This window comes from Streptomyces sp. NPDC059788 (genome assembly GCF_042732265.1).
GTDB lineage: Bacteria > Actinomycetota > Actinomycetes > Streptomycetales > Streptomycetaceae > Streptomyces.
Map to the genome: position 1 here is coordinate 1 of NZ_JBHWHY010000054.1, position 57,671 is coordinate 57,671.

Consider the following 57,671-nt stretch of genomic DNA (forward strand, 5'->3'; position numbering starts at 1 on the left):
GGCGCCACCGCGACGCCGCGGCCGGTGGCCCGCCGCGCCGAAGCGGAGACCGGGCCCAGCCCGGTCTCCGCCCGCATTCCTCCGCGCCGACCGCGTCTTTTCCGTTTTTCCTTTTCCGTTACGGCTTCAGCGGCCCGAACACCTGGCTGCTGCGGTCGTCGGCGGCCTCCCTGGAGAAGAGGTCACGACAGGCCACGAAATACTCCTCGGAGCTGATGCGGCCGTCGTTGTCGGTGTCGATGCTCCGGGCGCCGACCCGGGCGTCGCGGGTGGACAGACCGAACGCGCGCAGCAGTTCGGCGTACTCGTCGGGAGACAGGTACCCGTCGTCGTTCGTGTCGGCCACCGCGAACTCCGCGTCCGTGATCGGACGGAGCAGACCGTCGGCCGTCGACGGCTTCGCGTTACGGTCCATATAGATCTGGTATTCCGTCCGCGAAATCTTGTTGTCCTTGTCCGTGTCCGTCAGTTCGTACATGATCTGCCAGGCCTTGGCATACGCCTCGTGCAGACGCCCCCACTTGGGGCTCTCCTTGCTGTAGCCGAAGTGCGTCAGCGTCCGTTCGGCCAGTCGCTGGAGGTCGACTTCTTCTATGTAGCCGTTACCGTCGACGTCCGCCAGGTTGAACCACTGATCCGATTTCTGCGCTATGACACCGGCGACCATTTACCTCTCCGTTCCTGTAGACGGCTGGCTGCGATTCGCGCATGGAGCACTCTTACAGAAACGGATGTACCGGTCCACCTCGAAAACGCGACATTCACCCGCCCATGCGCAAGTTCCCGGCGGGAAAATCGTTGCCGGTGATTACGGGTGCCTACCGCTGCGCACGGGTGAGGAGGAATTCCCGGGGCGGGCTGCTGCGGCGGCCGGGGCGTGGCGGGCACGGCACCGCGCCCTCGGGTGTTGTCGCAGGCGGGGGGGGGGGTGGGGGGGGCGGGGGGGGGGGGCGGGCCCGCCCCGGGCCCCCCCCACGCCGATCGGTCGACGCCCGGCGCGCCCTCAGGCGGCAGACCCGTACCCGTCATCCTCATTACGGGTGACCTCGGCCCGCACGCGGGCCAGGGCGCGGCTGATCAGCCGCGAGACGTGCATCTGGGAGAGACCCAGTTCGGTGGCGATGGCGCTCTGGGTCATGTCCTTGAAGAACCGCAGGTAGAGGATGTGACGTTCGCGTTCGGGGAGCCGGGCCAGGGCGGGCTTGACCGCTTCGCGGTCCTCGACGAGCCCGAAGCGGCCGTCGGCCGAGCCGAGGGTGTCCATGAGCGTGTAGTCGTCGTTGTCGCCGCTGCGGTCCAGGGCCACGTCCAGCGACAGGGACCGGTAGGTCTCCAGCGCCTCCAGCCCGAGCACCACGTCGTCCTCGGTGAGCCGGGCGTGCTCGGCGAGCTGCGCCACGGTCGGCGACCGCCCGTCGAGGGTGGTGCTCAGTTCACGTACGGCCTTGCGGACCTTGTTGCGCAGTTCCTGGGTGCGCCGGGGCACGTGCACGTCCCAGGTGTGGTCGCGGAAGTGCCGTTTGAGCTCGCCGGTGATGGTGGGGATGGCGAACTGCTCGAAGGCGTCGGCCCGCTCGGGGTCGAACCGGTCGACCGCCTTGACCAGGCCGAGGGCGGCCACCTGCTTGAGGTCGTCGAGCTGCTCGCCGCGCTCGCGCAGCCGCACGGCCTGGCGGTGTGCCAGCGGCAGCCAGGCGGTGATCACACGGTGGCGCAGCCGTTCCTTCCGGGGCCCGTCCGGCAGCGTGATCAGCAGCCGGAAACCCTCGGTGGTGTCGGGGTCGTCGACACGGCGCCCGTGGCGGCGCGCGATCATGGTGGTGGCCATTCGCCGGCTCTCCTTAGACGCGGGTGGCGGTTCGCAGGCAGGTGAGCGGCCACTCTCCGGAAATCGGCAGACTGGCCCCTCTGGACGGGGTGCCTGCGATTCCGAAGCACTGTCGGTCTTGTGTCCCGGCTTTCGCGCCTCACACTCCGGGACAGGAACTATTTCGAACGGCCCTGCGCCACCGGGCGTCACCACCCGTATGACCGGGCGTTTTCACTCCTCCAGGACGATCCGGCCGAACACCGTCGTCGTCAGGCCGAAGAAGTCCGCGTGGACGAGTCGCCGGGCCACCGGGCGGGAGACGCCGTTGGCGGTGAGGGTGCCGGTGGCCGTGGTGCGGTCGGTGAAGTAGGTCTCGGACTCCTCGACGAGCAGCCGGTAGAGGGCGGGGGAAGGGAACCGGGCAGGGGGCGGGGTCAGTTCGCCGGTCCAGACGAAGCCCGTACCGCGGGGGGTGCAGGCCAGTTCGGCCGTGCTGTCGGTCGCCGTCCAGTCCAGGTCACCGCCGGAGCGGGCCCGCTGCTGCACGGTGACGCCGACGCGGCGGCTCGCCGCCATGCCCTCGCGTCCCGGGCCCGCGAACTCGCCGGTGTCGTTGGCGGCGGCCGGGCCGCTCAGTTCGACGCGGATACGGCCGTCGGCCGTCATGCCCGCCGTGACCGTGCGCTCGGGCATCAGCTGGACGAACTCCCCGGTGACCACCTTCGACAGGTGGAGGGGCTCGACGGCGTACGGCTGGTAGCGGGCGAACGCCGGCCGCAGATAGGGGAAATAGGCGGGACTGTCGGACAGGTCGCCCAGGTCCACGTCGATGTCGCAGGCCCACAGCCCCAGCTGCTCGTCGTACACCGGCGCGTACGCGGCGACCGTCACCGAGGCGGGCGCGCCCCCGACCGTCTCGGCCAGGAGCCGGTCCGTGGCGGTCGCGGCGGCGTTCGGGAAGTTGGCGGGACGCAGGCGCGGCAGGACGGAGTCGTCCGCCCATACGGGGTCGATGCCGCAGCGGGTGACGAGTTCGGCCGGGAGCGCGCTGCCCGGGTCGAGGACGACCGCGAGGAGTTCGTCGTCGCCCGAGGAGAACCAGGGGCGGCGCAGGTATACGCGCACGCCCGCGTTCCGCCGGACGCGGGTCACCCGGTGCGCGCCGGTGTCCACCGTGCGTTCCCAGGTGAAGGTGGGGACGGTGTGGCTCACCTCGGGCGGCTCGGGGCGGCGGGTGGCGGGGACCGGCCAGCCGCGCCCGGCGGGCCCGGTGGCCGCGGGCCCCCGGCTGGTGATCAGTTCGGGCCGGTCGGTGATGGCGGGGTGGAAGTACTCGCGAAAGCGGGTGGTCGCGGTCGGGGTGTAGCTGACGTTGCGGTGCCGGGTGTCGCGGAAGTCGTGCCGTACGCCGCTGAACGCGAGGAGGTCGCGGCGGGGTCCCGGGGTGAGGTCGCCCACGTGGTCGTAGCCGGTCACGCGCCGGGGCGCGGGCTCCTTGACGTCGTCGAGCCACTCCTCCCAGGTCGCGTCCAGGTCGATACGGCCGGTGCTCCTGGCGTGCAGGGAGACGGTCCCGGCGACGAGTGCGGTGGTCTCCCCCGCCGTGCGACGCAGGCGCAGGTCGGTCAGGGACGGCGGCCGCAGGGGCTTCTCGACGGCGTGGACGAGGGTGAGTTCCGTCCACGGGGTGATCATCCAGTTCTCGCCGGCCGCCGACGCGACGGTCAGTTCGCGCTGTTTCTCCGGGGTCAGGCGCAGCGGGTCGTTCCACAGCGGCGACGCGGTCAGCAGCCGCCAGACGCGGAACAGCCGCAGGTCCTCCTCGGCGATCCGGCAGCTCATACGGACGGTGACGACCTCCGCCTTCGGCACGTACACGGTCAGCACGCCGCCCGTCGGCGGGTCCGGCGGGCGGTCCCCCTCGACGATCCGCAGCCGCAGCGGCCTCGCCTGGGGCCAGGTGCCGGTGAAGTCGTACGTGCGGTGGGGTTCGGTGCCCGTACCGGGCAGGCCCCGCAGCGCGATGCCGCGCGCGGGCACGTCGGGCAGGTACGGCAGCAGGAGTTGCGCGGCGTCGTGGACGACGTACTCGCCCGTGTGCAGGCCGCTGCCGCGCGCCACGGGCAGCTGGGTCAGCGCGGACGTGTCGTGCGGGCTGTGTTTGGCGACGTGGATCTCCCCGGCGGCCTTGAGGTCGCGGGTGACGCGCGGGTCCTCCGGCAGGCTGACGACCGTGTCGAGGTAGCTGCCGGCCTCGCGGGAGGCCGCGGCGAAGTACTGGCGGCGCAGTTCCTCCGGTTTGCCGGGTCCGAAGACGGCGTCGTACACGCCGTGCTGTTCGGCCATCTGCAGGGAGCTCTTGGGCGGGCCGAGGTGCCGTTCGTCGAAGGCGCGGTAGCGGCGGTCGAGCCCGTCGGCGGGTGAGGTCTTCTCGTGGTCGGGGACCTGCGGATTGCGGAGGTCGGCCCACTCCCTGGGCGACAGCGGCCGTCCGGACTCGTCGATGGTGCTGCGGATGACCAGGTGCGGTTCCGACTCGCCTTCCAGGAACGGCCACCGGGGCACGATCACGGGCGGCGGCACGGGCTCCCAGCGGCCGTAGGTGAGGGGTCCGGTGGCGGTGCCCTCCACGGCGGGGGCCGCGGGGCCGAGGCTGTTGCCCGCGAGGTCGACGAGGCGGGCGCGCAGCCGGTACGTACGGCCGTAGCGCAGGGCGGGCAGCGTGCCGGGGGTGGGCCGGAAGGCGGCGGCGAGCGGGAAGCGGTCGGAGATCTCGGGGTCGGGCACCTTCGGCCGGTCGTCGGCGCCCAGGGTCCGGCCGGGCGGCGGGGCGGCCAGGCTCCACCCGTGCCAGCCGAAGAGTGCCTGGTGGACGTAGAGCTGCTGGCCGGCGGCGCGGTCCCGGGTGACGGCGGAGGCTTTGACGTGGCCCTCGTCGGGTGCGGCATTGATCGGTACGGCGGGTGCCCCGGGCCGCCGGATCGCGTACTCCCCCGTGCGGGCGCACAAGGGGTACCAGGTGGCGACGCGCCCGGTCCGCTCGTCCGCCACGCCGACGTCGACGCGCAGGCCGCGCACCAGGTGTGCGGCGTCCAGGACCGCGGCGGCGACGGGCCGCCCGTCGGCGCCGACACCGGCGGTGTGCCGGGCGTCGGCCTCCATCTGGTCGGCCAGGGCGCGGTCGCGGTCGTCGTGGACGACGGTCAGGCCCGCGCCGTGCAGGGCGGGCACCGCGGTGGGGTCGGCGGCGACGGCCTCGCCGGGTTCGTTCGTGCCGCTCAGGTACTGGTCGATGACGCGGGAGAACTCGACGAACTTCATCGCCGCGCCGTCGAGGTCCAGGTCGGTGATGTGCACACCGTCGGCGCCCAGCTGGAGCATCCGGTGGCCGTGAAAGCCGTCGTCGGCGGCGTACGGCTCGAAGCGCCGGCCCGGGACGTGGCGCAGCACCGTCCAGGGGCGCAGGGTCTCGTCGGTGTTCAGGTGTCCCTGGGCGGCCGTGAAGGTCACGCGGGCCCGCCACCGGTCGGCGAGCCCGGCCGGTGGGCTGACGACCAGGTCGAGGGCCAGGCCGAAGCGGCGCAGGAGTTCGGGGTAGTCGGCGAGGAGGGCGCAGGCGGTGTGGAAGTCGAAGTCCGGGGGCGCCGGGGGTGCTTCGGCGGCGGCCCCGGTCGCCGCCGGTGCGTCCCGGCGCGGAGCGCGGTCGTAGAAGCGGTACATCTCGGCGAGTCCGAGCAGGGCGCTGTCCTCGGTGTAGTCGCGTGCGGCGCGGTTCATGTGCCGGGGGCGGTACGGGTTCGGGTCGGCGGCGGCGCCCTGCCGTCCGCCCGCAGGCCTGGTGAGGAGGTCGTCGAGCCGGGGGTAGGCGGTGCCGACCTGGCGGGAGAAGGTCCGGATCGTGCCGGTCAGTACGCCGCGGAGGTCGCTGCCTTCGGGGTGGTCCCAACTGGCGGCCGGTTCCGAGGCCGCCGGGGCACGGAGCGCCGCGCCGTTCTCCTCGCCGCCACCGGACGGGGGCGTTGCCCGGCGTGCCGCCGTCGCGCTCACCGCCGCCTCGTACAGGGCCGTGACCTGGTCGCGGACCGCCCCGGCGGGGAACGAGCGCAGGGTCGGTGGCTGCTCGGCGGCTGCGGCGAAGGCACCGGCGGGCGCGCGGACGACCGTGTCGCCCTTGAACAGTTGCCCCCACAGCGCGCTGTCGGCCGGCGGGAAGCGCCCGGCCTGGGCCGTGGCGGGGACGAGGACACCGGGCCCGGTGGCGCCGGGGGCCAGGAACTCGACCTGGAGCGCGGGCGCGTACGTACGCAGGGTGTCCGGCCAGTCCACGAAGCGCCGGAAGGCGTCGAGGCGGGTGCCGCCGGTGAGGCGGGGGCTGACCAGCACGGTCAGCCAGAGTGTGCCGTCGGTGGCCGGGCCGTCGGGCAGTACGGTCCACCGGATCGTCTCGGGCATGGCTCAGCTCACTTCCGCGAAGGCGGTGCAGTACTCGGTGACGGGATCGCGCCGGACGCCGGTGACCGGGTCGGGGTAGGGCGCCATCATCTCGGCGAAGGTGGGCGGCCGCGGCGGCTCGGCGGCCGTACCGCCGAGTGCGGCCGGGGTGTTGCCGGAGCCCACGAAGCGCTTCTCGCACTCGATCGTGACCGACTGCGACCAGAAGCCGATGTGCACGCTGACGGAGATCCTGGCCCGCCCGTAGACGGTTTTGGTCGCGGTATCGAAGGTGAGGTCGAGGTAGATCTCGATGGAGGCGGAGACGATGCCGAGGACGTCGACCTCGCCGCGGGCCCGGAAGTAGCCGGTCAGCCGGGATTCGCCGGTCTGCAGTTCCAGGCGGAAGTAGATGCCCGCCATGACGGACAGGCTGCCGCTGGCGACGCCGAAGTTGAGCGAGACGGCGGCGCCGAATTCGAGGGCCGCTTCCAGTACGGCCACCCGCTGGGGCGTCAGCACGATGCCGAAGAACCCGCCGCCGCCGAGCAGTGAGACGGTGAGCCGGAACGGGGCCTGGCGGCTGCAGAAGGAGAAGCCGATCTCCAGGGACCGGCCGATGAAGGGCAGGTCGAGGTAGGCGTCCAGCCGCAGGTTCTCCAGGCTGAAGACGCCGATGGCCAGGTTCGGCAGCGGCAGCCCGTAGCGGGCGACGATGCCCGAGGGCGTGACCTGGATGCCGGGCGGATCGCTGAAGCCGTCCACCGGGATGAGCCGCCGCAGGGTCTGCACGAAGGAGAGCGGGCCGATGAAGTCGACGCTCTTGAGGACGACGTCGATGTCGGGCTTGCGTCCGGCGCGCGCGACGAAGCGGACGTGTTTGAAGCTCAGCCGCAGGGCGTTGAACTTCGGTACGAGGACGAGGGAGAAGTTCTCCAGACTGCAACTGATGTCGGCGCCGACGCTCAGGTCCCGGCGCAGGGAGCCGCGCAGGTCGACGACGAGGGACAGCCGTCCGCCGGTGTCCGGCAGGAAGACCGGCGAGCCGTCCAGGAGGACGGGCTGGATGTCCGGGTTCCACTCCAGGCGCGCGTTGACGGTCTCGGGCAGCCGGAAGCCGGAGGCGGCCTGCTGGACGGCGTCGCGCAGCGCGATCACCTCTCCGGCGGCCCTCGTCCAGGTCGCGACCTGCTGCTGGACGCGGGTCAGCAGGGTCCGTACGCCCGGGTCGGTGCCGGCGGGCAGGGTGCCGATCAGATTGTTCAGCGCGGCGGCGAAGGCGTTGAAGGCGTCGTCGACCTGCCGCATCGTGATCGGCCCGGTGCGTCCGGCGAGCCCCTGGGCGACGAAGTCGCCGACGAGGGTGGCGAACTTCTCCGCGGTGTCGGCGACCTGGCGGGCCGCGGGCGGGTAGCGGTCGAGTTCGTGGGTGAGCAGCTGCCGGGCGCGGCCGAGGTCGGAGAGGAGGCCGGTGACCGCGCTGACGGTCTCGGTGAAGAAGTTGGGCACCTTCAGGGACTTGCTCAGGCCGTCCACGCCCGCGATCACCTTGGCCAGCGGGACCACGCCCAGCAGGCTCGGGCCGATCGCGTCGAGGGTGTCCAGCGGGCGGAAGAACTCCTCGGGCTTGAAGGTGCCGTTCGCGATGAGGTCGAGCGGGTCCTGACCGCCGGGCACCGGTACGCCCGAGACGGGGCCGGTGAGGCGGGACAGGCCGGACACGGTCATGCTGGGCGCGGTGAGGCCGCCGGACCGGTCGCGCTGCCCGCCGAAGTCCATCCGCAGCGGCTGGTCGGCGGGGGTGAGCAGGCTCAGGAAGACCTGGCCCGCGTTGGCCTTGCGGACCGGGCCGCCGACGGTGTCGAAGCCGGACAGGGCGTACCGCTTGGCGTAGGCGACGGGCACCGTGGCGTCCGCGCCGCTGAGCCGGCCGACAGCGGGCACGGCGGCCTGTGCCCAGCGCAGTTGCGGAAGGAACTGGGCGTTCTTCGACACGGCCGGGTCGCCCGGCGCCGGGTCGGCCAGCGCGGGCGGCGCCGCCATGCCCCACACCATCCGGGCCACGTCGAGCCGGGTGTCGTCGGGCCGCAGGACGGGGGCCAGGGCCACCGACTGGCCGAGGAGGTCGGCGCTGGCCTCGGGCGGGTGCTCCGCCGCCGTCGCGCCGGCCGCGGCGGCGGTGGCCGGCGGGTTGCGGTCCAGGGCGTTGTACTCGGCGACGGCCGCGGCGAGTCCGGCGCCCGAGGCCAGTGTCTCGTCGAGGAAGAGCAGCGGCGTACGGAACTCGACCGCGTTGCCGCCGTGGTCGACCGCGGTGACCTTGAAGTGGAACGGCCGCTCGGCGGGCGTCGTGGGGAAGAACTTCCGCCGGTCGGCGGGCGGCAGCAGGTTCGGCGTCTCGACGGTGTCGAGCCGCACGCTGACGAAGGGGAACAGCACGTTCGCCAGGTCGCTCGCGGGGTCCGGCCCGGCGGGCAGCGCGGTCTTCGGGTCGTACGTCCGCAGCGGCTGCCGCACCACGACGAACTCCCGCTGGATCAGGTAGGCGCCCCGGGAGTCGTCGAACTTCCGCTCGGTGACGCGGACGTACACCGCCTTGTGTCCGAAGGGGCACAGGAACCCCTCCCGCATCACCCGGACGTAGTGGTCGCGCCCCATGGCGGCGCGGTGGCGCCATTCGGAGAGCGAGACGCCGCGGGGACGTTCCGGCCAGGTGCCGAGGCCGTCCAGCCAGCCGCCGGCCGTGGAGAGCATCAGCAGCCGTACGGCGACGGGCTTCGGGACGTACGGCGTGCCGTCCGGCTTGAGGAGTCCCGCGCCGGTGGTGAGGTCGACGACGTCCCGCCGGTCCTCGGGCTCCAGCGCCTGCCGGAACGTGTACGGCGCGCCGGGGTCGCCGCCGCGCTCCCGGTTCCAGACCGCGCGGACCGTCCCTGCGTCGAGCCGGGTGTGCCAGAGTTCGACGCGGGCGCCGGGACCGGGCGGCGCGATCTGGCCCCGGTGAATCCACTTCCCCTTCTGGGAGGGGGACAGATACAGCCGGTAGGGCAGTTCGACGCCGGTGCGGGGGCGGGCGGGATCGGCGAGCGGGTCCTGCGGACCGGCCGCGGTCACGGCGCCCGGCAGCGCTCCGGGCGGCGGTCCCCCGGTCGGCGCGTCCGCGGCTGCCGCGAGGGCGCGCGCGGTCTCCGGGCCGTAGCGGGCGGTGAGTTCGGTCGTCGTACGCAGCAGCCGCACCAGCGCCATGGCGCGGACCGCGGCGTCCCCGTCCCCCGGCGCCGCGGACGGCTGCGCGGGCGACGGCGGGGACGGCGCGGCCGCGGGCGGCGGTTCCGGCTCGCGGGCCGCGTCCACGACGCGCAGCGGGAGCCTGCGCATGGCGTCGAGCAGCCCGTCCTCGGAGAACGGGACCGAATCCCGCGGGCCCACCTCGAAGACGAGGACGCTCCGGCCGCTGATGAGGGAGGCCACGGGCAGGTCGCGGGGCTCCCCCGGCACCTCGTCGCTGAAGGCCTGCTCCACCGTGTGCTGCGGTCCGAAGCCGACGGCGATCCAGCCGTCCGCCTGCGGGTCCGCGCGTACCAGCCGTCTGTCCCCGCCGGTCCCTTCGACCGTCAGTCCGCCGAAGCCGAACGACAGGTCCAGCAGATCGGTGCCGCGCAGCAGTCTCAGCGCTGCCGGAGTGCTCATGACGCCCCCTAGCCCCTGCGCACCGGCCGGGCTCTCCCGTCCTCGCGCGCAGTCCCCTCTACCTCCTACCTCCAACAGCGCATTCGCACCAGACGGAGCACAACGTTCCAACTACCGTAATTTTGTTCGGAGTTGAGACTGTGAGAGTGACCTCGCGCGGCGACGGCGCCGGGGGCGCACGGTGGCGTGCCGCGGGTGTCACCGGGGGCAGGCCCTGCGGGGAGCCTCGTCCGGCAGGTAGGCGGCGTGTTCCGCGGGCGTGAGGTCGCGGTTGACGGCGCGGCAGATCCTCCTGACGGACTCGGCGGGGCCCGGCAGGGCCACCTCCCGCAGGCGTACCACTCCGTCGGTGCTGCCGCTGGCCAGGGTGTGGCCGGTGGGGCTGAACGCCACCGAGCGGACGAGTCCGGTCTGGCCGGCGAAGGTGGCGCGCGGCTGCCCGGTGGCCACGTCCCACAGCCGTACGGAGCCGGTGTCGCGCCCGCTGGCGGCCAGGGTCCGGCCGTCCGGGGTGAAGGCCACCGCGCCCAGCGTTCCGATGGTGTGCCCGGCGATGGTGGTCCGCACCTTGCCGGTGACCGCGTCCCACAGCCGGACCGTTCCGTCACCACTGCCACCGGCCAGAGTGCGGCCGTCCGGGCTGAACGCGACCGCACCGGCGTCGCCGCCGGGGCCGGTGAGGACGGTCCGGGTCCGGCCGGCGGCCACGTCCCACAGCCGTACGGAGCCGTGCAGACTGCTGCTCGCCAGGGTCCGGCCGTCCCGGCCGAAGGCGACCGAGGTGACCCGGTCGGTACGCGGCGTGGCCAGGGCCCGGGTCCGGTGGGTGACGCTGTCCCACAGCCACAGCGCTCCGGAGGCGCTGGTACCGGCCAGGGTCCGCCCGTCCGGACTGAAGGCGACCGCTTCCCCCTTCAGGTGGGCGAGGGTGGCGAGGAGTCTGCCGGTGGCCACGTCCCAGATGCGCACCCCGAGCCGTCTGCTGGTGGTGGCGAGGCTGCGGCCGTCGGGGCTGAAGGCCACCGCGCGGACGCGGTCGCGCAGCCCGCCGTCGGAGCGTCCGCCGAGGAGGCGGGCGCTGTGGGTGGCCAGGTCCCAGACGCGTACGGTGCCGTCGTCGCCGCCACCGGCCAGCGTCCGGCCGCCGCGGCCGAACGCCACGGCGCCCACCGGACCGGTGTGCCCGGCCAGCGTGGTGAGCACGTCGCCGAGTGCGGTGTTCCACAGCCGGACCGTTCCGTCGTCGCTGCCGCTGGCCATCGTGTGGCCGTCCGGGGTGAACGCCACCGAGCTGACGCGGCGGGCGTGTCCGGGAAGCGTGCCGAGGATCGCGCCGGTGGCGACGTCCCACACCCGCACGGTGCCGTCGTCGCTGCCGCCGCCCAGGATGCGGCCGGAGGGGGCGAAGGCCATCGCGATCACGTATCCGGCGGGCCCGGCGAGGGTGGACCGGGCCTTTCCGGCGGAGATGTCCCAGAGCCGGATCGAGGCGTCGTCGCTGCCGTAGATGGCCAGCGTGTGCCCGTCGGGGCTGAACGCCACCGCCCGGTTGCTGCCCGCGGGCGAGACGAGCCGGGCATGGACGGTGCCGCCGGCCGTGTCCCACAGGCGGACGGTCCCGTCGAGGCTGCCGGTGGCCACCGAGCGTCCTCGGGGATCGAAGGCCACCGAGACGACCTTGCCGGTGTGGCCGCGCAGCGTCGCGGAGAGCGCGCCGGTGGCCACGTTCCACAGGCGTACCGTGCCGTCGGTGCCGCCGGTGGCCAGGGTGCGGCCGTCCCGGCTGAACGCCGTGGTCGCCACCGGGCCGCCGGGCCCGATGAAGGTGGCGCGCGTGCGGCCGGTGGCCGTGTCCCACAGCCGCCAGCTTCCGTCGCGGGTGCTGCCGGCCAGCGTGCGCCCGTCGGCGCCGAAGGACAGGGCCGACAGAGGGCCCGTGGGCGCGTCGAGGGTGGCGCGCGGCGTGCCTGTGGCCACGCTCCACAGGCGTACGGCGTTGTCGCGTCCGCCGGTCGTGGCCAGGGTGCGTCCGTCGGGGCTGAACGCCACTGCCCGCACGCCGCCGCGGTGCGCGGTGAGCCGGCGCCGCAGCGGGACGTCCACGGCGGTGAACAGTCCGGCGACGGCCTCCACGGTGGGGGCGGTCCGGTAGGCGTGGACCGCCAGGAGGGAGGCCAGGTCCGGCCGGTCTTCGAGGAGGGCGGACGACTGCGCGGCGAGCTGACGCGACAGGGAGATGCGCTGGGCGGCGACTGCCGCGTCGCGCTGCTGTTCGCTGGTACGGAACTGGTCCCAGGCGAGCAGCCCCGCGGCCAGGGCGAGGACGAGGAGGACGGACAGGGTGGCGGCGAACTGGCGCAGGCGCCTGGTGGTCCGGGCCGCCGCGCGCCGCTCGCGGTCGCGCGCCGCGGCGCTGGCGGTGAGGAAGGCGCGTTCCTGCGGGGTGAGTTCGTCGGGGGCGGCGGCGGGCGCCGGGCCGGGAGCCGGCGCCGGCCCCTCCCGCGGGGCGAAGGCCTCCTCGGCCGCGTCCAGGCGGGTGCCGCGGTACAGCGCCCCCGGGTCGCGGTCGAGTTCGTCCCACAGCCCGGCCGCCTCGGTCAGCCGGCGGTGGACGATCAGACGTCCGCGGTCCTCCTCGATCCAGCCGCGCAGCCGGGGCCAGGACGTGATCAGCGCCTCGTGGGCCAGGTCCACGGTGTCCTGGTCGACCGTGATCAGGCGGGCGCGGGCGAGGCGCTCGACCACCCGGGCCGCCGCCGGGTCACCGGCGTCCAGCTCTCCCCGGGCCGCGGGACGGCGGGTGTCCGGGGTCCCCTCGCCCGGCGTGATCAGGCGCAGCAGCATCCGGCGGACCGTCGCGGCCTGCTGCGCCGACAGTCGGCCGTAGAGGTCTTCGGCGGTCTGGGCGACCGCGCCGTGGACACCGCCGGCCGCCTCGTACGCCTGGAGGGTCAGGGTACGGCCGCGGCGCCGGCGCCAGGTCTCCAGCAGGACGTGGGACAGCAGGGGCAGGCTGCCGGGTTCCTCGGCCATCTCCTCGATGAGGCGGGCGGTCAGGGCGCGTTCCACGATCAGTCCCTCGGCGGTCGCGGGCTTGACGATGGCCTCGCGCAGTTCCGCCGGTGCCATCGGGCCGATGGGCAGGCTCGCCTCCCGGATGACGTCGGCCAGTTCGCGGTGGGCCAGGCACCTGCCGTAGAAGTCCGCCCGCACACCGAGCACCACCCGCAGCCGGCTCGCTGGGTCGTGGGCCGTCAGGACCCGGCCGATGAACGCGTTCCGTTCGTCGGGGTCGGCACAGAGCGTGAAGACCTCCTCGAACTGGTCCACCACCAGCCAGGTGTCGCCGGGTGACGCGGCCGGCGCGAACAGCCGGGCGGCGTCACGCCCGGGGTGGGCGCCGGGGGTGAGGACGCGGATCGCGGCGGGCGGGGGAAGGCCGAGGGGCGGGTCGGCGGCGGGCTGTCGCAGGCGGGCGATGAGGCCGGCGCGCAACAGGGAGGACTTGCCGCTGCCGGAGGGGCCGAACACCGCGACGATGCGACGCTCGCGCACCCGTCGCAGCAGTTCGCCGGTGAGCCGTCGGCGGCCGAAGTACCGGGCGTGGTCGTCCGGTTCGAAGCGGGCCAGGCCCCGGTAGGGCGGAACGGCGCTGTCCTCGTCCGCTTCGAGGGCGCGGGCGGCGTCGTCCCGTACGGCCTCGTGCCAGCGCCGCTGCCAGCGCTCGGCGTCCCCGCCGCACGCCGCCACGTAAGCGAGCGTCACCGGCAGGGACGGCAGCTTCTCCCCCGCCGCCGCCTGGGACAGTACGGCGGCCGAGTAGGCCACCCGTTCCGCCATGGCCCGGTAGGTCGGACTGCCCGCCTCCCGGCGCATCTTGCGCAGTTCGAACGCGAACCGCTGAACCGGACCCGCGCCAGGGTCCACGGGCTTTTCGCGACGCCCCATGCGGCCCCCCGCCGAGCAGATCGGGCAACCGTCCACGGTACGAAGCCCGGCGCGGCGCCGCAAGGGTGGTTCCGGCCGCGCGCGGCATTGATTAGCCGCACGGAAACGGGCTGCCAATCAATGGCCGGTGCGGTGAAGTGGGCAGTACACGCGCAGGCCGGCGGTGTCCCCGTCCCCATCGCGGGCGGGCCCCGGACCGGCGCGGCACGATCGCACCGCGGTGCGGCCGGTGGGTGGACGGGCATCCTTACGGGGGTAGGGTGCCCGGCACCTCCGAGCGCCCCTCCCCGCACCGCGGAACGGTCCGGTACGCGACGTCCTCGGCACCCCGCCGGTCACTCCGGGCACCGCGGCCGGATCACGTCAGCCGCATCCCGTTGGCCGTCACGATCGCGTCGTAGGTGCCCTTCAGGCCGCCCTCGCCCACGTAGCACTTGTATCCGCTGGGCTTGTCGATCGGCACCAGCTGCACCGCGGGGGCCTTGTCGCAGCGCAGCGACCTGGCCGCCGTGCCCCCGTACATCCCGTACTGCTTCCACGCCCTGGCCCGCATGCCTTCGGCGGTCAGCACGCCGCCCTTGGTCGGCGTGGCCGTGTACTGCATCAGGATGAAGCCGCCCTTGGTCTCGACGCGGAACGGCACGTCGACTCCCATGTAGGTGACGGTGCAGGTGAACGTCTGGGGCTTGTCGCCGCCGACCTCCTTGGTGTCGCAGGTACTGCTGGTCGGCTTGGACACCGCGCCGCCCATGTAGAGCACCCGGCGCTCCAGGTCGTATGTGATCTGCTCCAGCACCGGCGCCTTGTCACCCGGCGCGGGACGCTGGGGTGAGACCTTCTCGGCCGGCGAGGCCGTCGGGCTCGGGACCGGTGTGCCCTTGGTGAGCTGCGGGTCCTCCGACGCCCCGCAGGCACTGGCCGCCGAGACCGCGAGGGCCACCATCGCCGCCGTACGTATCCACTTGTTGCGCTGCACTGCTGTTTCCCCGTCTCCCCGTTGCGCGCCGGTCGCCCGGCGCCGACCTGCGCAAGTTGTTCCCGGACCGACCGATCTTAGGACGCGCGCGGGGAAGCGGAGGAAGGGGGTGCGGATACGGGGCCGGCCCTGCCGGACCGGCGCGACCTGCTGCGGGATGCCGCCGGTCAGCCGAAGTCGTAGTCGAAGGTGTACGGAACCGACGGAGCGCCGTGTGCGGCGACGAACTCGCCGGTGCCGCGCAGACCGGCCAGGTCACCGGTGGCCGAGCCCGGCACCACCTCGAAGGTGCCGCGCACGCTGCCCACGTCGTCGAACGAACCGCGCTCCTCGACGGCGAACGTGCCCCGGCGCCCGTCGACGCTGCCCTCCAGCAGTTCCATGCCGGCGAACGTGCCGGTCTTCTCCGTCACGTAGACGATGGTGTACTCGCAGGTCGTGTGCGCCGCCTCGACACCTCCGGAGAAGGCGTTGGTGACGGTGGCGTGGGCGAGGCGCGGATGGGTGCCCTGCGGGCCGAGGGCGCGCTCCTGCCAGTCGGCGAACGTGAAGTGGCCGGTGGCGCGGGCGCGTTCGGCGGTGTTCTGCGCAGACATGGTGATCCTTTCGTTCCGCGGCGCGGTGCGGTCCGCGCGGCGTGCTCGAAGTCTGGCCGCCGTACCTGACACCTTCTGTCAGGTACGGCGCGACAATGGCCCCATGCGTGCCGACCGTCTGCTCTCCCTCCTCCTGCTGCTCCAGAACCGCGGCCGGATGACCGCCGCCGGACTGGCCGCCGAACTGGAGGTGTCCCCGCGCACGGTCTACCGGGACGTCGAGGCCCTGGGCGCCGCGGGCGTCCCCGTCCGCTCCGAGCGCGGCCCGGACGGCGGCTATTCGCTGATGGACGGCTACCGCACCCGGCTGACCGGCCTGTCCGACGCCGAGGCGGAGTCACTCTTCCTGGCGGGCGTACCGGGCGCCGCCCGCGAACTGGGCCTGGGCGCGGTCCTGGCGACGGCCCAGCTGAAACTCCAGGCCGCGCTGCCGCCGGGCCTGGCGGACCGCGCCCGGCGCCTGTCGGACCGCTTCCACCTGGATGCCGCCGCCTGGTTCCGGCACGCCGACCCGGTCCCTCACCTGGCGCCCGTGGCCCGCGCCGTATGGGAACAGCGGACGCTGCGCGTCCACTACCGGGCCTGGGGCGGCGGCGAGACGCACCGGGAGCTGCGCCCGCTCGGCCTCGTCCTGAAGGGCGGCATCTGGTACGTGGTGGCCTGGACGGACGCCGGCCCGCCGGGCGACGCGGCCCCGCCCGGCGACGCCACCGTACGGACCCGGACCTACCGGATCTCGCGCCTCCTGAGCGCCGAGCCGACGGACACGCCCTTCGAGCGGCCGGCCGGCTTCGACCTGGCCGCCTGCTGGGCGGAGTCCTCCCGTCGCCTGGAGGCCGGACTGCACCACGCGACGGCACGGCTGCGGATATCACCACGTGCGCAGCGGCTGCTGCCCATGCAGTTCGGTACGGCCGGCAGTCAGGCCCTGGAAGGGGCCGGGCCGCCGGACCCCGAGGGCTGGGTGCTGGTGGACCTCCCCGTCGAGCCCCCGGCCGTCGCGGTCGGCGATCTCCTGCGACTGGGCACGGAGGCCGAGGTACTGGGCCCACCCGAACTCCGCGCCGCCGTCGCCCGCACGGCAGGCGAACTGGCACAGCGGTACGCGGCGCCGGAATCCGACACACGTGCCGCCGCTCAGCGGGACGGCGCCGACAACGACCAGGACGCCGCCGGGCTTCAGTGCGCGCAGCGCTCCCTCCAGGACGCGCCGGTTCGCCCGTAGTGCCGGGGCAGTCGGCCGCCCTCGGGAGCGTAGACGCGTGGCGGCCTGCAATCACTCCCAAGAGCGACGATTCGACCGGGTCAGAGGCTGAGGAACAAGCCTGTTCTCCGCATCCTCGCGGCCGGGGAGAACGACCGGAAGCCCTGCGGCTTCCCATGCCTCAAGGCCGCCTGCCACGTTGTGGACGGAGGACCGGCCTACGCGGATCGCCTGCGCGCCGCCCTGCACGCCGCGTGCGCCCGTGCGGCATACGAAGGCGACCGGGCCGTCGGGCAGATCCGACAGCGAAGCCGGCAACGTGCCGAGCGGAGCGTGCACGGCGCCGGCCGGATGGCGCGCCGCGCATTCATCGTCTTCCCGCACATCGACCAGCGTGAGTTTCCCGTCCACGACGCGGCGATGCGCCTCGGCAGGAGACAGGTCGACGGGCGCGTGACCGTCGCCGGAACTCAGGCCCTGTGGCGTGACGGGCAGGACCGTCCGGACCGCCTCGTAGTTCGAGGCATGGGCGACGGCTATCTGTTGTCCCGACATCGGGCAGACGTTCATCGCCTCTTCCCAGTGAGCGGTGGACTCCCATTCCGCCACGTTGACGAGACGGAAGGTGCTCCCCGGAACGGTGGTGCGGAACATGTACGTCCGGATGAACCCGGGTTGAGCGGCCATCACCTCCGCCGCGTCCTGCCAGGCGCCGAGATACGCGCTTTCCTTCTCCTCGTCGATCTCGATCGGAATGATGACGACATGGCGATTTTCCATCCGCTGCCTCCTCTGCTCCGCAGAGCGACTGCACCCGCTGACGTGCTGCTCGGGCCGGAGGGTTTCCCAGCGGATGGGGAAACACGACCGACTCCGCGAGATACCGGCTCCGGATTGTGAGCAACATTTTCTGGACGCAGACTGCGCGCACGCACCGCAAATCGGCAAACAGCATTGCCGAACCGGCAAACATGAACAAGGTAAGCGCGTTCCTTATCCTCGTTCGTCACGTGCTGTGTTGCTGGCGGGGCGCTTGATGGTCTTGCCGACGTCGTAGCGGGTGGCGAGGTGGCGGTTCCTGGAGCCGGGCGGGTGCCGGGGGCGGCCCGGTCTTCACCCGGCCCGCCTCACCTCACCGTCACCTCACCCCCGCGCCCCCGAACCGGGCGCGGCCACCGGGGCCTGAAGGTGTGCGGCAACCTCCCGGCCGATCCGGGCCAGCGGGCCCGGCTGGGTCATGGTGTGGTGGGTGCACGCGATGTCGTGGCTCTCGATGTGGCCGGTGACCAGGTGGCGCCAGGCCTCGGCGGTCGGCGCGTGGGCGGGCTTGCCCTCCGTGGCGTGGAAGTACAGCAGGTCGCCGTCGAAGATCCCCTCGGAGAAGGTCGGCAGCAGCTTCACCGAGTTGGTGAAGACCTCGGTGACGGCGGCGAGCCGGTCCTCGCCGAGCGCGGGGTGGTCCTTCAGCGCGTCGAGCAGGTCGCCGCCGCCCTGCCCCCGCAGCACCGCCGCCACGCCCGGGACGGTCAGCGGCCGCGCGAACGCGTCCGGGTCGTGGCCCGCCGCCTCCACGAGCAGGGAGAGGATGTCGTGCTCCGTCACGGCCGGACCCGTCGATCCGTGCGGGTCGATGGGGCGCGAGTCGAGCATGGCCAGCAGCGCCACCCGCTCGCCCCTGGCCTGGAGCCGGACCGCGATGGCGTGGGCGAGCGCGCCGCCGAGCGACCAGCCCAGGAGGTGGTACGGCCCGGCGGGCTGTACGGCGCGGATCTGCCCGACGTAGTCGGCGACCATCTCCTCGAAGGTGGCGGGCAGCGCCGCCCGCCGCGCCAGACCGCCCGCCTGGAGCCCGTAAACCGGGATGTCCGGCCCCAGATGGCGCAGCAGCCCGGCGTAGCACCAGCTCAGGCCGCCGGAGGGGTGGACGCAGAACAGCGGGGGGCGGCTGCCCCCGGTGCGCAGCGGCAGCAGCGCCTCGAAGCCGCCCGAGTCGCCGCCGGTCCGCAGCACCCCGCCGAGGGCGGCGACGGTGGGTGCCTCGAACAGGGCGCGGATGGAGAGTTCGGTGCCCAGGGCGGTGCGGACCCGGCTGATGAGCTTGGCCGCCAGCAGGGAGTGGCCGCCGAGGGCGAAGAAGTCGTCGTCGATGCCCACCTGCCGTACGCCGAGCACCTCGGCGAACAGCGCGCACAGCACCTTCTCCTGAGGGGTGCGCGGCTGCCGACCGTCGCGGGCGGCGGGGGCTTCGGGAGCGGGCAGGGCGGCGCGGTCCAGTTTGCCGTTCGAGGTGAGCGGCAGGTGATCCAGGAGGACGAAGGCGCCGGGGACCATGTATTCGGGCAGGCGCGCGGCGGCCCAGGAGCGCAGGGTGTCGGCGTCGACCGGCGCGTGCCCGGGTGCCGTACGGCCGGATTCGGCGTGCCGTGCGGCGGGGACACGGCCGGCGCTCCGGACGGGCACGACGTACGCGGCCAGCCGCCGGTCCCCGGGGGTGTCCTCCCGTACGGTGACCACCGCGTGGGCGACGCCCGGGTGCCGGGCCAGCGCCGTCTCGACCTCGCCGGGTTCGATGCGGAAGCCGCGCACCTTGACCTGCCCGTCGGCGCGGCCGAGGTATTCCAGGACGCCTTCGGGCGACCAGCGTGCCCGGTCGCCGGTCCGGTACATGCGCGAGCCCGGCGCGCCGCAGGTGCAGGGCACGCCGGGGTCACCGCACGTGCCGGCGGCCGACCCGCTGCCCGCGTGGGCGAACGGGTTGGCGACGAACCGCTCCGCGGTCAGCGCGGGCCGGCGCAGGTAGCCGCGGGCGATCTGGTCACCGGCCAGGTACAGCTCCCCCGGCACCCCGGCCGGTACGGGGTTGAGCGCGGCGTCGAGCACGTACGCCTGGACGTTGCGTCCGGGGCGTCCGATGACGGGCTGCTCCCCCTGGCCGGCGATGCGGCAGTACACGGCGTCGACGGTGCACTCGGTCGGCCCGTAGTAGTTGTACGCGGTGGTGCCGGGCAGCGAGCGCAGCGTCTCCCACAGGGCGGCGTCGACGGCCTCGCCGCCCACCATGAGGATGCGGGGCCGGTGCCGTTCGCCGGTGAACAGGCCGGCGGCCATCAGCTGGTGCAGATAGGTGGGGGTCAGGTCGAGGAAGTCGATGTGCTGGTCGGCGAGGTAGTCGACGAGGGCGGGCGGGTCGAGCCGCACGGTGTCCTCGACGAGGTGCAGTTCGTGGCCGGCGGCCAGGAACAGCGGGCCCTCCCAGGCGGTGTCGAAGGAGAACGCGGCGGTCAGCGCGGTCCGCAGGCGGCGCCGGGCCGCGGCCGTCTCCGGGTCGATCAGCTCGGCCTTGTGGTCGAAGAACAGGTTCGTCAGCTGGCGGTGTTCGACGACGACGCCCTTGGGCTGCCCGGTGGAGCCGGAGGTGTAGCTGACGTACGCGGGGTGGCGCGGTGCCAGGGGGGCGAGCCGGTCGGCGTCCGTGGGGTCGGTGTCCGGGCGGAGGTCCAGTTCCCGTACGGCGGCCGGGTCGTCGAGGCAGAGGGTGGCGGCGGTGTCCGGCAGGCGCCCGGCGGCGGCCGCGGTGGTCACGACGCACACCGGGCGGGTGTCGGCGAGCAGGAAGCGGATGCGCTCGGCGGGCAGTTCCGGGTCGACCGGTACGTACGCGGCGCCGGTCTTGAGGACCGCGAGCAGGCCCGCGAGGTGCTCGGCCGTGCGCGGCAGGGCCAGCGCCACGAACGTCTCGGGCCCGGCGCCGCGCGCGATCAGCGCGTGCGCCAGGCGGTTGGCGCGGGCGTTCAGCCGGGCGTACGACAGGGTGGTGGCGCCGCAGACCAGGGCGGTGGCGGTGGGCGTGCGGTGGGCCTGTTCCTGGAACAGGGCGGGCAGGGTCGTGGCCGGGACCGTACGGGCGGTGTCGTTCCACCCGGTCGTCACCCGGCGGCGCTCCGCGGCCGGCAGCAGGTCGATGCCGCCGACGGGCTGTTCGGGGTCGACGTCGGCGAGCGTGTCCAGCAGGGCCAGGAAGCGGCGCTGGTGGGCGGCGGTGGTGGGGGCGTCGTACCGGGCGGGGTCGGCCTGGAAGTCGATGCGCAGGCAGCCGTCGTCGGTCCGCTCGTAGACGTTGACGCCGAGACCGGTGACGGGGCCGTTGGAGAGGTTGTGCAGGGTGGCCGGATGCCGCCCGAAGGCCAGCTCCGGGTCGTAGCTCATGATGTTGATGCCCCAGTCGCCCAGGTAGCCGCCGGTGTGGGCGGCGCCCAGGTCCTGGACGAGGTAGGGCGACGGGAAGCGCTGGTGGCGCAGCAGCCCGCGGGCCTGTTCGCAGGTGTGCCGCACCAGTTCGCGCACGGTCGTGTACGGACCCAGCTCCAGGTGCAGCGGCAGCACGTTGGCGACCATGCAGGGCGCGCTGCGCGCCACGGCGCCGACGCGGCCGGTCACGGTCAGGTCCAGGGTCACGTCGGTGGACCCGCTCATCCGGTGCACGTACAGCGCGAGCGCGGCCATCGCCACCACGGGCAGCCCGGAGCGGGTGTGCCGCCCCAGGGCACGCAGTCCGTCGGCGGCGGGGGCGGGGAGGTGTGCGGTCTCGCGGACGAAGCGGTGCGGGACGGCGGACAGCCGGCTCGCCAGCCCGGTGTCGGTGGCCCGGCCGGCGTACCGCTCGGCCCAGAACGCGCGGTCCCGGGTGAACCGTTCGGAGGCGCGGTACCCGGCTTCGTCGGCCAGGAGTTCGTCCAGCGTGTTCAGCCGGCTGGGCGGGCACTCCTCGCCCGCCTCCAGGGCGGTGTAGGCCTCGGCGACGCGCTGGATCAGCAGGGAGAAGCCGTAGCCGTCCAGGACGATGTGGTGCAGCGCCATGTAGAGGACGCAGTGGTCGTCCGGCAGCAGCAGCACCGCGAAGCTGAACAGCGGGGAACGGCGCAGGTCGGCGGGCTTGCGCAGGTCGGCCCACATCCACTCCTGGGCCCGGGTCCACGGGTCGGGCGGCGCGACCACCCGGGCGGGGCCGGGGGGCGGGCCGACGGGGGCGGCCGCGTCCCGCAGGTCCACGACGGGCAGCGGCCAGTCGTCGGCGAGGTCGGGCACCTGCCAGACGCCGCCCTCCTCGTCGGTCTCGAAGCGGACCCGTACGGCCTCGATGTCGGCCACGGCGCGGCGCAGCGCGGCACTCAGCACGGCCAGGTCGACCGGGCCGTGGATGTCCACGTACTCGGCGGCACGGTAGATGGGGTTCTCCGCGTCCAGCTGCTGGGAGAACCACAGCCCCGTCTGCGCGACGGTCAGCGGCAATCGGCGACCGCGGTTGCCTGGCTTCCTGTTCATGCTTGCCGTCTCCTGACGAAGATGCTCATGTTCCTCGGCGACCGCGCCGGTGGCCGGACCGCACGGCCGGTCGCAACTCACGCGCCGTACAGGGCCAACGAGCACCACATGACTGGTGTATCGGTTCGTCGGCAAATCTCTTTGCACGTGTGTGCGCACACGGGGGCGGCACGCGGGCCGCGCACCGGCCGTGGAGCCGCTGACGTGCAGCTCACGGGCCGGATAGCGGTGCACGCGCGGGGCGTTGCCGAGGGCCGGGCGGCTCCCCGGAGGCCGGCCCGGCAGCAGTCCGTACGTCGAACACGTACGCCAGAACGGGCCGTCGGGGTCACTCGCCGGGGCGCACCAGGTCCGACGGGTCGGTGTTCGCGCCGCACACGACGACGCACACGCGCTCCCCCGGCGCGGGCAGGTACGTCCCCGACCGGAGGGCGGCGTAGGCGGCGGCCGTGCCGTGCTCGACCGCCAGCCTGCGGTCGTCCCACAGGTTCCGGCGCGCGCTCACGATGGCCTCGTCCGGCACGAGCAGCGAGAGCGCGCCGGGCTGCCGGGCCCAGTGCAGCGCCATCGCGCTGACGCGGCGGGCGCCCAGCGAGTCGGCGGCGACGGAGTCCACCGGCACGTCGACGACCCGGCCCGCCTCGAGGGCGGCGTTCAGCGCCCGGCAGTTCTCCGGCTCGACGGCCACGACCCGTACGCCGTGGTGGTGCGCCGCCGCGGCGACGCCGCTGAACAGGCCGCCGCCGCCGACCGCGACCACGACCGTGTCCAGGCCGGGCAGCGCGGCCCGGATCTCCTCCAGCAGGGTGCCTGCCCCGGCCGCGACCAGCGGGTGGTCGTACGCGTGCGACTCCAGCGCCCCGGTCCGCGCGGCGTGTTCCCGGGACGCCTCCAGCGCGGTGGCGTACTCGGAGCCCACCTGGCGTACGTCGGCGCCGAGCAGGCGCAGCCGGGCGACCTTGACCGGCGGCGCGGTCTCCGGCAGGAACACCGTCGCCCGGATGCCGTGACGGCCGGCGGCCCAGGCGCAGGCCAGTCCGGCGTTGCCGCCGGAGGCGATGACCACGCCGGCCCCGGGCCATGGTGCCCGCCTCCAGGTGCGCCGCGACGAAGTTCGCCGCGCCACGGGCCTTGAACGATCCGGTGTGCTGGGTGAACTCGTAGGCGAGCCAGCCCTCGCCGGGTCCGAACCCGCCCGGGTCGACCGGTGCGAGGGTGACCGGGCGCACATCCCCGGCGATGCGGTCGGCCGCCGCCTTCACGTCCTCGTAACTGATGCCGTTCATCGCGGTCCACTCTCCCGGGGTCGGTACGTCGGACGTGACGGTACGTCGGACGTCGGGCGTCGTGTCACGGTGCCGTCCGGCGTGACCGCCGGGGCCGTGCGGCCGGTCGGGACCGGACCGGACCGCACCGGCCGTCCGGCACCGGACCGGACCAGTGGATCACGAACCGCCCCGGGTGCGCTCGCCTTCCCCCGCGCCCGCCAGGGGCGAAAGTCCCGCCGCGTCAGGACTTTCCGCCCTTGGCCCGTGGGGCCGTCCAGCGAAATGATCTTGGTATGCCGGGCCGGCGGCGCGTCCGAGCCGCCGACCGACCGAAGGAAAGTACCCGCACGTCATGACATTACGTACGCCGGCCGCGATCGCCTCCTGCGCCGCGGTGGCCCTGTCCATGGGGCTGCTCCAGGCACCCGCCGCCCAGGCCGCCGACAAGCCGCGGCCGACCGGCGCCCGGACGCTGGACGATGTGCTGTGCATCTACAGCACCGAGATCACCGACCGCACCACCGGCGGTTACGTCTGGGACATCGGCAAGCGGGCCCACGCGCTGTGGAAGAGCGACGACTTCCAGAAGAAGTACGGGCAGCTGTCCTACGGCGAGCAGACGAACAAGCTGCTCTACGAACTGAACGTGAGCCAGCACGTGTTCGGCCACAGCTGGCTCGTGCACTTCAATTCCGGCGGCAAGCTGCACCGGAAACTCGCCGACGGCGCGGAGGCCCGCTACGACACCTATTCCTTCCAGCCGAACGACCCGGACGGCACCAACGGCGACGGTTCACCGGTCGACGGCATGTCCGTCAACTACACCGGCTACGACATCAACGTGCCGGACAAGCCACTGGTCGAATGGGACCGGCCGAGCCGCAAGCAGGACCAGGGCCAGGCGTACTCCGCGCGTGCCGCGCGCTGCACCGCGCTGTCCGGCGCCCAGCAGAAATCGTTCAAGAACGAGATCCGGCGGCGCACGGAGCTCAACGAGAAGTACACCCTGCTCCCCAGCTGGAATTTCCTCCTGACCGGTGGCTGGGCGGGCACGCCCGCCAGGAACTGCACCACGTTCGCCCTCCAGGTCTGGGACGCGACGATGAAGGACACCCCGGCCGAACGCATCGACGCGCCCGGCGGCTACCCCGCCGCGGAGATCAACAAGCTGGGCGGCAAGGTCCCCGCCGACCTGACGCAGAGCGAGTTCTCGGCGTGGATACCCGCCCTCGCCGGGAAGTGGATACGCGAGAAGAACGGCGGCCACAACGAGAACGCGGAGGTACCGCGCTTCGCCGACGACAAGCCGGCGCCGGCTCCGTGCCATGGTCGAGGCCCACCGCCCCACACCGCAGGGAGCCACCGTGCCCGCCTCCGCCCCGCACACCACGCCCCACCCCGAGCCCGCCACCGCCACCACGGGGCCGCCACCGCCCGTCCCCGCCGACCTGGTGATCGAGGGCTGCACCGTTCTCGTCCACGACGACCACGACGGCATCGGCTTCACCGAGGACGCCGCGATCGTCGTACGCGACGGCTGTGTCGCCCGGATCGCCCCGGCCCGCGCGGTGGCGGACCTGCCCGCCGCCGAACGCATCGACGGCCGGGGCCAGGTCGCGATGCCCGGCCTGGTCAACTGCCACACCCACGCGGCCATGGTGGTCTTCCGGGGCAGCGCCGAGGATCTGCCCGTCGAGGAGTGGTTCAACGACCGCGTCTGGCCGGTCGAGACCAACCTCACCGACCACGACGTCCGGCTCGGCGCGCAGCTCGCCTGCGCGGAGATGATCCGCGGCGGGGTCACCACGTTCGCCGACCACTACTTCGCGATGGACGAGGTGGCCGACGTCGTCCGGGCCTGCGGGATGCGGGCGGACCTGGGCTGGGCGTACTTCTCCTCCCAGGGCCCGGCGGGCCGCGAACGCTCCCTGGACTTCGCGCTGCGCCACCGGGACGGCGCGGGCGGCCGGATCACCACCTCGCTCGCACCGCACGCGACGTACACCGTCTCGGACGCGGACCTGCGGGCGACCGCCGGACTCGCCCGCGACCACGGCCTGCGGGTGCACATCCACGCCGCCGAGAACCGCGACCAGACCGACCACAGCCTCGCCCGCCACGGCCGCACCCCGGTCGAAACGCTGCACCGCGCCGGCCTCCTGGACGTCGGCGTCCTCATCGCCCACGGCACCGGCATCCTCCAACGCGACCTGCCCGTCCTCAGCAGCGGCACGGGCCGCATCGGCGTCGCCACCGCGCCCAGGGGCTACCTGAAGTTCGCGTGGGACCCCACCCCCGTACGGCTGCTGCGGTCGATCGGCATCCCGGTCGGCCTGGCGACGGACGGCGCCGCGTCGAACAACACCCTGGACGTCTGGGAGAGCATGACGCTCACCGCACTGGTGCAGAAGGCGGCGGAAGGGGACCCGCGGTGGCTGACCGCACACCAGGCCCTCGACCACGCCACCACCCAGAGCGCCCGCGCGCTCGGCCTGGACGGCCGGGTGGGGCGGCTGGCCCCGGGGCACCGGGCCGACATCATCCTGGTGGACCTCACCGGCCCGCACGTCCAGCCGGTGCACGACACCGCCACCGCCCTGGTGCACAGCGCGCGCTCCAGTGACGTACGCACCACCATCGTCGACGGCCGCGTCCTCATGCGCGACCGCCGTCTGCTCACCCTCGACGTTCCCGCCGTCACCGCCGAACTCCGCACCCGGCTGCCCGCCCTCCTGGACCGCGGCCACGGTGGCCGCATCCAGCACTACGACGGCTGACTCACCGCCCCACCGCGTCCAGATAGACCCCCAACGGCTGCAACGGCGTCCACAGTTGTTCGAAGTAGGCGGCGAAGTAGGACATGTAGGTGGTGTCCTGCACGCTGAAGCCGTTCAGTTTCTGGCGGGCGCCGCCGGAGAAGGCCAGGAAGACGGTGCTGTCGTCGATCAGGGCCATGTTCAGGCCGTCCGCCGCCGCGGTCCACCGCAGCACGCTCGCCTCGTAGTTGAGGATGTGGCCGGTCTCCTCGCGGTGCCGCCGGGCCCAGCCGAGGACGTCCCGGTCGGGCACGCCGTCCGTCTCGGGGACGCCGATGATGCGGCGGACGCTGCGCTGGTCCTCGGTGTCCTCGCGCGCCCAGGACAGGATGTCCGCGAAGTAGTCGGCGGAGGCCTTCGTCGTGTACTGGTCGGGCGGATAGCGGCGGGTGTACGTCACCCTGATCTCGGAGCGTGCCGAGCGCACGCACCGGGCCGCCGCGGTGTAGAACTCGGGGTTGCTGCGGTACCAGGTCGCGGCGAGCAGCGCGTCGCCGCCGGCGTCCGGCAGTGCCACCGGGCGCGCGGCCCCGGCCTGGCCGGCCGGCCCCCTGCGCAGCGCGTCGAGGCGGCGCTTGGCGTCCCGCCAGCGGTCCAGCCAGTCCGCCGGCTCCGCCCCGCAGGCGGCCACGAAGGCCGAGGTCAGTTCCCAGCTGGGGAAGCGGCGCCCGTTGAGCATCGCGGACACCGAGCTGCGCCCGCACTTCATCTGGAGGGCGAGGCTGGCCTCCGTGGGTTCGAAGCACCGCAGCCGCAGTTCGCGCAGCTGCTCCGCGAACGCCTCCACGGGCTCCGGTACGGGCGCGGACATGGGCCGGTCGGTCAACGGATCATCATCCCCCGGGAGCGCGGCGGCGACGGTGACACAGAAGTCCCGTGCCTGTCCGTCATTGTCCGCCGGTGCCACCGGTGTTCGCCAGTGCTCGCCCGCGCCGTCGTGGTGCTCAGGAATGCCGATGCCCGTCTCCAGGCCATTGGCCCAGGTGAGCGGGGCGTCAACACTTCCTTGTACGGGCCGCGCGACGCCGCGCGGCGGCACGGCGGGGAAGGAGGACGCCATGTGACCTGACGGATCACCGCGACCGGGCGGACGGAGCACCCGTACCGCCCCGGGCAGAGCAGACCCGCAAAAAGAGAGGCCGCTCCCTGGTGCTTCTGGCGGGAAGCAGGGAACGGCCTTCTGCCGAACTCAGGAGACCTCATGCTCTTCACACACAAGGAGACCTCGTGCTCGTCGATTGCAGGATAGCCCTTCGCTGTACGGGCATCGCCTTCGTGGCCGCGCTCGTCCTGGGCGTCACGCTGGTGACACCCGCCGGTTCCCCCCTCCCGCAGGACGCCCTCTGGGTCCTGCTCCTGACGTCGGCGCTCACGCCGGCCGCGGCGCGGGGCGGAGCGGGGTGGCGGCGTTGAGCGGGCAGGCGAACGCGGCGGCGTGCCGTCGGTGCGGAGCCCGGGCTGCGGAGCAGCGCACCTTCACCACCCCGGTCGTCGACTGCTCCGGGCGGCTGCTGGTCGCCACGTCCGTGCTCTGCGCGTGCGGCGATGCCACCCTGGTCGGTCTGCGGCCGACGCGTACGGGTGACGGTCCGGACGCGCGGGTGGACGCGGCGCGGCGGCTCTTCCCGTACACCGTGTACTGACGGGGTGCACTGACGGGGGACGGGCCGGCCACCGGACCCGGTGGCCGGCCCGTCGACCGGCCGCGGCCTTCCGCATCCGTCCGTCCGCATCCTTCCGTCCACGGCCGGTCGCCCGTCCCGGACCGGGCGTGCGACGGTACGGATACATCTGGGTATCGTCGGCCGTCGGGCCGGTGACCAGCCGGCGACCCGATGACGCAACGCGAAAGGTGCAGGCGCTGTGCGACGCCCTCAAGGCCGCGACCACGACCGCGGCCGCGAACACGGCCGGGACCGCGGGCACGCCCGTGACCACGGCCGTTCCCAGGACTGGCAGCGGGCCGAGCGCCCGCAGGGAATCCGCGACGGTCTGGCCGGGGAACTGCGCCGGATGGACGGCGCCTCGTACGGCAGGTACAAGGCGCTCCTCGGCTCGTGGGCCATGCCCGGCTTCACCCTGGAGGTGATCCGGGGGCAGTCCGACCCGTACGCGCCGCCCGCGCGGGTCGCCCTGCGCGTCCCGGCCGAGGAGGCCGGGTTCCCGGCGGACCTGTGGGAGTCACCGGTGCGGCGGCGGGCGCTGGCGAGCTACCTGGCCCGGCGGGCCGCCGAGGCGGCGGACCACCGGGCGCTGCGCGTGGACGCGGGCGGCCAGGAGGTGCTGGAGCGCAGTTCCTGCCTGGTCGACGCGCGGGACGGTGCGGTGACTCTGCGCCTGGGCGTGGACCTGCCGGGGCACGGCCGCCGGATCGACGGGCACGCGGCGGAGCACGTCCTGTGCGGCCTGCTGCCGAGGGTCGCCGAGCGCGCCCTGCGGTACACGGCGCTGGACGCCGACGACGTACGGGCCTTCGCGGACACCGTCGAGGACTCGGACGCGCTGCGCGCCGCGCTGCCCGGCCTCGGCCTGGTGGCGTTCGTCGCGGACGGCGCGGTGCTGCCGCGGCGCAGCGGCGTGGACGACCGCCCGGCGGCCGGCCGGGACGTCGTCCCCTTCGCCTCGCCCGGGGAACTGCGGGTCTCGCTCGACCTGCCGCACGCCGGGACGGTCACCGGCATGGGCGTGCGCGAAGGCGTCACCCTGGTCGTCGGCGGCGGTTTCCACGGCAAGTCGACGCTGCTGCGTGCCCTGGAGACCGGCATCTGGGACCACGTGCCCGGCGACGGCCGTGAGCAGGTGGTGGCCCGGCCCGACACCGTGAAGATCCGTTCGGAGGACGGCCGCCGGGTCGAGCGGGTGGACGTACACGCCTTCGTCGACCACCTGCCGAGCGGCGCGGACACCACCGACTTCCGTACGGACAACGCCTCCGGCTCCACCTCGCAGGCCGCCTCCCTGTGCGAGGCGGTGGAGGTGGGGGCGCGGGTCCTGCTCATCGACGAGGACACCGCGGCCACCAACCTGATGATCCGCGACGCGCGGATGCAGGCACTGGTGGCCAAGGAGCGGGAGCCGCTGACGCCGTTCGTGGACCTGGTGCGCTCGCTGCACCGGGACCACGGCGTCTCCACCGTGCTGGTCATGGGCGGCTCCGGCGACTACATGGAGGTCGCCGACCAGGTGATCATGATGGACGCGTACCGGCCGTCCGATGTCACCGTCCGGGCACGGCAGTTGGCGGCGGTACCGACCGGCCGGACCGCGGAGGCGGAGTCCTTCCCCGGCGTCGCGCACCGCCACCCGGACCCCGGCTCCCTCGACACGTCGGTACGCGGCCGGTCCCGCATCCGCGCCCGCGGCGACGACGCGCTGACCTTCGGCGAACACGACGTCGACCTGCGGGCCGTCGAACAGATCGCGGACGCGCGACAGGTGGTGGGCATCGGCCTGGCCCTCGAACTGATGGTGCGGCGCGGGTACGTCGACGGCAAGCGCACGCTGTCCGAGGCACTCGACCTGCTCGACGGCGACCTGGAGGACGGCGCCCACCGACTCCTCGCCGTCCGCGACGAGGACTTCGCCCTCCCCCGCCGCCACGAGGTGGCAGCGGCCCTGAACCGCCTACGCGGCCTACGAGTTCTGGGCAGGCCGTCGGGGGCGGACGGGGGGTGAGGTACGCGGGGGGCTCGTGCGCGTACGCCGGGGGCACGGCCTTTGGCAAGATCACCCCATGACCGCTCCCCTGCCTCCCCCGATACCTCCCGTCGTGCCGGCCGGCCGGCTGCGCGACGGCGAGCAGCCCACTCTGCCGCTCTCCCCGGACGCCGAGTTGCGCCCGTGGCGGCCCGCCGACGCGCACGCCCTGGTCGCCGCCTGCCAGGACCCGGACATCCGGCAGTGGAACCGGCCCGCGCAGGTCACGCTGGAGGGCGCGCGGGACAAGATCGCTCACTGGCACCGGCGATGGCATGACGAACAGGCGGCCATCTGGGCCGTCGCCCGCCCGGCATGCGGCGGAGCGGTCGGGCTGGCCGGGCTCGGCGATCTGGACCTCATGGGCGGCAGCGGGGAGTTCCTCTACTGGCTGCTGCCGGCCGGCCGCGGGGGCGGACTCGCGGTGTCGGCGACCGTACGGATCAGCCGGTGGGCCCTGCACGACCTCGGCCTGCACCGGCTGCGGATCACCCACTCCGTGGGCAACCCGGCGTCCTGCCGGGTGGCGGACAAGGCGGGCTTCCGGCTGGAGGGCACCATGCGCAGCGCCCTGCTGCACGCCGACGGCTGGCACGACGAGCATCTGCACGCCCGGGTCGCGGGGGACGACTGGCCCGCGCACGCCTGAGCGGGCGCCGGGGGCCGCGGTCGCCGGTCCCCGCGCCCGTCCGGCTCACCTCATCGGCACGACGGCGGTCGGTGCGTGGCCCGGTTCGGTGGCCAGGTCCTCGAACTCGTTGACGCTGCCGATGTCGGTGCCGCTCATCGCGATGTTGGTGACCCGCTCCAGGATCGCCTCGACGACCACCGGGACCCGGTGTTCGGCGGCCAGCTTCTTGGCCTCCTCGAAGGCGGGCAGCAGCCGGTCCGGTTCGGTGACGCGGATGGCCTTGCAGCCCAGCCCCTCGGCGACCTTCACGTGGTCGACGCCGTAGACGCCGATCTCGGGGGTGTTGATGTTCTCGAACTCCAGGGTGACCTGGTAGTCCATGGCGAAGTTGCGCTGGGCCTGGCGGATCAGGCCCAGGTAGGAGTTGTTCACCAGCACGTGCACGTACGGGATGCGGTGCTGGGCGCCGACCGCCAGTTCTTCCAGCATGAACTGGAAGTCGTAGTCGCCGGAGAGCGCGACGACGCTGCCCCCGGGGTCGGCGGTGGCGACGCCCAGCGCGGCCGGGATGGTCCAGCCCAGCGGCCCGGCCTGGCCGCAGTTGATCCAGTGGCGGGGCCGGTAGACGTGCAGCAGCTGCGCGCCGGCGATCTGCGAGAGGCCGATGGTGGTGACGTAGCGGGTCTCGGGCCCGAACGCGCGGTTCATCTCCTCGTACACCCGCTGCGGTTTGAGCGGCACGTTGTCGAAGTGCGTACGGCGCTGGAGCGTGGCCCGGCGCCGCTGGGCCGAGGCGGCCCACTCGCCGCGGTCGGGCAGTTCGCCCGCGGCCTGCTGCTCCTTGGCGACCTCGACGAACAGTTCCAGGGCCGCCTTGGCGTCGGAGGCGATGCCGTAGTCGGGGGCGAAGATCTTGCCGATCTGGGTGGGCTCGATGTCCACGTGCACGAAGGTGCGGCCCCGGGTGTAGACGTCCAGCTTGCCGGTGTGGCGGTTGGCCCAGCGGTTGCCGATGCCGAGGACGAAGTCGGACTCCAGGAACGTGGCGTTGCCGTAGCGGTGCGAGGTCTGCAGGCCGACCATGCCGGCGTTGAGGCGGTGGTCGTCGGGCAGAGCGCCCCAGCCCATCAGGGTCGGGACGACGGGGACGCCGGTCAGCTCGGCGAACTCGGTCAGCAGGCCCGAGGCGTCGGCGTTGATGATGCCGCCGCCCGCGACGAGCAGCGGGCGCTCGGCGGCGTTGAGCATGGCGAGGGCCTTGACGATCTGCTTGCGGGTCGCCTTCGGCCGGTGCACGGGCAGCGGCTCGTACGTCTCCGGGTCGAACTCGATCTCCGTCATCTGGACGTCGATCGGCAGGTCGATCAGGACCGGCCCGGGACGCCCGGAGCGCATCAGGTGGAACGCCTGCTGGAAGACGCCGGGGACCTGGGCGGCCTCCAGGACGGTGGTGGCGGCCTTGGTGACCGGGGCGGCGATCGAGGCGATGTCGACGGCCTGGAAGTCCTCCTTGTGGATCACGGAGGTGGGTGCCTGGCCGGTGATGCACAGGATAGGGATCGAGTCGCCGGTCGCGGAGTAGAGACCGGTGATCATGTCGGTGCCGGCCGGTCCCGAGGTGCCGACGCAGACGCCGATGTTGCCGGGGGCCGCGCGGGTGTAGCCCTCGGCCATGTGGGAGGCGCCCTCGACATGGCGGGCGAGCGTGTGGTGGATGCCGCCACCGGCCCGCAGCGCCGCGTAGAACGGGTTGATCGCCGCGCCCGGCACACCGAACGCGTTGGTCACGCCCTCGCGCTTGAGGATCTCCACAGCCGCACGAGCGGCGGTCATTCGAGGCATCGAGTACTCCTGCGTCGGCCTGTCGGGGTCCCGCTCCGGCCCCGGGTGGGGCGGAAGCGCGAGCTACACACTTCCGAATAATGGAATTCTCGTTTTACTCTGCGGAAGTACGGAAGAAAGTAGAGCGCGCCCTTCCAGCCGTCAAGGGAGGCCTCGGAGCGAGACGCACGAAGTAAGGAGGGAGCGGAACGGCGCAAATCACCGCGCAACGGACCGGGGCGTCCCGGTCGAAGGCATGCGGTGGTGCGCCCCGCCCCGGAGACCACAGGCGGCGCGGCTCGCCCCGCCCCATGGGCGCGCCGACAGCCCAACTACCGCTCCAGCGGTACGGCGAGGGCCGTGACCAGCCACGTTAAGGTGTACATCGCCCTGCGCCCGCGCCTTTGCCGCGCCGATGCCGTACCGACAAGCCGCACCGAGGAGACCGCTCCATGCCCCCGCGCACCGTCCTGATACTCCAGCACGTCGAGGTCGAGAAGCCCGGACTGATCCTGGACGCGCTGGACGGCAGCGGATTGCGCGCCGACATCCGCAACCTGATCGACACGCCGGGCGCCTCGGCGGGCGACCTGCCGCCGGTGTCCGACCTGGCGGGGCTGGTCGTCATGGGCGGCCCCATGAACGCCGACGACCTGGCCGGCCACCCGGCGCTGAAGCTGGAGCGGGACCTCCTGGCCGACGCGCTGCGGGCCGGGGTGCCGACGCTGGGCGTGTGCCTGGGCGCCCAGTTGCTCGCCCGCGCCCAGGACCTGGCCGTACGGACGGGCGCCGACCTCGGCCGCCCCGGCGAGATCGGCTGGGCCCCGCTGCGTGACGTGGACCGCGCGGACCCGGTCGTCGGACCGCTGGCCGACGCGCCCGGCGTGCTCCACTGGCACGGCGACCGCATCGTGCCCGGCCCCGGCACCCGTGTCCTGGCGAGCACCGGGACCACCGAGTGCCAGGCGTTCCGCGCCGGTCCGGCCGCCTGGGGCCTCCAGTTCCACCTGGAGGTCACGCCCGGCCTCCTGGACGACTGGCTCGCCGAGCCGTCCTTCGCCGCCGAGGCCCGGGACGCCCTCGGTCCGGACGCCACGGACAGGCTGCGGGCCGACGCCCTCGCCGTAGCCCGGGACCTGCGCCCCCTGGCAGAGCGGAGCCTGGCCCACCTGCGCTCTCTCTTCGTGGCGCGCGCCGGCCTCTGACCGTCGCGGGCTCCGGGAGGGGCGCCGCCAGGACCGCGCCGGTCAGCCCCTGGCGTCCGCTCCGTCGAGCCAGACCCCGATCACCTCGGACGCCACGGCGGACACGCTCCGGCCGGTGGTGTCGATCACCGTCACGCCCGGCGCCTCCGGGCGGCGGAGGGCGGCGTGCTGCCGGAGTGTGCGGGTGAGCTGGTCGGCGGCCCCGGAACCGATCTCGCGGCGGCGGACCCGCTCCTCCAGCGACGGCGTGTCGGCGGTCAGCCGTACGGAGGTGATGCCGGCGCCCGGTACGGCGTCGGCGATCCACGCCAACTCCCGCTCCAGCGCGACGAACACGCCCGTCAGGATCAGCCGGGTGTGGCCCACCTCCGCCAGATTCGCCCAGACCGCGGCGAGGTTGCGGCGGGACAGCTCGCTCGGGGCGAGGCCGGGCGGCGGCCAGGGGTGCACCTGGTCGAGCTGGTCGGTGTCGATGAGGGCGTGCGGGACGTCCGCGTGGCCGAGCTGGTGGGAGACCTCGTACGCCGTCGTGGACTTGCCGACCCCGGCGGCGCCGCAGAGAACCAGAATCTTCGTCATAGGCTGCATCACCGCCCATCGTGAGCCGATCGCACCCGCCTCGCGAGCGAATTAGCGGCCCTGAGAGGCTGTGCCCGACGGGCCCCGAGAGGGCCGCCCTCCGGGCCAGGCGATCCGGACGGGCATCGGCGGCCGTCAACGCCCCCGACGAACAGGAGAAGAGGCGACCGTGCGCAACGCCGTGGTGACCCCCGAGGGCGACCGTATCCGCTGGGCCGAGCTGCCCGGCGAGCAGCCGGTCCGTGTCTACCTGCACGGTCTCGGCGCCACCTCGCCCGCCTACTTCGCCGGGACGGCCGTGCACCCGCTGCTGGCCGGCCGCCGCTCGCTCCTGCTCGACCTGCTCGGCTTCGGCATCAGCGACCGGCCCACCACCTTCTCGTACACCCTCGAAGCACACGCCGACGCCGTCGCGGAGGCGCTCCGGGCCGCCGGGGTGAGCGCGGCGGAGGTGATCGCCCACAGCATGGGCGGCTCGGTGGCCATCGTGCTCGCCCACCGGCACCCGGACCTGGTGGCGCGGCTCGTCCTCGTCGACGCCAACCTGGACCGGATCGAGCCGCGCCGGGGCCGGCCGGGCAGCGGCGGCATCGCCGCGCTCTCCGAGGAGGAGTTCGTCGCGGGCGGCTGGGAGCGGATACGCGACGCCGCGGGCCCGCACTGGTGGTCCACGATGCGGCTGGCCGGGCTGGAGGCGCTGCACCGCAGCGCGGTGCACCTCACCAGGGGCAGCGAACCGGTGATGCGCGAGCTGCTGGTGAAGCTGACGATCCCGCGCACGTTCCTGCTGCCCGAGGCCGACGGGCCGCTGCCGGGCGCCGACGAGCTGACCGCGGCGGGCGTGCGGGTGGTGGCGGTGCCGGACTGCGGGCACAACATCATGCTGGACAACCCGGAGGCGTACGTCCGCGCGGTCGCCGCGGCGTCGGCACCGTGAGTCTCCGCGGGCCGGGCGCACCCGGCGCAACCGGCGAGTAGCCGACCGGCGGGTCGATTGACGCCGTTCAACAGGGCGTTGAGCTTCTGTTCATCGCCGTGTCGCATGCTGGCAACGCCGACGGCGCGGTGGTGCCGACGGGGGGATGTTCCGTGCCGAGATGGGACTGGTGTCATGAACGTCGTTGAAGAACCGCTCAGCGCGCCCGAGGTGTCGCTGCCCCGCCAGCTGCCCGCGGGCAGCGCCCGGTCGCTGCCGATGCTGGACGCGGTGGTGGAGGTGCTGCGCGCCGCCGGTGAGGACGTGCACGTGGTGTACTCCGCGCACGGTGACGTGTTCAAGGTGGTGCCGCGGCAGGATGTGGCCGCCTGAGCGGGCCGCCGGAGCGCGCGTGCGGCGTCGTGGACCTCGCCTGGTACGGGGCGCCACGAGGCCGTGGCGCCCCGTCCGTCGGGACGGGGCCACGCTACTGCCGGGCCCGCTCCGGCGGACGGGTCCGCGCTACGGCTAGCGGATCGGAACTCCCGCCACCGTCCGGGCGATGACCAGGCGCTGGATCTCGCTGGTGCCTTCGAAGATGGTGTAGATGGCCGCGTCGCGGTGCATCCGTTCGACCGGGTACTCGCGGGTGTAGCCGTTGCCGCCGAGGATCTGCATGGCCTGGGCGGTCACCTTCTTGGCGGTCTCGCCGGCGAACAGCTTGGACATGGAGCCCTCGGCGGAGGTGAACGGCCTGCCGGCGGTGGCCATCCAGGAGGCACGCCAGACCAGGAGGCGGGCGGCGTCGATCTGGGTGCGCATGTCGGCCAGCTGGAAGGCGACGCCCTGGTTGTCGATGATCGGGCGGCCGAACTGGACGCGGTCCTTGGCGTAGTCGAGGGCGACCTCGTACGCGGCGCGGGCGATGCCGACGGCCTGGGCACCGACCGCCGGGCGGGACGCCTCGAAGGTCGCCATGGCGGCGTTCTTCACACGTTCACCACCCGGGTTCTTTGCCCGCTCCCGGGCCCGCGCCAGGCGCTCGTCCAGCTTCTCCTTGCCGCCGAGCAGGCAGTGGCCGGGCACCCGGACGTCCTCCAGGACGACCTCGGCGGTGTGCGAGGCGCGGATGCCGTGCTTCTTGAACTTCTGGCCCTGGGACAGGCCGGGCGTCTCCGGCGGGACGATGAAGGAGGCGTGGCCCTTGGGGCCGAGTTCGGGGTCGACAACCGCGACGACGACGTGGACGCCCGCGATACCCCCGTTGGTCGCCCAGGTCTTGGTGCCGTTGAGCACCCACTCGTCCTTGGCCTCGTCGTAGACGGCACGGGTGCGCATCGCGGAGACGTCTGAGCCCGCGTCCGGCTCGGAGGAGCAGAAGGCGGCGACCTTCACGTCGGCGGCGTCGCCGTACATCTGCGGAATCCAGGTGCCGATCTGCTCCTCGGTGCCGTTGGCCAGCACGCCGACGGCGGCCAGGCCGGTGCCGACGATCGACAGGCCGATGCCGGCGTCGCCCCAGAACAGTTCCTCCATGGCCATGGGGATGCCGAGGCCGGACGGGTCGAAGAACTGCTGGGCGTAGAAGTCGAGCGAGTACAGGCCGATCTTGGCGGCTTCCTGGATCACGGGCCAGGGGGTCTCCTCGCGCTCGTCCCACTCGGCGGCCGCGGGGCGCATGACGTCGGCGGCGAAGCCGTGGATCCAGTCCCGGACCTCCTTCTGCTCGTCGCTCAGCTCCATGGTGAACTCGGCCATGACCCCTCCAGCGCTGCGTTCCCGGGTAGCACCCCCGAGAATGTTACTTGCGGTAACCTGAGTCTGTTACCCGTCAGTAGGCGCTGTCAACTCCCCCGGTCCCGCGATCGCCGCACAGCGCGGGTGTTACGTTGCGCGAGCGTCACGGATTCACAAGGGCGGGGAGTGGGACATGGAAAACACCCAGCACGACGGCGGTCAGCAGGCCACGGCGGTGGAGCAGCCTGCCGCGGGGCACGGCGCCGCGACGGACCCGCCGCACACGGTACGGCGGCAGCAGACCGCGACCGAGCGGCGGCGCCGCGAACTCCTGGAGGCCGCCGACCGGGTGGTGCTGCGCGACGGCCCCGACGCCTCGATGAACGCCATCGCGGCGGAGGCCGGGATCACCAAGCCGATCCTCTACCGGCACTTCGGCGACAAGGGCGGGCTCTACCGGGCCCTGGCCGTACGGCACACCGACGCGCTGCTGGACGGACTGCGGGCGGCGCTGGACTCCCCCGTACCGCGCCGGGACCGCGTCGAGGCGACGCTCGACACGTACCTGACCGCGATCGAGACCCGCCCGCAGGTCTACCGCTTCCTGATGCACCCCGCCGACGAGGGGCAGAGCGCCGACAAGGACACCGGCTTCGACGTCGGCCGGCACTCCGCGCCGCTGCTGCGCCGGCTCGGCGAGGAACTGGCACAGGTCATAGGCGAGCGGCTGGACCTGGGGCCGGGCGGCGAGGAGCTGGCCCGGGTCTGGGGCCACGGCATCGTCGGCATGATGCACGCGGCCGGCGACTGGTGGCTGCGCGAACGCCCCTGCTCGCGGGCACAGTTGGTGCAGCACCTGGCCGACCTGCTGTGGGGGCGGCTGGCGGCGGCCGGGGACCGGCTGGACGGGCCCGGGTTCTGAGCCCCTGCGAGGACCTTGGGGGCCTACGCGCCCGTCGCCCGCTCGCGTCCTGCCCACGGCGCGCGGGCCGCGGCCCGCAGGGCCCGGCGGCGGCGCAGGCCGGTGAGGTGGTCGAGGTAGAGACCGCCCCGGAGGTGGTCGCACTCGTGCTGGAGGCAGCGGGCGAAGAAGCCGGTGCCGGCCACGGTGCGCGGCTCGCCCGTCACGCTGAACCCCTCCACCACCGCGTGGTCGTGCCGCGGAGTGCCGGCCTCGATGCCCGGCACCGACAGGCAGCCCTCCGGACCGCGCACCAGGACGCCGTCGGCCTCCACCAGGCGCGGGTTGACGAGGTGTCCGAGGTGCCGGCGGTCCTCGTCGTCCGGGCAGTCGTAGACGAACACCCGCAGCGGCACGCCGATCTGGTTGGCCGCCAGGCCGACCCCGCGGGCCGCGTACATCGTCGCGAACATGTCCTCGACCAGCGCGGCGAGCCCGGCGTCGAAGTCGGTGACGTCCCGGCAGGCCTCGGCCAGGGCCGGGTCGCCGAGCAGGCGCAGGGGGCGCGGGCGGCCGGAGCTGCCGGGGATGGAGCGGGAACGCATGGGGGTAAGCGTACGTTCTGCACCGTACGACGACGCAGGTCGTCGCGGGGTGCCGGGGTCGCGGCACGGGTAGCGGGATTCGGGGCCGCCGCCGGATCTCGATAGGCTGATCCCCGACCGAAGCCTCCGGCCGGTCATCGGCTCCGGAGGAGGCGTTCCACCGGCAGCCCCAAGGGCGGGAGGGCGCCGGATGCAAGGAGGATCAAGGACGATGGCAGGCAACACGGAGCCGCTGTCGCCGCGGGCCAAGCTGGCCGTGACGGCGGGCAAGGCCGCGGCGGCGGTGTCGCGCGCGGCGGGCCGCGGCAGCGGATCGGTGATCGGCGGCAAGGTGGCGCTCCGGCTCGACCCCGACCTGCTGGCCCGGCTCGCCCGGCACCTGGACGTGGTGCTGGTGTCGGCGACCAACGGAAAGACGACCACGACGCGGCTGATCGCGGAGGCGCTGCGGGCCAGCGGCCCGGTGGTCTCCAACGCGCTCGGCGCCAACATGCCGGCGGGCATCACCTCCGCGCTGGCCGGCGGCTCCGACGCCCGCTTCGGCGTGATCGAGGTGGACGAGAAGTACCTGGCGGGCGTGGCGCGGGACGTGACGCCCAAGGCCATAGCGCTGCTGAACCTCTCGCGCGACCAGCTCGACCGCGCCGCGGAGACCCGGATGCTGGCCGAGCACTGGCGGGAGGGGCTCTCCGGCTCCAAGGCGCTGATCATCGCCAACTGCGACGACCCGCTGATCGTGTGGGCGGCCTCGTCGTCGGCGAACGTGGTGTGGGTCGCGGCGGGCCAGGAGTGGAAGGACGACGCCTGGTCGTGCCCGTCGTGCGGCGGTGTGATGCAGCGCCCCGGCGACGACTGGTTCTGCGGCGAGTGCGGCTTCCGCCGTCCGACGCCGAGCTGGGCGCTCTCCGGCGACCACGTGCTCGACCCGCACGGCAGCGCCTGGCCGATCCGGCTCCAGCTGCCGGGCCGGGCGAACAAGGCGAACGCGACGACGTCGGCGGCGGTCGCCGCGGCGTTCGGCGTGCCGCCGCAGGTCGCGCTGGAGCGGATGTACTCGGTCCAGGCGGTCGCGGGCCGCTACGACGTGGTGTCGTTCATGCAGCGGGACCTGCGCCTGCTGCTGGCGAAGAACCCGGCGGGCTGGCTGGAGACGTTCTCGCTGATCGATCCGCCGCCGACGCCGGTGATCCTTTCGGTGAACGCGCGGGGCGCGGACGGCACGGACACCTCCTGGCTGTGGGACGTCGACTACACCCGGCTGGCCGGTCACCCGATCTTCGTGATCGGCGACCGCAAGCTGGACCTGGCGGTCCGCCTGGAGGTCGCGGGCCTGGACTTCCGGGTGTGTGACACGGTGGACGAGGCGGTGCAGTCGGCTCCTCCGGGCCGTATCGAGGTCATCGCCAACTACACGGCCTTCCAGGACCTTCGCCGACGGGTGGGGAACTGACGTGAACCAGCGACCTTCACGACAAGGACGAGCGAGCATGAGTGACAACAGCCTGCGGCTGGTGTGGATCTACCCGGACCTGCTGAGCACCTACGGGGACCAGGGCAACGCCCTGGTGGTGGAGCGCCGGGCCCGCCAGCGCGGCCTGGACGTCCAGCGCCTCGACGTCCGTTCCGACCAGCAGATCCCCACCTCCGGCGACATTTACCTGATCGGCGGCGGCGAGGACCGGCCGCAGCGGCTGGCGGCGGAGCGGCTGCGCCGCGACGGCGGCCTGAACCGCGCGGTCTCCAACGGCGCGATCGTCTTCTCGGTGTGCGCCGGCTACCAGATCCTGGGCCACGAGTTCATCAACGACCTCGGGGAGCGGGAGCAGGGCCTGGGCCTGCTGGACGTGGTGAGCACCCGCGGCGAGGGCGAGCGGTGCGTCGGTGACGTGCTGGGCGACATCGACCCCCAGCTCAACCTGCCGCCGCTGACCGGTTTCGAGAACCACCAGGGCGTGACCCACCTCGGGCAGACGGCCCGCCCGTTCGCCCGGGTCCGCTTCGGCAAGGGCAACGGCGTCGGCGACGGCTACGAGGGCGCGTACAACGACACCGTCTTCGGTACGTACATGCACGGCCCCGTCATGGCCCGCAACCCGCACATCGCCGACCTGCTGATCAAGCTGGCGCTGGACGTCAACGCGCTGCCCCCGGCCGACGACCGCTGGTACGAGGCGCTGCGGCAGGAGCGGATCGCCGCGGCCACGCAGCCCGCGTAACGATTCGCCGCACTTCCGTACGCCCGCGGTGTCCGCACTGCGGGCGTACGTGTACCGCAGGGCCCCTGCGCTTGTAGGGTGAGCGCCATCCAACCGGACGACGGAGTCCGGGCGTCCGGTCGAGAGCCTGCGCCCGCGCCCGGCCGTGGCCCGGCGGGCAGGCTCTGATGTGCAGAGGGTCTGCGAAACAATGCGTATTGGTGTGCTCACCTCCGGCGGCGACTGCCCCGGGCTGAACGCCGTCATCCGCTCCGTCGTCCACCGCGCCACCGCCGACCACGGCGACGAGGTGATCGGGTTCCGGGACGGCTGGAAGGGCCTGCTGGAGTGCGACTACCGCAAACTGGACCTGGAGGCCGTAGGGGGCATCCTGGCGCGCGGCGGCACCATCCTGGGCTCCTCCCGGGTGCAGCCCGCGCAGCTGCGCGACGGGGTGGAGCGGGCCCGCGGGCACGTGGCCGACCTGGGCCTGGACGCGATCATCCCGATCGGCGGCGAGGGGACGCTGAAGGCGGCCCGGCTGCTGTCCGACGCCGGGCTGCCGATCGTCGGCGTGCCCAAGACCATCGACAACGACATCGCCGCGACCGACGTCACCTTCGGCTTCGACACGGCGGTGGGCGTGGCCACCGACGCGCTGGACCGTCTGAAGACCACCGCGGAGTCGCACCAGCGCGTACTGATCGTCGAGGTCATGGGCCGGCACACCGGCTGGATCGCGCTGCACTCCGGGATGGCGGCGGGCGCGCACGCCATCGTCGTGCCGGAGCGCCCGTTCGACGTGGCGGAGCTGACCCGCAAGGTCGGTGAGCGCTTCGAGGCGGGCAAGAAGTTCGCGATCGTGGTGGTCGCCGAGGGCGCCAAGCCGCGCGAGGGCTCGATGGCCTTCGACGTGGGCGGCACCGACGTCTACGGGCACGAGCGGTTCGCCGGGGTGGCCCGGCAGCTGTCCCTGGAGCTGGAGCGGCGGCTCGGCAAGGAGGCCCGCGCGGTGATCCTGGGCCATGTGCAGCGGGGCGGCACGCCGACCGCGTACGACCGGGTGCTGGCGACCCGCTTCGGGTGGCACGCGGTGGAGGCGGCGCACCGCGGCGCGTTCGGGATGATGACGGCGCTGCGCGGTACGGACATCACGCTGGTGCCGCTGGCCGAGGCCGTGGAGACGCTCAAGACGGTGCCCGCCGAGCGGTACGCCGAGGCGGAGTGCGTGCTGTAACTCCCCGCGGTCCGCCACCCGGCGGTCCGGACCGCCCCCGGCCGTGGCCCCGGCCGGGGGCGGTTCTAGTCTGGTCGCGGAGTATCGGTACGAATCAGGAGCGAGCGGATGGATCACGGCGGGCACGGCATGGACATGGATCTGCCGCCGTTCACGCTGGGGCGCGGCATGGAGTTCGGCGGAGACCCGTTCTTCCTCGTCGGCTGCCTGGTGGGGCTGATTCTGTACGGCTGGGCGGTGCTGCGGCTGCGGCGGCGCGGTGACCACTGGCCGGTGGGCCGGACGGTCGCCTGGGTCGTCGGGGTCGTGACGGTGGCGCTGGTGATGTGCACCAAGCTCAACGACTACGGCATGGCCATGTTCAGCGTGCACATGGTGCAGCACATGGTGATCAGCATGCTGTCGCCGATCCTGCTGCTGCTCGGCGCGCCGGTGACGCTGACGCTGCGGGCGCTGCCCGCGGCCGGGCGGGGCCGCAAGGGCCCGCGGGAACTGCTGGTGGCGCTGCTGCACAGCCGGTACATGCGGGTGATCACGCACGCGGCGTTCACCATCCCGATGTTCATCGCGAGCCTGTACGCGCTGTACTTCACGCCGCTGTTCGACTTCCTGATGCAGTCCAGGGCCGGGCACATCGCGATGATGGTGCACTTCCTCGCGGTCGGCCTGGTCTTCTTCTGGCCGATCATGGGTGTGGACCCGGGGCCGCACCGGCCGGGGTACGTGATGCGGATGCTGGAGCTGTTCGCGGGGATGCCCTTCCACGCGTTCTTCGGTATCGCCCTGATGATGGGCACCGAGACGATGATCAAGACGTTCGAGAACCCGCCGGCCTCCCTGGGGATCGACGCGCTGAGCGACCAGAGCGCGGCCGGCGGCATCGCCTGGGCCTTCAGCGAGATCCCGTCGGTGCTGGTGCTCGTCGCGCTGCTGTACCAGTGGTACAAGTCCGAGGAGCGGCAGAACCAGCGCAAGGACCGCGCGGCGGCGCGGGACGGCGACCAGGAGCTGGCCGCCTACAACGCGTACCTGGCCTCGCTCCAGGCCCGCGGTCAGGGCGGACGCGCCGGGTGACCGGCGGGTGACCACAGGTCACGCACGGGAGCTGGCGGTACGGGCCGCGGCCGGGGACGATGTCCTCAAGGCCGCGGCCCGTGGCGTTGCGCTGCCGGGCCGCCGTGAGGAGGTTGCGGGGATGCCCCGATCCAGTAAGGCGATGGCAGCGTGCACGGTCGGCGGGCTGGTCGTGGCGACGGCCTACACCGCGGCGCTGGGCGGCAGTGGCTGGCTCTGGTTCTCCTGGGTGGTGCTGGCCCTGGTCACGATCGGTGTCGTGGCGGCGCGGCCGTCCTGAGACCGGCGGACACCCGGTCACCACGGAAGACGCTGACACGGTCCGGGACGGCGCAGGTACGCGACGAGGAGCCCGGGCGGCGCTCCGGGCTCTTGTCGGGCAGCGGGTCAGCGCTTGCGGGTGTACTTCCTGACCAGTACGCCGTTGCCGAAGGCGCGGACGGAGTCCAGCGTGAACTCCGTGACCGCGAAGTCCGCGCCGAACATCGGCATGCCGGAGCCGTAGACCTCCGGGTAGGTCTTGATCACCAGCTCGTCGACCTCGTCGAGCAGCTCGCCCGCGAGCTGCGAGCCGCCGCAGAGCCAGATGCCCAGGCCGCTTTCCTCGGCCTTGAGGGCGCGGACGGCGCCGACGAGGTCGTCCCTGATCAGGTGCACGTTCGGGTCGGGCGACTCGTCCAGGCCGCGCGAGGCCACGTACTCGCGCAGGTGGCCGTACGGGCTGGTGAGGCCGGCGTCCAGCCCCACCTGGTAGCTGCCGCGCCCCTGGACGACCGTGTCGAACTCCCGGTTCTCGACGTCGTGGAAGTTCAGCACGGCACGGCCCTCGGCCGAGACGGTCTCCGGGTATTCCGTCTTGAGGAACTCCAGGAACTCCTCGTTCACGTAGCGCATCATCGACGACGCGTCACCGTTCGGGTCGCCGATGAAGCCGTCGATCGAGCAGGCCACGAAGTAGGTGAGCTTGCGCAAAGTGGTCCTCGTTTCCGCTGGCGATGCGGCGGGCGCATCGCGGCCAGGGTGGGGCGGTGGCGGCGCGGGACGTGTCCCCCGGCTTGACCACTTCGCATATAGTGCTTCAGGTGTAGTGGTTGCGCAAGCCTTTTGTTCGGAGAGACACGCAGCGGGGGACCGTAAGGAGAGATACGCATGGCCAAGAACCCGGAGCGCAGGACCGCTCTCGTCGACGCCGCCATCGAGGTACTGGCGCGCGACGGGGCGCGCGGGCTCACCTTCCGCGCGGTCGACGCCCAGGCGGGCGTCCCGGTCGGTACGGCGTCCAACTACTTCGCGAGCAGGGACGACCTGTTCACCCAGGCGGGCAGCCGCATCCACGTACGGATGACACCCGACCCGGCGCAGGTCGGCGAGGCGATGCGGCCGGAGCCGAACCGGGAACTGGTCACCGGCCTGATGCGGTGGCTGGTCCGCCGCATGAGCGACGAGCGCACCGGCTATCTGGCCCTGCTGGAACTGCGCCTGGAAGCCACCCGCCGCCCTGCCCTCCAGGCCGAACTGAACCGCGCCGTGCGCACCGCCTTCGAGGAGAGCGTGCGGTTCCACCTGGACTCCGGACTGCCCGGCGACGCGGACACCGTGCTGGTCCTCTACCTCGCCATGACGGGGCTGCTGCTGGAGCACTTCACGCTGCCCGACATGCTCGCCGACGGCGACCTGGACAAGCTGGTGGAGATGGTGGTCGGGCGCATCGTGCCGGAGGGGTGAGGGGCGGCGGGAGCCGCCGGCCCCGCTTCCGCGGCACCCCGAACCAGGGGCGGGCCGGACGTCCGCACCGGCACCGCCCCTGGCCGACGGGCGGGCCGATCGTCTGTACCGGCACCGCCCCCGGTCAACGCGTCACCCGCGGACCGCGGCACGACGGCCGTGCGTCAGCCCCGGCTCAGGAGTGGGCGACATCCACGATGAGCTTGTCCTTCTGCTGGACGACACGGAACGGGAGCCGCTTCTGCACTCCCAGACCTATCTGTGTGTCGCCCTCGAAACTGGCCGCGTACCGGGTGTCCTTGAAGGTCCGGTAGCCCTTAATGTCCACGCCCGGAAGCGGCTTGCCCGCCTTGCCCGGGTACGTCGACTTGCCCGTCCCCGGGTCGTAGCTCGGCGCCGCCACCCGGATCTCCAGGATGGCCCCGCCGCCGACCGGGATGCGGTCGCCCGAGCCGTCCTGGTGGAGGGCGTCGACATAGCCGATCCGGTATCCGACCGGCTTGCCGCCCGCGGTCGGTATGTCGAAGACCATCCGGTCGTAGCAGTCGTGCTGCCCCGTCCTGATCTTCGTCAGCGGCTGGTGGTCACCCGCGTCGGCGGACTTCAGGGCGCTCCCCCAGTCGCCGGTGTCGCACTTCGCCGACGGCGCGGCCCCGGTCGCCGGTGCCGCCGTCGCCGCCACCGTCGTCGCCGACACCGCCGCGCCTGCCAGCACGATCGCGGTCAGCACAGTGCCCAATCGTCGCATTGCTACCCCGTATCCCATCGATCTCGTCGATCTCGTTGCCACCATCGGATTTCGACGGCTCGTACTCCACGTGAACCGACCGGTCGGATCCGGCCGGTCCGTACTTGCGATCATTGCGCACGGGTCCGACAACGGGGCATCACAGCAGTGACTTTCAGCCGCGGCCCGGCCGCCCGCGGCAGGCGCGCCCTTGGCGGCGAAAACGCCCTGTGCGACGCTCGCAGCCATGGCGGAGCCGGGCCCGGGCGCGCCGCCCCGCCGGCACCGGTTCGCACGCATGCCGATACGGCCGCCCGGCACGGACAGCACGGCGCGGCCCCCGCCCGGCCGGCCGACGGGCCGAGGAGGCGGCCACAGAGCCAAGGAGAGCCCCAGGATGACCACTTCCGATCACGCCGGCCGGCCCTCGCACGCCGCCCACACCGACCCCACCCTCTACCGCACCCCTTCCGACGCCATCGCCGCTCCCCCGGAGAAACTCGCCTACGTCGTCGGTTTCGACCGTGGCGCCCGGCGCCCGGACGCGCTGATCGTCGTCGACACCGACCCCGCGTCGGATTCCTACGGACGGGTGCTGCACCTCGCCGACGTCCCCGGCCTGGGCGACGAACTCCACCACTTCGGTTGGAACGCGTGCTCCAGCGCCCTCGCCCACGAGGGGCACCACCAGCCCGAACGGCGCTACTTACTGGCCCCGGGCCTGCGCTCCTCCCGGCTGCACGTCTTCGACACCCGGCCGGACCCGGCCCGCCCCCGCCTGGTGAAGGTGCTCGAACCCGCCGAACTGGCCGACAAGGCGGGCTACTCACGGCCGCACACCCTCCACTGCGGCCCCGGCGGTGTGCTGCTCTCCTGCCTCGGCGGGGCGAACGGCGACGACGGTCCGGGCGGCGTCGCGCTCCTCGACCACGAGACCTTCGGCGTACTGCGTGCCTGGGAGACGGACCGCGGCCCGCAGCGCCTGGCCTACGACGTCTGGTGGCACCTTCGGCACAACATCGCGGTGACCAGCGAGTGGGGCACCCCGTCGATGGTCGAGAACGGCGTCGACCCCGATCTGCTGCTCGGCCGCGCCTACGGGCACGCGCTGCACTTCTGGGAGCTGGACTCCGGCCGCCACCTGCAACGCCTCGACCTGGGCGACGAACACCAGATGGTCCTGGAACTGCGGCCGGCCCACGATCCCGCGGCGACGTGGGGCTTCGCGGGCGTCGTGGTGAGCGTGGCGGACCTGTCGGCCTCGGTGTGGCTGTGGCACCGCGAGGACGACGGACGGTTCACGGCGCACAAGGTCATCACGATCCCGGCGGAGCCCGCCGAGGAGGACGGGCTGCCGCCCGCGCTCAAGCCGTTCGGCGCGGTGCCGCCGCTGGTCACCGACATCAACCTGTCGGTGGACGACCGCTGGCTGTATGTGTCGGCCTGGGGCACCGGCGAGCTGTTCCAGTTCGATGTCAGCGACCCCTTCCACCCCCGCAGGACCGCCTCCGTCCGGCTCGGCGGCATCACCGCCCGGCAGCCGCACCCGGCGGCCCCCGGCCTGCCGCTGACCGGCGGCCCGCAGATGGTCGAACTCAGCCGCGACGGGCGCCGGGTGTACCTCACCAACAGTCTGTACGGCGCGTGGGACGACCAGTTCTACCCCGACGGCATCCACCCCTGGCTCGCCAAACTCGACGCCGACACGGAGCACGGCGGCCTCACCCCGGACCCCCGTTTCTTCCCGCACGGCGAGGACTTCCGCGGGCTGCGCGTCCATCAGACGCATTTGCAGGGCGGGGACGCGTCGTCCGATTCGTACTGCTATCGCTGACCACGGGGAAGGGACAAGGGGTGCATCCTTCGGCGGAGGCCGTGGTGCGCGGCTTCCTCGCGCACGCGGACCGGCTGCGTCCCGGCCTGATCGAGGGGCTGTATCTGACGGGGTCGATCGCCCTGGCGGACTTCCGGCCGGGGCGCAGCGATGTCGATTTCGTGGCCGTCACCGCCCGGCGTCTCTCGGCGGCGGATGTCGCGGCCCTGGAACAGGCGCACGCCGAAACGCGCGGCCGGCACCGGCGCCCGCACTTCGACGGCATCCACGTCACCTGGCAGGACCTGGCCGCGGATACCGCCTCCTGTCCCGGCGTCCCGTACACGCTCCAGGGAAAGTTCCGTACGGACGGCGCTTTCGAGGTCAACCCGGTGACCTGGGCCGTCCTCGCGAAGAACGCCGTTTCCGTGCGCGGCCCCGCACCCGGCGCTTTCGAGGTCGCCGCCGGCCCCGCCGCCCTGCGCGCCTGGACGCTGGAGAACCTCGACCGCTACTGGCGGGCCTGGCACATCGGGCACCGCAAGCCGTTGTCACTGATGGGCCTGGCCGGGCTGAGCGGTTGGGCGACGGCCTGGGGTGTGCTCGGCGTCAGCCGCCTCCATTACACGCTCGCCACCGGGGAGATCACGTCCAAGGGCGGCGCCGGCCGCTACGCCCTGGAGACGTTCCCGCCGGACCGGCACCCCGTGATCGAGGAGGCGCTGCGCATCCACAGGTCCCTGTCCGCTCCCCCAGCCGTCCCCTCCCGTCCCCTGCGCAACCCTTTCGCCCGTCGCAGAGCCTCCACGGACTTCGTCGCGATGGTGGTCGAAGACGCGACGGCGCCCCGCTGAGCCGATGGCATCCGGATGTCGAAATCCGTTGCCGGGGCACCCCCGATGTCGAATCCCGCGCAAGGAAAAGGCAGTGGCGCAGGGTGTGGCGCGTCGTGTTGCATGCTCGCTCAGGAGGCCGCGCCCGGGCGTGAGTTCGCTCCGGCCTTCCCGGTCCAGGCCGGTGCCCCGCGACCACGCGTGCCGCGCGCCTGCCGACCCCGACCGCCGCTTTCGTTCCGACCATCAGGAGCATCACCCCCATGCCCAACGCCGCAGCCCGCCCGTCGTTCCTCCTCGTCCACGGCGCCTGGCACCGGTCCACCTGCTGGGCCGACCTGCAGGACGCCCTCGCCGCCGACGGCCGGGAGTCCCACACCGTCGATCTGCCCGGCTCCGGCCCGCAGGGCACCCCGACCGCCGGTGTGTTCGACGACGCCGAGGCGATAGCCGCGCGGCTGCGCGAGATCGAAGGGCCGGTGGTCGTCGTCGGCCACTCCTACGGCGGCATCCCCGTCACCGAGGCCGCCGCCGGTCACGCGCACGTCGCCCACCTCGTCTACCTCGCGGCGTACATGCCCGCGGAGGGCGAGTCGCTCGGCAGCCTGCACGGCCGCGACGCGTCCAAGGGCGTGGACCTCGAAGGCCTCCAGCCGCCCGTCTTCGAGGACCCGCGTGCGTCGCTGTACGGGGACCTGCCGGACGACGTGGCCGAGCGGGCCCTCGGGCGGCTCGTCGAGCAGAGCCGGCGGTCGTTCCAGGAGCCGGTGACCCGCGCGGCCTGGCGGACCGTGCCCTCCACCTACGTGATCTGCGAAGACGACCGGGCGCTCCGGCCCGCGATGCAGACGAAGATGTCCGCGAACGCCACGCACGTCGAACGGATCGGCACCGGCCACTCACCGTTCCTGGCCGCACCGGCCGAACTGGCCGCCCTGCTCGGCCGGATCGCCGACACCGCCGTTCCGGGGCGGCACGCCTAGGCTCCGTCGCCGAAGACCCGCGCGGGGGCTGCCACGTACGACGGCCCGGTCGCTCCTCGGGCGAGGAGGGACCGGGCCGTCCGATGGCGCTCGGCGGACCTCACGCGGGCGCTTCGGCCTCCACCGGCTTCGGGATGAGGAACGACGCCGCGACGGCGACGGCCATGATGACGACCCCCGCGATCATTCCGGCGGTGTAGCCGGAGGCGGACGACGGGTCGTCGGCCGGGACGGCGGTCTTGACCGCGTACAGGGCGGCGAAGCTGAGGCCGGAGCCGAGGTTGAAGGCACCGGCGTTCAGGCCGGGCAGGAAGCCCGGGTTCTCCTTGGGCGAGAGCACGATGCCGAGCCCGTTGAGAACGATGTTCGCCACGCCCGCGTAGGTGATGCCCACCAGGATGGAGGCGGCCAGCAGCAGCCCCCGGGAGTGGGCGGAGAGCGTGACGATCATCAGGACGACGGTCGCCGCCGCGCCGATGAGCCCGAGCCGCAGGACCCGGCCGTACCCGTACGTCGCCGCGAGCCGCCCGGCGATGGGGCCCATGGCGAGGCCGGCGATGGCGTACGGGGTCAGCGTCCACCACGCGGACTGCTCGGCCGACATCCCGAGCCCGGCCTGCGCGTCCTGCGCGAAGGCCGGGATGAGCCCGTTCATGACGGCGAAGACGCCGGTCATCGTCAGCATCGTGGTCAGCAGCGTCGCCCAGGTCGAGCGCTGCCGCAGATGCCGCGTCGCGACCAGGGGGTGCCCGGTGCGGTCCTCGGTCCGCCAGAACAGCCAGAACGCGAGTGCCGCCACGACCACGAGGACCGCGATGAGCGGCCAGTTCGCTGCGGCCAGCTTGCCCGCCTCGTTGAGCGCGACGAGCAGCGAGCCGACGGACACCACGAGCAGGGCGACACCCGGCCAGTCCATCCGGTGGCTGTCGGGCGCCTTGGACTCGGGGGTCATGACCGCGACGAGGGCGGCGGCGATCGCGGCGACGACGGCCATGGCCCAGAAGACCGCGGCGAAGCCATGCCGGTCGGCGAGGTAGCCGCCGGCCAGGGAGTCGATGCCGGCGATGCCGCCGTTGACCGCGGTGATCATGCCGAGCAGCGTGCCGTACCGCTTGGGCTCGGTGACCTCGACCCGCAGCATGATCAGGCACAGCGGTACGGTCGGCCCGGACACGCCCTGGATGACGCGGCCGACGAACAGCATCGGCACGCTCTGCGCGAGCGCGGCGACGACACAGCCGACGACCATCAGGGCCATCATCCCGGCGAGCACCTTGCGGCGGCCGAGGATGTCGCCGAGCCGCGGCAGGAACAGCGAGAACAGCGCCGCGGAGGTGAAGAACGCGGTCTGGGTGAGCCCGATCTCGGCCGAGGTGGCGCCGAGGCTGTCCTCGATGCTCTTCAGCGCGGGGCTGAGCATACTGGCGTTGAGCTGGAAGGCGATGCACGCCGTCAGCAGCGCGGTGACCAGCACCCCGATCCGTACGGAGCGCCCCGGACCCGCCGTTTCGGCGGGCCGGGCGGTGTGCGGGGCGCTCATGCCTCGACGTCGCCGATGCGCTGGAGGGCGTCCACCACCAGGTTCCAGAACCGCTCGTGGTCCAGCTTGACGGCGACCTGGGTGCGGCAGTCCTCGGGGATGGGCCAGCGGAAGTCGGTGACGGTCATGCCCATGGTCAGGCCGCCGGTCAGCTCGATGTCCACCGGGGCCTTGCGTACGGTCATCACGTCCGGGTCGATGACGTAGGCGACGGCGCACGGGTCGTGCACCGGCGGGTACTCGAAGCCCTGGTTCTCCCGGTAGGCGTCGCGGAAGAAGTCGAGCAGTTCCAGGACGAAGGCGGCGGGCCCGGTGCCCACGTCGGCGATCTTCTTGGTGACCTCGGGGGTCGCCAGCGCCTGGTGGGTCAGGTCGAGGCCGACCATGGTCACGGGCCAGCGCTCGTTGAAGACGATGTGCGCGGCGTGCGGGTCGATGACGATGTTGAACTCGGCGACCGCGCTCCAGTTGCCCTCGTGGTAGCCGCCGCCCATCAGGACGACCTCGCGGACGCGCTCGGCGATCCGGGGCTCCTTGCGCACGGCGAGGGCGATGTTGGTCAGGCCCGCGGTCGGAACGATGGTGATTTCGCCCGGTTCGTGCGACATCACCGTGTCGATGATGAGGTCGACGGCGTGCCGGCGGTCGAGTTCGATGTTCGGCTCGGGCAGGTCCGGGCCGTCCAGTCCGGTGTCACCGTGGATCTCGGGTGCGTTCTCGATGGTCCGGACGAGGGGCCGCGGGCTGCCGGCCGCGAAGGGCACACCGGTGATACCGGCGATGCGGGCCACGGACAGCGCGTTGCGGGTGACCTTCTCCAGGGTCTGGTTGCCGACCACGGTGGTGACGGCGACCAGGTCGATGTCGGGATTGCCGTACGCCAGGAGCATGGCGATCGCGTCGTCGTGCCCGGGGTCGCAGTCGAGAATGATCTTTCTGGCCAACGGAAGAGCCCCTTTGCTCAGCTGAAGGTGTTGAAGTGGATCTTGGGGTGCACAGCAGAAGGGCTGTTACCGGAGAGCACGTTCGGACGACGGTGCGCCGACCGGGCGGGCGAGGCCGACCGCGGCTGGTGCCACCGGACACCTCCCCTTCGACACGGATCGGGAAATCGATTTCATGGAGGCGCTGCCTCCATCCAAGGCCCTGACCAGCGGACGAGGCCCTGTCCTGTCATAGTGCCAGAGCAGGCGGGCATGGCGGACATCCGGGCTCCGGGCCCGGTCGCCGCGCCCCGGTCAGCCCCCGGCGCCGGGCTCCGGCGGGGCGTCCGGCTCCTCGGCCGGACTCCCGCCGCCGGCCGCGCCCGGCACCGGCCGGTCGTGCGCGGCGAGCACCGTCTCCACCGTGTCCGCCTCGGCGGCCGTCTTGTCTTCGCGATAGCGCAGCACCCGGGCGAACCGCAGCGTGACGCCCGCCGGGTAGCGGGTCGAGGTCTGCAGGCCGTCGTAGGCGATCTCGACGACCAGCTCGGGGCGTACGGTCACGACGTAACCGCTCTCGTCCACGGCCAGCTCGCGCAGGCGTTCCGTCTGCCAGGCGAGGGTGGCGTCGGTGAGGCCCTTGAAGGTCTTGCCGAGCATGACGAACGTGCCGTCCGGGCCGCGCGCGCCGAGGTGGAGGTTGGAGAGTTTGCCGGTGCGGCGGCCGTGCCCCCATTCGGCGGCCAGCACCACCAGGTCGAGTGTGTGCACCGGCTTCACCTTCAGCCAGGCGGCGCCACGGCGGCCCGCGCTGTAGGGCGCGTCCAGCGCCTTGACCATGACGCCCTCGTGGCCCCGCCGCAGCGTCTCGGCCCAGAACTCCTCGGCGGCCTGCCGCGCCGCGGTGTCGGCCGGGTCGCCGACCACCGTACGGCGGACGCGCCGTTCCTCCGGGACCAGCCGGACCAGCTCCGCGTGCCGCCGGTCGCCGGGCAGATCCAGGAGGTCACGGCCGTCCACGGCGAGGACGTCGAAGAAGACCGGGGACAGCGGCAGCGCGGCCCGCGCGGCGGCCACGTCCACGCGCGAGCCGAAGCGGCCCGCGATCCGCTGGAACGGCAGCGGACGCCCGTCCTCGCCGAGCGCGATCACCTCGCCGTCCAGCACGAAGCACGGCACGTCCAGGGCGAGCGCGGCCTCGGTGATCTCCGGGAGCCGGTCGGTGACGTCGTCGAGGGTGCGGGTGTAGATCCGTACGTACGAGCCGTCCCGGTGCACCTGCACCCGGATGCCGTCCAGCTTCTCCTCCACGGCGCACCTCCCGGCCTTGTCGACCGCCTCGGCCAGGGATTTCGCCCCGTGCGCCAGCATCGGCCCGACGGGGCGCCCCACGGTGAGCCGGAAGTCCGCCAGCGCCGCGGGCCCCTCGGCGAGCAGACCGCGGGCCACCTCCTCCAGGGACCCGGCCAGCATCACGGCCCGCCGTACGTCCGCGACAGGTGCCTCGGACGCTGACGCGATCGCCTCGGTGGCGACGGCGTCGAGCGCGCCCTGCCGTACCTCGCCGGTCAGCAGGCCGACGAGAAACCGCTGCTCCTCCTCGGTCGCCAGGGCCAGCAGTTCCTGGACCAGGCGGCGCCGCTCGGCCTGCGAGCCGGGCCCCGCCACGGCTGCCAGGGCGGTCAGGGCGGCGTCGGTGCCGAGAACCGTGAGCGTGCCGGTGCCGGCGGCCGGTACGGAGTCCCCGAGGACGCTCCAGCCGACTCCGATACGGCCCTGCGGCAGCCGCCCCGCCAGGTAGGCGATGGCCACCGGCGCGTCGTCCGGTTCGGCCTGGCGGAACAGTTCGGCCAGCAGCTTGATCTTCTGGGACCGCGCCGCGGTGGCGGCGACCTCCCCGGACACCTGTGCGAGACGGGCCAGCAGCATGCCAACATCCTGCACCGGCGCCGCCGCGAGCGCCCCCGCACGGATCACCGGGGCCGCCGCGCCGGGGCCGGTGGACGGCCTTCGCGGGACGACGGGTTCCACCGGCCCGCCGCGGACATGATGTACGGCATGAAGCCGGTGAAGCGGTATCTCCTGCTCGTCCTCCTGGCCGCCGCTGCCGCCGGTTACACCCTGCTCCTGTGGCACGGACCCTGGTGGATCGACGGCGCCCATCTGCGCACCCGCGACCTCCAGCCCGCCGACGGCGTCGTCATCACCGGCTTCCGGACCGCCCTGGTCGCCCTCGGCGCCGGGCTCATCGCCGCGATCGGCCTCTACTACACCCACCGCACCTTGCAGCACACCCGCGACAAGGACCGGGAGCAGGCGGACATCAGCCGCGAAGGGCAGGTCACCGACCGGTACGTCGAGGCGATCAAGCTGCTCGGCTCACAGAACCTCACCGAACGGCTGGGCGGGATCTACGCGTTGCGGCGCATCATGCACGACTCGCGCAAGGACCACGTCACGGTCGTGAACGTGCTGGCCGCCTACGTACGTACGCACAACCGCGCCCCCGGGAGCGGGCCCGGCGGGCACCCAGCAGGCACCGGCCATCCGGCCGGGCCGGACCAGGGGCCCGACCAGGGATTCGGGCAGGGGCAGGGATTCGGGCCGGGGCAAGGACAGGGCCGCGGGCCGGTGCAAGCCCGCGGCCACGCCACGGGCCCGGCCGGGCAGCACCGCACCTACCCGCTGCCCGAGGACATCCGTACCGCCCTCACCGTGATCTCCGACCGCCCGCCGCGCAACCTCCCCGGCGAGCGCGTCGACCTGCGCGGCATCGACTTCCGCCGGGCCGACCTGCGCACCATGAGCTTCCGGGGGATGGACCTCGCGGGTGCGGACTTCCGGGAGGCGGATCTGCGCGGAGTCACGCTGCGGGGCGCCGACCTGTCCGGCGCCGGCTTCCGGGAGGCCAACCTGCGCGCCGCCGACCTCACGGACGCCGACCTGACCGAGGCCGACCTCCAGGAAGCGAACTTGCGGGACGCCAAGCTGGCCCGGTCGGTGTTGCGGGGCGCGAACCTCCAGGTGGCCGACCTGACCGAGGCCGACCTCATGGGTGCCGTACTCACCAAGGCCAATCTGCGCGGCGCGAACTTCCTCTACGCGGACCTGACCGCGGCCGAACTACAGCACGCCGACCTGCGCGGAGTCGACCTCCACAACGCGGACCTGGGCAGGGTCCCCCTGTCGGCACACGGCTACCTGGCCGTGGACCAGCTCCTGCGGACCACCCTCCGCCGCTCGACCAGGCTGCCTCCTGAGCTGGCCCGGGACCCCGAGGTGCTGGCCCGGGTGGCCTTCTGCGAGTCCGCGCGGCAGCCGTGACACCGCGGGGCCCCGGGGGGACTCACCGGGGTCGGTGGTGACGGGGTTCGGCCCCGCGCCGGGTGGCGTGCAGGGAGCCGAGGAGGCCGAGGGCCTGGGCGCTGGGGCTGCCCGGTTCGGCGTGGTAGATGACGAGCTGCCGGCCGGGGGCGTCGCGTACGTCGAACGCCTGGTACGTGAGGGTGAGCGGGCCGACGTCCGGGTGCAGGAGGTGCTTGGCGTCCCGGCTCTTGCCGCGCACGGCGTGGGCGCTCCAGAGGCGGGCGAACTCCGGACTGTGCCCGGCGAGGGTACGGACGAGTTCACGCAGCCGCGGATTGCCCGGATCGCAACCGGCCGCCTGGCGCAGGTTGGCGACGGTGGCCTCGGCCGCCCGCTCCCAGTCGGCGTAGAAGTCCCGGCCCGCGGGGTCGGCGAAGGCCATACGGGCCAGGTTGTCGGCCGGCTCGAACGGGGCGAAGAGGGCATCGGCCAGGGCGTTGGCGGCGAGGATGTCCAGGGTCCTGCCGAGGACGAACGCCGGGGTGTTCGGGTAGCCGTCCATCAACTGGCGCAGCTCCGGGCCGACCCGCTCGGCGGTTCGGGCGACGGGCGGTTCGCCCGGGGTGGCCCCGGCCAGCCGGCACAGGTGCGTCCGGGCATCCGTTTCGAGGCGCAGCGCGCGGCTGAGGGCGTCGAGCACCTGAGGTGAGGGGTTGCGCTCGCGCCCTTGTTCCAGGCGCGTGTAGTAGTCGGCGTTCACACCGGCGAGCACGGCGACCTCCTCACGGCGCAGTCCGGCGACCCTGCGGGCCCCGTAGCTCGCCATACCGATGTCCTCCGGCCGCAGGCCGGCACGGCGTGCGCGCAGGAAGTCTCCCAGGTGGTTGTCGTCCATGGGCTCAGGCTAGGCGGCAGTCCGACGTGCTGCCTGGGTGTGCCACACCCAGGCAGCACACGTCCTGGTCGACCGCTGTCGGCCTGCACAGACTCGGTGGCGCGGGACAGCACCGCGGCGATCGCACGACGGCACGACGGCACGACGGCATCCGGAAGTCGGCGCCCCGCATCGCACCCCGGCAACCCGGCCCCCGGTAACCCGGCTTCGTAGCTCCCCAGCACCAACAACAGGCAAGGACCCATCGATGGCAGCACAACGACTCGACGGCAAGGTCGCGCTGATCACCGGCGCGACCGGCGGCATCGGCTCCGCGACCGCCGAACTCTTCGCCCGCGAAGGCGCCCGGCTGGTCATCACCGATGTCGCCGAGGGGCCGCTGCGGGACCTGGCCGCGCGGATCGAGGCGCGCGGCACCGAGGTCGCCGCCGCCCGGCTCGACGTCTCCTCGGCGCGGGAGTGGGACGAGGTGATCACCCTCGTACGCGACCGGTTCGAAGCGCTGGACGTGCTCGTGAACCTCGCCGGCATCGTGGACTGGCCGGGCGTCGAGGACACCCGGGAGGAGGCGTGGGACCGCGTCATCGACGTGAACCAGAAGGGCACCTGGCTCGGCATGCGGGCCGCGATGCCGCTCCTGCGGGCGAGCGGCGACGCGTCGGTGATCAACACGTCGTCGGTGCTCGGACTCGTGGGAAGCGGCGCGGCGACGGCGTACCAGGCGTCCAAGGGCGCGGTGCGCCTGCTCAGCAAGACGGCGGCGGTCGAGTACGCGCGGCAGGGAGTACGGGTCAACTCGGTGCACCCCGGAGTGATCGCCACGCCGATGATCCAGGACGTCCTGGACGAACACGGCGACCAGCAGCCGGACATCCGGCGCACCCCGATGCGCCGGGCGGGCCGCGCCGACGAGATCGCACCCGCGATCCTCTTCCTCGCCTGCGCCGACTCGTCGTTCGTCACCGGCTCGGAACTCGTGGTCGACGGCGGCCTCACCGCGCACTGAACACCCGGCCCGCACCACGAGCACCTGCCGTACTCCGCACATCCTCTCCCCCAAGGAACAAGGCACACCCCATGTCACCTGTACCCCCTCCCACTTCGCCCACCGAATCCACGGAATCCATCGAATTCACCGAATCCGCGGAATTCGCCGGAAAGGTCGCCCTCGTCACCGGAGCCGCACGCGGCGTCGGCAAGGAGACCGTCGCGCTCCTCCACGCCCGCGGAGCCCGCGTCGTCGCCGTCGACGTACGCCCCGACCTCAAGTCCCTGCCGGACGAGTTTCCCGGCGTCCTGACGATGAACGGCGACATCACGCGGGAAGAGACCGCCTCCCGGGCGGTACGGGCGGCCGTCGACGCCTTCGGCGGCCTGGACATCCTGGTGAACAACGCCGGCCGCACCCTGAACCGGCCCGTCACCGAGACCACCGCCGAGGACTGGGACACGCTGATGGCCGTCAACGCCCGCGGCTCCTTCTTCTTCGCCCGCGAGGCGTTCCGCGCGATGAAGGCCCGCGGCGGCGGCTCCATCGTCAGCACCGGTTCCTACACCTGCACCGTCGCCCTGCCCGAGGGCGCCGCCTACAGCGCGTCGAAGGGCGCTTTGGCCCAGCTGACCAAGGTGCTCGCCGTGGAGGGCGGCCCCCTGGGCATCCGGGCCAACATCGTTGCCGCGGGCGTCATCGAGACCGATTTCCTCGACTCGTTCCGCTCCGACAGCCGCGCGTACCTGGCGTCCTTCGCCGACGCGCATCCCCTGGGCCGCGTGGCACACCCCGGGGAGATCGCCGAAGTCCTGTGCTTCCTCGCCTCGCCCCGCGCCGCTTTCGTGACGGGCGCCGTCGTCGCCGCCGACGGTGGCATCACCGCGGTCTAGACCCGCAGTCGTTGCTTCAGCTTACGGACGCAAGCTGAAGCAACGGCATCGCATCCAGACCGTGTCGCCATCCCGGGCGGGTGCCGCGCTGCCGCGACTCCGGATCATGACGCCTTCGTCGTCGTCCCTGTCTTCGCCTTCGTCGTGTTCGTCGTGTTCGTCGTCTTCGTCGTCGAACCCGCCACCGTTGCCAGGAAGTGCGCGACCAGGGGGTTCGGATCTTTTTTGCGCCAGGCCGCGGCGGCTCGCGTGCGCGTGGTGTCGGGGGTGATCCGGCGGAAGGCGACGCCCTTGAGGCGGATGCGGCGGATGCCCTCCGGGGCCAGTGACACGCCCAGGCCGGCTTCCACCAGGGCGCAGACGGTCTGCCATTCCACGGCGTGCTGG

The 57,671-nt window shown here is 73.1% G+C and carries 43 protein-coding genes and 1 pseudogene (1 of these 44 running past the window's edge); 22 read left to right on the forward strand and 22 right to left on the reverse strand.

Going from position 1 to position 57,671, the window contains the following annotated elements:
* Positions 1–118: 118 nt before the first annotated feature.
* The 7 genes from ACFV57_RS35095 to ACFV57_RS35125 all read right to left on the reverse strand — a co-directional run bounded on the left by ACFV57_RS35095 (position 119) and on the right by ACFV57_RS35125 (position 15,451).
* Positions 119–667 (reverse strand): EF-hand domain-containing protein, encoded by a 549-nt coding sequence (locus ACFV57_RS35095; protein ID WP_385240676.1) that lies wholly within the window; start codon positions 665–667, stop codon positions 119–121.
* A 336-nt stretch (positions 668–1,003) separates the two neighbouring features.
* A complete protein-coding gene (locus ACFV57_RS35100; protein WP_385240679.1) occupies positions 1,004–1,828 on the reverse strand; it encodes a SigB/SigF/SigG family RNA polymerase sigma factor in 825 nt (274 codons plus the stop codon).
* A 213-nt stretch (positions 1,829–2,041) separates the two neighbouring features.
* Positions 2,042–6,262 carry a hypothetical protein gene (locus ACFV57_RS35105; RefSeq protein ID WP_385240682.1) on the reverse strand — a complete coding sequence of 1,407 codons (4,221 nt, stop codon included), beginning with the start codon at positions 6,260–6,262 and terminating at the stop codon, positions 2,042–2,044.
* Between the two features lie 3 nt (positions 6,263–6,265).
* Positions 6,266–9,931 (reverse strand): hypothetical protein, encoded by a 3,666-nt coding sequence (locus tag ACFV57_RS35110; RefSeq protein ID WP_385240685.1) that lies wholly within the window; start codon positions 9,929–9,931, stop codon positions 6,266–6,268.
* 198 nt (positions 9,932–10,129) lie between these two features.
* The gene (locus ACFV57_RS35115; protein ID WP_385240687.1) at positions 10,130–13,879 is read right to left on the reverse strand and encodes a hypothetical protein; all 3,750 of its coding nucleotides are present in this window, start codon (positions 13,877–13,879) and stop codon (positions 10,130–10,132) included.
* 358 nt (positions 13,880–14,237) lie between these two features.
* The gene (locus ACFV57_RS35120) at positions 14,238–14,855 is read right to left on the reverse strand and encodes a hypothetical protein (protein WP_385240690.1); all 618 of its coding nucleotides are present in this window, start codon (positions 14,853–14,855) and stop codon (positions 14,238–14,240) included.
* Positions 14,856–15,022: 167 nt separating this feature from the next.
* Positions 15,023–15,451 carry a DUF3224 domain-containing protein gene (locus ACFV57_RS35125; RefSeq protein ID WP_385240693.1) on the reverse strand — a complete coding sequence of 143 codons (429 nt, stop codon included), beginning with the start codon at positions 15,449–15,451 and terminating at the stop codon, positions 15,023–15,025.
* Between the two features lie 103 nt (positions 15,452–15,554).
* Between ACFV57_RS35125 and ACFV57_RS35130 the strand changes: the two genes are divergently transcribed.
* Positions 15,555–16,676 (forward strand): helix-turn-helix transcriptional regulator, encoded by a 1,122-nt coding sequence (locus ACFV57_RS35130; protein ID WP_385240696.1) that lies wholly within the window; start codon positions 15,555–15,557, stop codon positions 16,674–16,676.
* 51 nt (positions 16,677–16,727) lie between these two features.
* Here ACFV57_RS35130 and ACFV57_RS35135 read toward each other — a convergent pair whose 3' ends face one another.
* The 3 genes and pseudogenes from ACFV57_RS35135 to ACFV57_RS35145 all read right to left on the reverse strand — a co-directional run bounded on the left by ACFV57_RS35135 (position 16,728) and on the right by ACFV57_RS35145 (position 23,263).
* Positions 16,728–17,435, reverse strand: coding sequence for a rhodanese-like domain-containing protein (locus ACFV57_RS35135; RefSeq protein ID WP_385240699.1), 708 nt, complete (start codon positions 17,433–17,435; stop codon positions 16,728–16,730).
* A gap of 363 nt (positions 17,436–17,798) precedes the next feature.
* Positions 17,799–21,977, reverse strand: coding sequence for an amino acid adenylation domain-containing protein (locus ACFV57_RS35140; RefSeq protein ID WP_385240702.1), 4,179 nt, complete (start codon positions 21,975–21,977; stop codon positions 17,799–17,801).
* Between the two features lie 328 nt (positions 21,978–22,305).
* Positions 22,306–23,263, reverse strand: a pseudogene (locus ACFV57_RS35145) (threonine/serine dehydratase).
* A 1,430-nt stretch (positions 23,264–24,693) separates the two neighbouring features.
* Here ACFV57_RS35145 and ACFV57_RS35150 point away from each other — a divergent pair.
* Positions 24,694–26,022, forward strand: a complete 1,329-nt coding sequence (locus ACFV57_RS35150; protein WP_385240822.1) for an amidohydrolase — start codon at positions 24,694–24,696, stop codon at positions 26,020–26,022.
* A gap of 1 nt (position 26,023) precedes the next feature.
* Here ACFV57_RS35150 and ACFV57_RS35155 read toward each other — a convergent pair whose 3' ends face one another.
* Positions 26,024–27,121: a helix-turn-helix domain-containing protein gene (locus ACFV57_RS35155; RefSeq protein WP_385240705.1), complete on the reverse strand. Its 1,098-nt coding sequence runs from the start codon at positions 27,119–27,121 to the stop codon at positions 26,024–26,026.
* A 167-nt stretch (positions 27,122–27,288) separates the two neighbouring features.
* On the opposite strand from ACFV57_RS35155, the gene ACFV57_RS35160 reads away from it, so the two are divergent.
* From ACFV57_RS35160 to ACFV57_RS35175, 4 genes are all read left to right on the forward strand, one after another.
* Complete coding sequence (locus ACFV57_RS35160) at positions 27,289–27,474, forward strand: hypothetical protein (protein WP_385240707.1); 186 nt, start codon at positions 27,289–27,291, stop codon at positions 27,472–27,474.
* Positions 27,471–27,704 carry a hypothetical protein gene (locus tag ACFV57_RS35165; protein WP_385240710.1) on the forward strand — a complete coding sequence of 78 codons (234 nt, stop codon included), beginning with the start codon at positions 27,471–27,473 and terminating at the stop codon, positions 27,702–27,704. Before ACFV57_RS35160 ends, ACFV57_RS35165 begins: the two co-directional genes overlap by 4 nt.
* A gap of 220 nt (positions 27,705–27,924) precedes the next feature.
* Positions 27,925–29,736 (forward strand): ABC-ATPase domain-containing protein, encoded by a 1,812-nt coding sequence (locus tag ACFV57_RS35170; RefSeq protein ID WP_385240713.1) that lies wholly within the window; start codon positions 27,925–27,927, stop codon positions 29,734–29,736.
* Positions 29,737–29,794: 58 nt separating this feature from the next.
* Positions 29,795–30,406 carry a GNAT family N-acetyltransferase gene (locus ACFV57_RS35175; protein WP_385240716.1) on the forward strand — a complete coding sequence of 204 codons (612 nt, stop codon included), beginning with the start codon at positions 29,795–29,797 and terminating at the stop codon, positions 30,404–30,406.
* A 45-nt stretch (positions 30,407–30,451) separates the two neighbouring features.
* Here the strand turns inward: ACFV57_RS35175 and gcl are convergent, their stop codons facing one another.
* Positions 30,452–32,230 (reverse strand): glyoxylate carboligase, encoded by a 1,779-nt coding sequence (gene gcl / locus ACFV57_RS35180; protein ID WP_385240719.1) that lies wholly within the window; start codon positions 32,228–32,230, stop codon positions 30,452–30,454.
* A gap of 431 nt (positions 32,231–32,661) precedes the next feature.
* On the opposite strand from gcl, the gene ACFV57_RS35185 reads away from it, so the two are divergent.
* Positions 32,662–33,414, forward strand: coding sequence for a type 1 glutamine amidotransferase (locus tag ACFV57_RS35185; protein WP_385240722.1), 753 nt, complete (start codon positions 32,662–32,664; stop codon positions 33,412–33,414).
* Between the two features lie 42 nt (positions 33,415–33,456).
* Here ACFV57_RS35185 and ACFV57_RS35190 read toward each other — a convergent pair whose 3' ends face one another.
* A complete protein-coding gene (locus ACFV57_RS35190) occupies positions 33,457–33,993 on the reverse strand; it encodes a hypothetical protein (protein WP_385240725.1) in 537 nt (178 codons plus the stop codon).
* Between the two features lie 169 nt (positions 33,994–34,162).
* Between ACFV57_RS35190 and ACFV57_RS35195 the strand changes: the two genes are divergently transcribed.
* Together ACFV57_RS35195 and ACFV57_RS35200 are read left to right on the forward strand one after the other, a co-directional pair.
* Positions 34,163–34,930, forward strand: coding sequence for an alpha/beta fold hydrolase (locus ACFV57_RS35195; RefSeq protein WP_385240728.1), 768 nt, complete (start codon positions 34,163–34,165; stop codon positions 34,928–34,930).
* A 174-nt stretch (positions 34,931–35,104) separates the two neighbouring features.
* Positions 35,105–35,302, forward strand: coding sequence for a hypothetical protein (locus tag ACFV57_RS35200; protein ID WP_385240731.1), 198 nt, complete (start codon positions 35,105–35,107; stop codon positions 35,300–35,302).
* Between the two features lie 135 nt (positions 35,303–35,437).
* Here ACFV57_RS35200 and ACFV57_RS35205 read toward each other — a convergent pair whose 3' ends face one another.
* Positions 35,438–36,667 carry an acyl-CoA dehydrogenase family protein gene (locus ACFV57_RS35205; protein WP_385240734.1) on the reverse strand — a complete coding sequence of 410 codons (1,230 nt, stop codon included), beginning with the start codon at positions 36,665–36,667 and terminating at the stop codon, positions 35,438–35,440.
* 172 nt (positions 36,668–36,839) lie between these two features.
* On the opposite strand from ACFV57_RS35205, the gene ACFV57_RS35210 reads away from it, so the two are divergent.
* Positions 36,840–37,568: a TetR family transcriptional regulator gene (locus tag ACFV57_RS35210; protein ID WP_385240737.1), complete on the forward strand. Its 729-nt coding sequence runs from the start codon at positions 36,840–36,842 to the stop codon at positions 37,566–37,568.
* A gap of 23 nt (positions 37,569–37,591) precedes the next feature.
* On the opposite strand, the gene def is transcribed toward ACFV57_RS35210, so the two are convergent.
* A complete protein-coding gene (gene def, locus ACFV57_RS35215) occupies positions 37,592–38,152 on the reverse strand; it encodes a peptide deformylase (RefSeq protein ID WP_385240740.1) in 561 nt (186 codons plus the stop codon).
* 211 nt (positions 38,153–38,363) lie between these two features.
* Here def and ACFV57_RS35220 point away from each other — a divergent pair, with 211 nt between their 5' ends.
* The 5 genes from ACFV57_RS35220 (at position 38,364) to ACFV57_RS35240 (ending at position 42,938) form a co-directional block, all read left to right on the forward strand.
* Positions 38,364–39,602, forward strand: a complete 1,239-nt coding sequence (locus tag ACFV57_RS35220; protein WP_073762624.1) for a MurT ligase domain-containing protein — start codon at positions 38,364–38,366, stop codon at positions 39,600–39,602.
* Between the two features lie 37 nt (positions 39,603–39,639).
* A complete protein-coding gene (locus ACFV57_RS35225; protein ID WP_073762623.1) occupies positions 39,640–40,368 on the forward strand; it encodes a type 1 glutamine amidotransferase in 729 nt (242 codons plus the stop codon).
* 190 nt (positions 40,369–40,558) lie between these two features.
* A complete protein-coding gene (locus ACFV57_RS35230) occupies positions 40,559–41,584 on the forward strand; it encodes a 6-phosphofructokinase (RefSeq protein WP_385240744.1) in 1,026 nt (341 codons plus the stop codon).
* Between the two features lie 108 nt (positions 41,585–41,692).
* Positions 41,693–42,658 carry a cytochrome c oxidase assembly protein gene (locus ACFV57_RS35235; RefSeq protein WP_385240747.1) on the forward strand — a complete coding sequence of 322 codons (966 nt, stop codon included), beginning with the start codon at positions 41,693–41,695 and terminating at the stop codon, positions 42,656–42,658.
* 121 nt (positions 42,659–42,779) lie between these two features.
* Positions 42,780–42,938 (forward strand): hypothetical protein, encoded by a 159-nt coding sequence (locus ACFV57_RS35240; RefSeq protein ID WP_385240750.1) that lies wholly within the window; start codon positions 42,780–42,782, stop codon positions 42,936–42,938.
* A gap of 107 nt (positions 42,939–43,045) precedes the next feature.
* Here ACFV57_RS35240 and ACFV57_RS35245 read toward each other — a convergent pair whose 3' ends face one another.
* Positions 43,046–43,630: a dihydrofolate reductase family protein gene (locus tag ACFV57_RS35245; RefSeq protein WP_385240753.1), complete on the reverse strand. Its 585-nt coding sequence runs from the start codon at positions 43,628–43,630 to the stop codon at positions 43,046–43,048.
* Positions 43,631–43,807: 177 nt separating this feature from the next.
* On the opposite strand from ACFV57_RS35245, the gene ACFV57_RS35250 reads away from it, so the two are divergent.
* Positions 43,808–44,383, forward strand: a complete 576-nt coding sequence (locus ACFV57_RS35250; protein WP_385240756.1) for a TetR/AcrR family transcriptional regulator — start codon at positions 43,808–43,810, stop codon at positions 44,381–44,383.
* A 175-nt stretch (positions 44,384–44,558) separates the two neighbouring features.
* On the opposite strand, the gene ACFV57_RS35255 is transcribed toward ACFV57_RS35250, so the two are convergent.
* On the reverse strand, positions 44,559–45,131 hold the full coding sequence (locus ACFV57_RS35255; RefSeq protein ID WP_385240758.1) for a hypothetical protein: 573 nt from the start codon (positions 45,129–45,131) through the stop codon (positions 44,559–44,561).
* Positions 45,132–45,507: 376 nt separating this feature from the next.
* On the opposite strand from ACFV57_RS35255, the gene ACFV57_RS35260 reads away from it, so the two are divergent.
* The 3 genes from ACFV57_RS35260 to ACFV57_RS35270 all read left to right on the forward strand — a co-directional run bounded on the left by ACFV57_RS35260 (position 45,508) and on the right by ACFV57_RS35270 (position 48,739).
* Positions 45,508–46,944 carry a selenium-binding protein SBP56-related protein gene (locus ACFV57_RS35260; protein WP_385240761.1) on the forward strand — a complete coding sequence of 479 codons (1,437 nt, stop codon included), beginning with the start codon at positions 45,508–45,510 and terminating at the stop codon, positions 46,942–46,944.
* A 20-nt stretch (positions 46,945–46,964) separates the two neighbouring features.
* Positions 46,965–47,777, forward strand: coding sequence for an aminoglycoside adenylyltransferase domain-containing protein (locus ACFV57_RS35265; RefSeq protein ID WP_385240764.1), 813 nt, complete (start codon positions 46,965–46,967; stop codon positions 47,775–47,777).
* A gap of 242 nt (positions 47,778–48,019) precedes the next feature.
* Entirely contained in the window at positions 48,020–48,739 is a 720-nt protein-coding gene (locus tag ACFV57_RS35270; RefSeq protein ID WP_385240767.1) for an alpha/beta hydrolase, read from the forward strand.
* A gap of 100 nt (positions 48,740–48,839) precedes the next feature.
* Here ACFV57_RS35270 and ACFV57_RS35275 read toward each other — a convergent pair whose 3' ends face one another.
* The 3 genes from ACFV57_RS35275 to ACFV57_RS35285 all read right to left on the reverse strand — a co-directional run bounded on the left by ACFV57_RS35275 (position 48,840) and on the right by ACFV57_RS35285 (position 53,131).
* Positions 48,840–50,279 carry an MFS transporter gene (locus tag ACFV57_RS35275; protein WP_385240770.1) on the reverse strand — a complete coding sequence of 480 codons (1,440 nt, stop codon included), beginning with the start codon at positions 50,277–50,279 and terminating at the stop codon, positions 48,840–48,842.
* Positions 50,276–51,223 (reverse strand): nucleoside hydrolase, encoded by a 948-nt coding sequence (locus ACFV57_RS35280; RefSeq protein ID WP_385240773.1) that lies wholly within the window; start codon positions 51,221–51,223, stop codon positions 50,276–50,278. The genes ACFV57_RS35275 and ACFV57_RS35280 overlap by 4 nt, the downstream gene beginning before the upstream one ends.
* A 294-nt stretch (positions 51,224–51,517) precedes the next feature.
* Entirely contained in the window at positions 51,518–53,131 is a 1,614-nt protein-coding gene (locus ACFV57_RS35285; protein WP_385240776.1) for an ATP-dependent DNA ligase, read from the reverse strand.
* Between the two features lie 129 nt (positions 53,132–53,260).
* On the opposite strand from ACFV57_RS35285, the gene ACFV57_RS35290 reads away from it, so the two are divergent.
* Positions 53,261–54,526, forward strand: coding sequence for a pentapeptide repeat-containing protein (locus ACFV57_RS35290; RefSeq protein WP_385240779.1), 1,266 nt, complete (start codon positions 53,261–53,263; stop codon positions 54,524–54,526).
* Positions 54,527–54,548: 22 nt separating this feature from the next.
* On the opposite strand, the gene ACFV57_RS35295 is transcribed toward ACFV57_RS35290, so the two are convergent.
* Positions 54,549–55,403 (reverse strand): helix-turn-helix domain-containing protein, encoded by an 855-nt coding sequence (locus tag ACFV57_RS35295; RefSeq protein WP_385240782.1) that lies wholly within the window; start codon positions 55,401–55,403, stop codon positions 54,549–54,551.
* Positions 55,404–55,650: 247 nt separating this feature from the next.
* On the opposite strand from ACFV57_RS35295, the gene ACFV57_RS35300 reads away from it, so the two are divergent.
* Both ACFV57_RS35300 and ACFV57_RS35305 read left to right on the forward strand, forming a co-directional pair.
* Positions 55,651–56,409 carry an SDR family NAD(P)-dependent oxidoreductase gene (locus ACFV57_RS35300; protein ID WP_385240785.1) on the forward strand — a complete coding sequence of 253 codons (759 nt, stop codon included), beginning with the start codon at positions 55,651–55,653 and terminating at the stop codon, positions 56,407–56,409.
* 71 nt (positions 56,410–56,480) lie between these two features.
* The gene (locus tag ACFV57_RS35305; RefSeq protein WP_385240788.1) at positions 56,481–57,284 is read left to right on the forward strand and encodes an SDR family NAD(P)-dependent oxidoreductase; all 804 of its coding nucleotides are present in this window, start codon (positions 56,481–56,483) and stop codon (positions 57,282–57,284) included.
* A 104-nt stretch (positions 57,285–57,388) separates the two neighbouring features.
* Here ACFV57_RS35305 and ACFV57_RS35310 read toward each other — a convergent pair whose 3' ends face one another.
* Positions 57,389–57,671, reverse strand: the 3' portion of a protein-coding gene (locus ACFV57_RS35310; RefSeq protein ID WP_385240791.1) for a LysR family transcriptional regulator. Its footprint extends 677 nt past the window's final position; only the last 283 of its 960 coding nucleotides appear in the window; its start codon lies beyond the right edge, outside the window — the gene reads right to left on this strand; the stop codon is at positions 57,389–57,391.

Bases quoted from the DNA above. Each gene is read 5' to 3' on its own strand.
- ACFV57_RS35095 (WP_385240676.1), bottom strand. From the start codon at position 667: ATGGTCGCCGGTGTCATAGCGCAGAAATCGGATCAGTGGTTCAACCTG.
- ACFV57_RS35100 (WP_385240679.1), bottom strand. From the start codon at position 1,828: ATGGCCACCACCATGATCGCGCGCCGCCACGGGCGCCGTGTCGACGAC.
- ACFV57_RS35105 (WP_385240682.1), bottom strand. From the start codon at position 6,262: ATGCCCGAGACGATCCGGTGGACCGTACTGCCCGACGGCCCGGCCACC.
- ACFV57_RS35110 (WP_385240685.1), bottom strand. From the start codon at position 9,931: ATGAGCACTCCGGCAGCGCTGAGACTGCTGCGCGGCACCGATCTGCTG.
- ACFV57_RS35115 (WP_385240687.1), bottom strand. From the start codon at position 13,879: ATGGGGCGTCGCGAAAAGCCCGTGGACCCTGGCGCGGGTCCGGTTCAG.
- ACFV57_RS35125 (WP_385240693.1), bottom strand. From the start codon at position 15,451: ATGTCTGCGCAGAACACCGCCGAACGCGCCCGCGCCACCGGCCACTTC.
- ACFV57_RS35130 (WP_385240696.1), top strand. From the start codon at position 15,555: ATGCGTGCCGACCGTCTGCTCTCCCTCCTCCTGCTGCTCCAGAACCGC.
- ACFV57_RS35135 (WP_385240699.1), bottom strand. From the start codon at position 17,435: ATGGAAAATCGCCATGTCGTCATCATTCCGATCGAGATCGACGAGGAG.
- ACFV57_RS35140 (WP_385240702.1), bottom strand. From the start codon at position 21,977: ATGAACAGGAAGCCAGGCAACCGCGGTCGCCGATTGCCGCTGACCGTC.
- ACFV57_RS35155 (WP_385240705.1), bottom strand. From the start codon at position 27,121: ATGGCGTCCTCCTTCCCCGCCGTGCCGCCGCGCGGCGTCGCGCGGCCC.
- ACFV57_RS35175 (WP_385240716.1), top strand. From the start codon at position 29,795: ATGACCGCTCCCCTGCCTCCCCCGATACCTCCCGTCGTGCCGGCCGGC.
- gcl (WP_385240719.1), bottom strand. From the start codon at position 32,230: ATGCCTCGAATGACCGCCGCTCGTGCGGCTGTGGAGATCCTCAAGCGC.
- ACFV57_RS35185 (WP_385240722.1), top strand. From the start codon at position 32,662: ATGCCCCCGCGCACCGTCCTGATACTCCAGCACGTCGAGGTCGAGAAG.
- ACFV57_RS35190 (WP_385240725.1), bottom strand. From the start codon at position 33,993: ATGACGAAGATTCTGGTTCTCTGCGGCGCCGCCGGGGTCGGCAAGTCC.
- ACFV57_RS35200 (WP_385240731.1), top strand. From the start codon at position 35,105: ATGAACGTCGTTGAAGAACCGCTCAGCGCGCCCGAGGTGTCGCTGCCC.
- ACFV57_RS35205 (WP_385240734.1), bottom strand. From the start codon at position 36,667: ATGGCCGAGTTCACCATGGAGCTGAGCGACGAGCAGAAGGAGGTCCGG.
- ACFV57_RS35210 (WP_385240737.1), top strand. From the start codon at position 36,840: ATGGAAAACACCCAGCACGACGGCGGTCAGCAGGCCACGGCGGTGGAG.
- def (WP_385240740.1), bottom strand. From the start codon at position 38,152: ATGCGTTCCCGCTCCATCCCCGGCAGCTCCGGCCGCCCGCGCCCCCTG.
- ACFV57_RS35220 (WP_073762624.1), top strand. From the start codon at position 38,364: ATGGCAGGCAACACGGAGCCGCTGTCGCCGCGGGCCAAGCTGGCCGTG.
- ACFV57_RS35225 (WP_073762623.1), top strand. From the start codon at position 39,640: ATGAGTGACAACAGCCTGCGGCTGGTGTGGATCTACCCGGACCTGCTG.
- ACFV57_RS35230 (WP_385240744.1), top strand. From the start codon at position 40,559: ATGCGTATTGGTGTGCTCACCTCCGGCGGCGACTGCCCCGGGCTGAAC.
- ACFV57_RS35235 (WP_385240747.1), top strand. From the start codon at position 41,693: ATGGATCACGGCGGGCACGGCATGGACATGGATCTGCCGCCGTTCACG.
- ACFV57_RS35240 (WP_385240750.1), top strand. From the start codon at position 42,780: ATGCCCCGATCCAGTAAGGCGATGGCAGCGTGCACGGTCGGCGGGCTG.
- ACFV57_RS35250 (WP_385240756.1), top strand. From the start codon at position 43,808: ATGGCCAAGAACCCGGAGCGCAGGACCGCTCTCGTCGACGCCGCCATC.
- ACFV57_RS35255 (WP_385240758.1), bottom strand. From the start codon at position 45,131: ATGCGACGATTGGGCACTGTGCTGACCGCGATCGTGCTGGCAGGCGCG.
- ACFV57_RS35260 (WP_385240761.1), top strand. From the start codon at position 45,508: ATGACCACTTCCGATCACGCCGGCCGGCCCTCGCACGCCGCCCACACC.
- ACFV57_RS35270 (WP_385240767.1), top strand. From the start codon at position 48,020: ATGCCCAACGCCGCAGCCCGCCCGTCGTTCCTCCTCGTCCACGGCGCC.
- ACFV57_RS35275 (WP_385240770.1), bottom strand. From the start codon at position 50,279: ATGAGCGCCCCGCACACCGCCCGGCCCGCCGAAACGGCGGGTCCGGGG.
- ACFV57_RS35285 (WP_385240776.1), bottom strand. From the start codon at position 53,131: ATGCTGCTGGCCCGTCTCGCACAGGTGTCCGGGGAGGTCGCCGCCACC.
- ACFV57_RS35290 (WP_385240779.1), top strand. From the start codon at position 53,261: ATGAAGCCGGTGAAGCGGTATCTCCTGCTCGTCCTCCTGGCCGCCGCT.
- ACFV57_RS35295 (WP_385240782.1), bottom strand. From the start codon at position 55,403: ATGGACGACAACCACCTGGGAGACTTCCTGCGCGCACGCCGTGCCGGC.
- ACFV57_RS35300 (WP_385240785.1), top strand. From the start codon at position 55,651: ATGGCAGCACAACGACTCGACGGCAAGGTCGCGCTGATCACCGGCGCG.
- ACFV57_RS35305 (WP_385240788.1), top strand. From the start codon at position 56,481: ATGTCACCTGTACCCCCTCCCACTTCGCCCACCGAATCCACGGAATCC.